General features: G+C 63.9%; 50 protein-coding genes. 24 read left to right on the forward strand and 26 right to left on the reverse strand.

Annotated elements, in window-relative coordinates; all coding sequences use genetic code 11:
• The first annotated feature begins 46 nt into the window (after window positions 1-46).
• From PJL15_RS06790 to PJL15_RS06800, 3 genes are all read left to right on the forward strand, one after another.
• Window positions 47-1,501, forward strand: coding sequence for an amino acid permease (locus PJL15_RS06790; RefSeq protein ID WP_281450420.1), 1,455 nt, complete (start codon window positions 47-49; stop codon window positions 1,499-1,501).
• A 94-nt stretch (window positions 1,502-1,595) separates the two neighbouring features.
• The gene (locus tag PJL15_RS06795; protein ID WP_281450421.1) at window positions 1,596-1,829 is read left to right on the forward strand and encodes an antitoxin; all 234 of its coding nucleotides are present in this window, start codon (window positions 1,596-1,598) and stop codon (window positions 1,827-1,829) included.
• A gap of 114 nt (window positions 1,830-1,943) precedes the next feature.
• On the forward strand, window positions 1,944-3,161 hold the full coding sequence (locus PJL15_RS06800) for a benzoate/H(+) symporter BenE family transporter (protein WP_281450422.1): 1,218 nt from the start codon (window positions 1,944-1,946) through the stop codon (window positions 3,159-3,161).
• A 1-nt stretch (window position 3,162) separates the two neighbouring features.
• Here the strand turns inward: PJL15_RS06800 and zapE are convergent, their stop codons facing one another.
• Window positions 3,163-4,203: a cell division protein ZapE gene (gene zapE / locus PJL15_RS06805; protein ID WP_281450474.1), complete on the reverse strand. Its 1,041-nt coding sequence runs from the start codon at window positions 4,201-4,203 to the stop codon at window positions 3,163-3,165.
• A gap of 207 nt (window positions 4,204-4,410) precedes the next feature.
• Between zapE and PJL15_RS06810 the strand changes: the two genes are divergently transcribed.
• From PJL15_RS06810 to ybaK, 3 genes are read left to right on the forward strand one after another with little or no spacing between them, the layout of a single operon-like run.
• A complete protein-coding gene (locus PJL15_RS06810) occupies window positions 4,411-5,337 on the forward strand; it encodes a sulfurtransferase (protein ID WP_281450423.1) in 927 nt (308 codons plus the stop codon).
• 41 nt (window positions 5,338-5,378) lie between these two features.
• Window positions 5,379-5,837, forward strand: coding sequence for a SufE family protein (locus PJL15_RS06815; RefSeq protein ID WP_281450424.1), 459 nt, complete (start codon window positions 5,379-5,381; stop codon window positions 5,835-5,837).
• A gap of 18 nt (window positions 5,838-5,855) precedes the next feature.
• Window positions 5,856-6,353, forward strand: coding sequence for a Cys-tRNA(Pro) deacylase (gene ybaK, locus PJL15_RS06820; RefSeq protein WP_281450425.1), 498 nt, complete (start codon window positions 5,856-5,858; stop codon window positions 6,351-6,353).
• Window positions 6,354-6,355: 2 nt separating this feature from the next.
• Here the strand turns inward: ybaK and PJL15_RS06825 are convergent, their stop codons facing one another.
• Window positions 6,356-7,636 (reverse strand): alpha/beta hydrolase family protein, encoded by a 1,281-nt coding sequence (locus PJL15_RS06825; RefSeq protein ID WP_281450426.1) that lies wholly within the window; start codon window positions 7,634-7,636, stop codon window positions 6,356-6,358.
• 121 nt (window positions 7,637-7,757) lie between these two features.
• On the opposite strand from PJL15_RS06825, the gene PJL15_RS06830 reads away from it, so the two are divergent.
• The 9 genes from PJL15_RS06830 to PJL15_RS06870 all read left to right on the forward strand — a co-directional run bounded on the left by PJL15_RS06830 (window position 7,758) and on the right by PJL15_RS06870 (window position 17,849).
• Complete coding sequence (locus tag PJL15_RS06830) at window positions 7,758-8,249, forward strand: hypothetical protein (protein WP_281450427.1); 492 nt, start codon at window positions 7,758-7,760, stop codon at window positions 8,247-8,249.
• Between the two features lie 14 nt (window positions 8,250-8,263).
• Window positions 8,264-8,704, forward strand: coding sequence for a peptide-methionine (R)-S-oxide reductase MsrB (gene msrB / locus PJL15_RS06835; protein ID WP_281450428.1), 441 nt, complete (start codon window positions 8,264-8,266; stop codon window positions 8,702-8,704).
• 154 nt (window positions 8,705-8,858) lie between these two features.
• Window positions 8,859-10,226, forward strand: a complete 1,368-nt coding sequence (locus PJL15_RS06840; RefSeq protein WP_281450429.1) for a DUF6421 family protein — start codon at window positions 8,859-8,861, stop codon at window positions 10,224-10,226.
• Window positions 10,226-10,951 (forward strand): SDR family oxidoreductase, encoded by a 726-nt coding sequence (locus tag PJL15_RS06845; RefSeq protein ID WP_281450430.1) that lies wholly within the window; start codon window positions 10,226-10,228, stop codon window positions 10,949-10,951. Before PJL15_RS06840 ends, PJL15_RS06845 begins: the two co-directional genes overlap by 1 nt.
• A gap of 10 nt (window positions 10,952-10,961) precedes the next feature.
• Window positions 10,962-12,068: a threonine aldolase family protein gene (locus tag PJL15_RS06850; protein WP_432443803.1), complete on the forward strand. Its 1,107-nt coding sequence runs from the start codon at window positions 10,962-10,964 to the stop codon at window positions 12,066-12,068.
• Between the two features lie 71 nt (window positions 12,069-12,139).
• Window positions 12,140-12,796 carry a DUF3000 domain-containing protein gene (locus PJL15_RS06855; RefSeq protein WP_281450431.1) on the forward strand — a complete coding sequence of 219 codons (657 nt, stop codon included), beginning with the start codon at window positions 12,140-12,142 and terminating at the stop codon, window positions 12,794-12,796.
• Window positions 12,797-12,876: 80 nt separating this feature from the next.
• Window positions 12,877-14,238, forward strand: a complete 1,362-nt coding sequence (locus tag PJL15_RS06860) for an HRDC domain-containing protein (protein WP_281450432.1) — start codon at window positions 12,877-12,879, stop codon at window positions 14,236-14,238.
• A gap of 189 nt (window positions 14,239-14,427) precedes the next feature.
• A complete protein-coding gene (locus tag PJL15_RS06865) occupies window positions 14,428-15,708 on the forward strand; it encodes a thiolase family protein (RefSeq protein ID WP_281450433.1) in 1,281 nt (426 codons plus the stop codon).
• Window positions 15,705-17,849 carry a 3-hydroxyacyl-CoA dehydrogenase NAD-binding domain-containing protein gene (locus PJL15_RS06870; RefSeq protein ID WP_281450434.1) on the forward strand — a complete coding sequence of 715 codons (2,145 nt, stop codon included), beginning with the start codon at window positions 15,705-15,707 and terminating at the stop codon, window positions 17,847-17,849. Before PJL15_RS06865 ends, PJL15_RS06870 begins: the two co-directional genes overlap by 4 nt.
• A gap of 128 nt (window positions 17,850-17,977) precedes the next feature.
• On the opposite strand, the gene PJL15_RS06875 is transcribed toward PJL15_RS06870, so the two are convergent.
• The 8 genes from PJL15_RS06875 to PJL15_RS06910 form a co-directional block, all read right to left on the reverse strand.
• Window positions 17,978-18,955, reverse strand: coding sequence for an aldo/keto reductase (locus tag PJL15_RS06875; protein WP_281450435.1), 978 nt, complete (start codon window positions 18,953-18,955; stop codon window positions 17,978-17,980).
• A gap of 54 nt (window positions 18,956-19,009) precedes the next feature.
• Window positions 19,010-19,234 (reverse strand): hypothetical protein, encoded by a 225-nt coding sequence (locus PJL15_RS06880; protein ID WP_189016205.1) that lies wholly within the window; start codon window positions 19,232-19,234, stop codon window positions 19,010-19,012.
• 41 nt (window positions 19,235-19,275) lie between these two features.
• Window positions 19,276-19,836, reverse strand: a complete 561-nt coding sequence (locus PJL15_RS06885) for a hypothetical protein (protein ID WP_281450436.1) — start codon at window positions 19,834-19,836, stop codon at window positions 19,276-19,278.
• Window positions 19,833-20,402 carry a DUF402 domain-containing protein gene (locus PJL15_RS06890; RefSeq protein ID WP_281450437.1) on the reverse strand — a complete coding sequence of 190 codons (570 nt, stop codon included), beginning with the start codon at window positions 20,400-20,402 and terminating at the stop codon, window positions 19,833-19,835. The genes PJL15_RS06885 and PJL15_RS06890 overlap by 4 nt, the downstream gene beginning before the upstream one ends.
• On the reverse strand, window positions 20,399-22,372 hold the full coding sequence (dxs, locus tag PJL15_RS06895) for a 1-deoxy-D-xylulose-5-phosphate synthase (RefSeq protein WP_281450438.1): 1,974 nt from the start codon (window positions 22,370-22,372) through the stop codon (window positions 20,399-20,401). The genes PJL15_RS06890 and dxs overlap by 4 nt, the downstream gene beginning before the upstream one ends.
• 181 nt (window positions 22,373-22,553) lie before the next feature.
• The gene (gene acnA / locus PJL15_RS06900; protein WP_281450439.1) at window positions 22,554-25,361 is read right to left on the reverse strand and encodes an aconitate hydratase AcnA; all 2,808 of its coding nucleotides are present in this window, start codon (window positions 25,359-25,361) and stop codon (window positions 22,554-22,556) included.
• Between the two features lie 232 nt (window positions 25,362-25,593).
• Window positions 25,594-26,970: a class I SAM-dependent RNA methyltransferase gene (locus PJL15_RS06905; protein WP_281450440.1), complete on the reverse strand. Its 1,377-nt coding sequence runs from the start codon at window positions 26,968-26,970 to the stop codon at window positions 25,594-25,596.
• On the reverse strand, window positions 26,967-28,943 hold the full coding sequence (locus PJL15_RS06910) for an APC family permease (RefSeq protein ID WP_281450441.1): 1,977 nt from the start codon (window positions 28,941-28,943) through the stop codon (window positions 26,967-26,969). Before PJL15_RS06910 ends, PJL15_RS06905 begins: the two co-directional genes overlap by 4 nt.
• Window positions 28,944-29,057: 114 nt before the next feature.
• Here PJL15_RS06910 and PJL15_RS06915 point away from each other — a divergent pair, with 114 nt between their 5' ends.
• Together PJL15_RS06915 and PJL15_RS06920 are read left to right on the forward strand one after the other, a co-directional pair.
• Complete coding sequence (locus PJL15_RS06915) at window positions 29,058-29,729, forward strand: potassium channel family protein (RefSeq protein WP_281450476.1); 672 nt, start codon at window positions 29,058-29,060, stop codon at window positions 29,727-29,729.
• Window positions 29,729-30,463, forward strand: a complete 735-nt coding sequence (locus PJL15_RS06920; RefSeq protein WP_281450442.1) for a potassium channel family protein — start codon at window positions 29,729-29,731, stop codon at window positions 30,461-30,463. Before PJL15_RS06915 ends, PJL15_RS06920 begins: the two co-directional genes overlap by 1 nt.
• Here PJL15_RS06920 and PJL15_RS06925 read toward each other — a convergent pair.
• The 4 genes from PJL15_RS06925 to dut all read right to left on the reverse strand — a co-directional run bounded on the left by PJL15_RS06925 (window position 30,430) and on the right by dut (window position 32,972).
• Window positions 30,430-31,200 carry a DUF3159 domain-containing protein gene (locus PJL15_RS06925; RefSeq protein ID WP_281450443.1) on the reverse strand — a complete coding sequence of 257 codons (771 nt, stop codon included), beginning with the start codon at window positions 31,198-31,200 and terminating at the stop codon, window positions 30,430-30,432. The two genes, PJL15_RS06920 and PJL15_RS06925, sit on opposite strands and share 34 nt — an antisense overlap.
• Entirely contained in the window at window positions 31,197-31,463 is a 267-nt protein-coding gene (locus PJL15_RS06930; protein WP_348651476.1) for a hypothetical protein, read from the reverse strand. Before PJL15_RS06930 ends, PJL15_RS06925 begins: the two co-directional genes overlap by 4 nt.
• A gap of 103 nt (window positions 31,464-31,566) precedes the next feature.
• A complete protein-coding gene (locus tag PJL15_RS06935) occupies window positions 31,567-32,325 on the reverse strand; it encodes a DUF3710 domain-containing protein (protein ID WP_281450444.1) in 759 nt (252 codons plus the stop codon).
• A 116-nt stretch (window positions 32,326-32,441) separates the two neighbouring features.
• Window positions 32,442-32,972: a dUTP diphosphatase gene (gene dut / locus PJL15_RS06940; protein WP_281450445.1), complete on the reverse strand. Its 531-nt coding sequence runs from the start codon at window positions 32,970-32,972 to the stop codon at window positions 32,442-32,444.
• Between the two features lie 95 nt (window positions 32,973-33,067).
• Here dut and PJL15_RS06945 point away from each other — a divergent pair, with 95 nt between their 5' ends.
• Window positions 33,068-33,565: a DUF3093 domain-containing protein gene (locus PJL15_RS06945; protein ID WP_281450446.1), complete on the forward strand. Its 498-nt coding sequence runs from the start codon at window positions 33,068-33,070 to the stop codon at window positions 33,563-33,565.
• 55 nt (window positions 33,566-33,620) lie between these two features.
• On the opposite strand, the gene PJL15_RS06950 is transcribed toward PJL15_RS06945, so the two are convergent.
• A complete protein-coding gene (locus tag PJL15_RS06950; RefSeq protein ID WP_281450447.1) occupies window positions 33,621-33,920 on the reverse strand; it encodes a DUF4193 domain-containing protein in 300 nt (99 codons plus the stop codon).
• A 286-nt stretch (window positions 33,921-34,206) separates the two neighbouring features.
• On the opposite strand from PJL15_RS06950, the gene sepH reads away from it, so the two are divergent.
• Window positions 34,207-35,529, forward strand: a complete 1,323-nt coding sequence (sepH, locus tag PJL15_RS06955) for a septation protein SepH (RefSeq protein WP_281450448.1) — start codon at window positions 34,207-34,209, stop codon at window positions 35,527-35,529.
• On the opposite strand, the gene PJL15_RS06960 is transcribed toward sepH, so the two are convergent.
• Genes PJL15_RS06960 through PJL15_RS06975 form a run of 4 tightly spaced genes read right to left on the reverse strand, consistent with a single transcriptional unit; the run spans window position 35,526 to window position 40,931 of the window.
• Window positions 35,526-36,251 carry a thymidine kinase gene (locus PJL15_RS06960; RefSeq protein WP_281450449.1) on the reverse strand — a complete coding sequence of 242 codons (726 nt, stop codon included), beginning with the start codon at window positions 36,249-36,251 and terminating at the stop codon, window positions 35,526-35,528. The genes sepH and PJL15_RS06960 overlap by 4 nt on opposite strands.
• Window positions 36,244-37,464, reverse strand: coding sequence for an alkaline phosphatase family protein (locus tag PJL15_RS06965; protein ID WP_281450450.1), 1,221 nt, complete (start codon window positions 37,462-37,464; stop codon window positions 36,244-36,246). The genes PJL15_RS06960 and PJL15_RS06965 overlap by 8 nt, the downstream gene beginning before the upstream one ends.
• Window positions 37,461-38,186, reverse strand: coding sequence for a DUF5998 family protein (locus PJL15_RS06970; protein WP_281450451.1), 726 nt, complete (start codon window positions 38,184-38,186; stop codon window positions 37,461-37,463). Before PJL15_RS06970 ends, PJL15_RS06965 begins: the two co-directional genes overlap by 4 nt.
• A gap of 57 nt (window positions 38,187-38,243) precedes the next feature.
• Window positions 38,244-40,931: a bifunctional GNAT family N-acetyltransferase/acetate--CoA ligase family protein gene (locus tag PJL15_RS06975; protein ID WP_281450452.1), complete on the reverse strand. Its 2,688-nt coding sequence runs from the start codon at window positions 40,929-40,931 to the stop codon at window positions 38,244-38,246.
• Window positions 40,932-40,985: 54 nt separating this feature from the next.
• On the opposite strand from PJL15_RS06975, the gene PJL15_RS06980 reads away from it, so the two are divergent.
• The gene (locus tag PJL15_RS06980) at window positions 40,986-43,499 is read left to right on the forward strand and encodes a DNA gyrase/topoisomerase IV subunit A (RefSeq protein WP_281450453.1); all 2,514 of its coding nucleotides are present in this window, start codon (window positions 40,986-40,988) and stop codon (window positions 43,497-43,499) included.
• A gap of 70 nt (window positions 43,500-43,569) precedes the next feature.
• Here the strand turns inward: PJL15_RS06980 and PJL15_RS06985 are convergent, their stop codons facing one another.
• Window positions 43,570-43,953: a VOC family protein gene (locus PJL15_RS06985; RefSeq protein WP_281450454.1), complete on the reverse strand. Its 384-nt coding sequence runs from the start codon at window positions 43,951-43,953 to the stop codon at window positions 43,570-43,572.
• A gap of 128 nt (window positions 43,954-44,081) precedes the next feature.
• Between PJL15_RS06985 and PJL15_RS06990 the strand changes: the two genes are divergently transcribed.
• Window positions 44,082-44,600, forward strand: a complete 519-nt coding sequence (locus PJL15_RS06990; protein ID WP_281450455.1) for a DinB family protein — start codon at window positions 44,082-44,084, stop codon at window positions 44,598-44,600.
• Between the two features lie 40 nt (window positions 44,601-44,640).
• Here the strand turns inward: PJL15_RS06990 and PJL15_RS06995 are convergent, their stop codons facing one another.
• From PJL15_RS06995 to PJL15_RS07010, 4 genes are read right to left on the reverse strand one after another with little or no spacing between them, the layout of a single operon-like run.
• Window positions 44,641-45,651 (reverse strand): GNAT family N-acetyltransferase, encoded by a 1,011-nt coding sequence (locus tag PJL15_RS06995; protein WP_281450456.1) that lies wholly within the window; start codon window positions 45,649-45,651, stop codon window positions 44,641-44,643.
• Window positions 45,652-45,660: 9 nt separating this feature from the next.
• Complete coding sequence (cydD, locus tag PJL15_RS07000) at window positions 45,661-49,119, reverse strand: thiol reductant ABC exporter subunit CydD (RefSeq protein ID WP_281450457.1); 3,459 nt, start codon at window positions 49,117-49,119, stop codon at window positions 45,661-45,663.
• A gap of 7 nt (window positions 49,120-49,126) precedes the next feature.
• Window positions 49,127-50,212, reverse strand: a complete 1,086-nt coding sequence (gene cydB / locus PJL15_RS07005; protein ID WP_281450458.1) for a cytochrome d ubiquinol oxidase subunit II — start codon at window positions 50,210-50,212, stop codon at window positions 49,127-49,129.
• A 19-nt stretch (window positions 50,213-50,231) separates the two neighbouring features.
• Window positions 50,232-51,833 carry a cytochrome ubiquinol oxidase subunit I gene (locus PJL15_RS07010; RefSeq protein ID WP_281450459.1) on the reverse strand — a complete coding sequence of 534 codons (1,602 nt, stop codon included), beginning with the start codon at window positions 51,831-51,833 and terminating at the stop codon, window positions 50,232-50,234.
• A 280-nt stretch (window positions 51,834-52,113) separates the two neighbouring features.
• Between PJL15_RS07010 and PJL15_RS07015 the strand changes: the two genes are divergently transcribed.
• Window positions 52,114-52,500, forward strand: a complete 387-nt coding sequence (locus tag PJL15_RS07015; RefSeq protein WP_011774471.1) for a BlaI/MecI/CopY family transcriptional regulator — start codon at window positions 52,114-52,116, stop codon at window positions 52,498-52,500.
• A 5-nt stretch (window positions 52,501-52,505) separates the two neighbouring features.
• A complete protein-coding gene (locus PJL15_RS07020; RefSeq protein ID WP_281450460.1) occupies window positions 52,506-53,492 on the forward strand; it encodes a M56 family metallopeptidase in 987 nt (328 codons plus the stop codon).
• A 27-nt stretch (window positions 53,493-53,519) separates the two neighbouring features.
• Here the strand turns inward: PJL15_RS07020 and PJL15_RS07025 are convergent, their stop codons facing one another.
• Window positions 53,520-54,056 carry a Chromate resistance protein ChrB gene (locus PJL15_RS07025; protein ID WP_281450461.1) on the reverse strand — a complete coding sequence of 179 codons (537 nt, stop codon included), beginning with the start codon at window positions 54,054-54,056 and terminating at the stop codon, window positions 53,520-53,522.
• A gap of 69 nt (window positions 54,057-54,125) precedes the next feature.
• Between PJL15_RS07025 and PJL15_RS07030 the strand changes: the two genes are divergently transcribed.
• Window positions 54,126-55,292, forward strand: coding sequence for an MFS transporter (locus PJL15_RS07030; protein WP_281450478.1), 1,167 nt, complete (start codon window positions 54,126-54,128; stop codon window positions 55,290-55,292).
• A gap of 13 nt (window positions 55,293-55,305) precedes the next feature.
• Here the strand turns inward: PJL15_RS07030 and PJL15_RS07035 are convergent, their stop codons facing one another.
• Complete coding sequence (locus PJL15_RS07035; RefSeq protein ID WP_281450462.1) at window positions 55,306-57,414, reverse strand: DNA gyrase/topoisomerase IV subunit B; 2,109 nt, start codon at window positions 57,412-57,414, stop codon at window positions 55,306-55,308.
• Between the last annotated feature and the right edge of the window lie 257 nt (window positions 57,415-57,671).

The raw sequence follows: 57,671 nt of genomic DNA on the forward strand, positions 1-57,671 counted from the left end.
ACTGCGAGCTCATCACCGTTCCACGCCAACCGGCAGGAGTACCCCCATGAATCCACAGACGGCTTCCAATTCCGTCCTGAGGCGCAAGCCCATCGACGACATCGAGGAGGAAAGCAAGCACAGCGGACTTTTCAAAAGTCTTGGCCTTTGGCAACTGACGGCCATCGGCGTCGGCGGAATTATCGGCGTCGGCATCTTTTCGCTGGCCGGCCTTGTGGCCCACGGCAGCGAAGGCAACCCGGGCGTTGGCCCGGCCGTGCTCTTTTCCTTCCTGATCGCAGGCCTCGCCTCCGGTGCCGCGGCATTGTCCTACGCCGAATTTGCCGGCATGATCCCCCGCGCCGGATCGGCCTACACCTACGGCTACGTGGCGCTGGGAGAGATCATCGGCTGGTTCATCGGCTGGGACCTGCTGCTTGAGTACATCGCCATCGTGGCCGTTGTGGCCATCGGCATCTCCGGCTACTTCGACGCCTTCCTGTCCGGGATTGGCATCCACATGCCTACCTGGATGACCTCCACCGCCGACGAGGGCAAGGGCGGGATCATCAATCTTCCGGCAATCCTGGTCTGCCTCCTGGTGACCTGGATCCTGAGCCGGGGAACCAAGGCGTTCGGCCGGTTCGAACTGGTGGCGGTGGCCATCAAGGTCATCCTGATCCTGTTCATCATCGGGCTCGGGATCTTCTACGTGAACACGGAGAACTACAACCCGTTCATGCCCAGCGGCTTTGGCCCCGTAGTGGCCGGCGCCGCTACCGTCTTCTTCGCAGTCTTCGGCTACGACGCCATGAGTACGGCAGCGGAGGAAGCCAAGGACGGCAAGAAGCACATGCCCAAGGCCATCATCCTGTCGCTGATCATCGCCATGTTGCTCTACGTCGCCGCCACGCTGGTCCTGACCGGCATGCAGAACTACAAGGACATCAACCCGACCGCCGGCTTCGCTTCGGCCTTCTCCGGGGTCGGCCTGCCGGTGATCGCTACCATCATCTCGGTCTTCGCGGTGCTGTCCATCCTGACCGTCATGCTCACCTTCCTGCTCGGCGTCACCCGCGTTTGGTTCTCCATGAGCCGCGACGGACTGCTGCCCGGCTGGTTTGCCAAGACCGACCGGCACGGCACTCCCCAGCGCGTCACCTGGATTGCCGGTATCGCCTCAGCATTCTTGGCAGGGGTCTTCCCCATCAAGGAAGTCGCGGACCTGACCAACATCGGAATCCTGGCAGCCTTCGTCGTCGTCTGTGTTTCGGTGATTGTCTTCCGGTACACCAAACCGAACGCACCCCGCACTTTCCGCCTTCCGCTCATGCCAGTGGTCCCCGCGTTCGGTGTACTGGCATCGGCATTCCTGATGTTCCAGCTCCACATTGAAACGTGGATTCGGTTCTTTGCCTGGCTCATCATCGGCCTGGTGATCTATTTCGCCTACGGCCGCAGGCACTCCCTGATGAACCCGGACAGTCCACGGCACAAGGTACCCAGCGAACCCTTGGCATAGTTATCCACAGCTCGCGTTGGAGCCCTTGGCACCTCAAGGAACTGGTGTTAGGGTCGGACGCGGAGGAGCGACCTGGCTCCGCGATGGAAGGGAGGTGCCCGTGGGTTTAATTGACGACCTGAAGGGCAAGGCTCAGGGTCTCATTCAAGGCAACGAAGAAGCCATTCAGAATGGCATCGAAAAGGCCGGAGACTTCGTCGACGAAAAGACAGGCGGCAAGTTCGCAGGTCAGGTTGACGCAGTGCAGAACGCCGCTTCCGACTTCGTGGCCAAGAACGATGGTGAGCCCCAGCAGGCTCCCGTCACGGATGAGCCGACGCAGCCGTAGCTGCCTGAGCCGCCGTACCAGATACGTCAAGGGGGCACCGGTCCCGCCGAGAGGCGCCACCGGTGCCCTTGGCGTTTAACGGCTGTCGTCCGCAGGTCAGGTACTTTGGTTGGTATGCCTTCCGCCACCTCGCCAACCACCAGCAGCCGCGCCACGAAGGAGACACTCAGCCCCCAAATCACTGCCGGCGTTGTCACTGCGCTGGTGGGATTCACGTCCTCATTCGCCGTTGTGCTGGCGGGACTCCAGGCCGTGGGCGCCGATCAGCGGCAAGCAGCCAGCGGACTGCTGGCACTGACCCTCACGTTTGGCCTGGGCATCTTGTGGTTGTCCTGGCGGAGCAAAATGCCCGTGACGCTCGCGTGGTCCACTCCCGGTGCGGCGCTCCTCGCCACCGCAGGAATGGTCGACGGCGGGTGGCCCGCCGCAGTGGGAGCCTTCCTGATCGTCGGGGTGCTTATTGTCCTCACGGGGTTGCTTCCATTGCTCGGGAAGTTGATGGCCAGGATCCCCACTGCCTTGGCACAGGCAATGCTCGCCGGCGTCCTGCTCCCCTTGTGCCTCGCGCCTTTCAAGTCACTGGGTTCAGCACCTCTGTTGGTGGCACCTGTGGTCCTGTGCTGGATCGTACTGATGAAATTCGCCCCGCGTTGGTCCGTTCCGGCGTCCCTGCTGGTGGCATTGGCGGTGATTGGAATCCACATACTTTCTTCCGGCGTCCAGCTCCCCGGCGAGAACCTCCTGCCGCGCCTTGAATGGACCACGCCGACGTTCTCCGTGGAAGCTGCCATCGGGTTGGCCCTGCCCTTGTTCATCGTCACCATGGCGTCCCAGAACATACCGGGCGTGGCTGTCCTGAAGTCCTTCGGGTACACCACCCCGTGGCGGCCGTCCATGCTGGTCACCGGGGCAGGAACAATCGCCGGCGCTCCGTTTGGCGGCCACGCGATCAACCTGGCAGCGCTGAGCGCAGCACTTGCCGCAGGCGAGGAAGCGGGCAAGGACCACGGTCGTCGCTGGATAGCCGCCTTCGTCTCCGGTTTGGCGTATCTGGTTCTGGCAGCAGCATCGGCAGCCTTGGTCACCGTTGTGGCGGCAGCGCCTCCGGGGCTCCTGGAGGCCGTGGCGGGACTTGCACTGTTGGGTACGTTGGCGTCCTCGATCTCCTCGGCCCTTGCCGTGGCAGAAGAGCGGATACCGGCCTGCATAACATTCCTGCTGGCAGCCTCAGGGATTGCCTTCGCCGGGGTTGGAGCCGCTTTCTGGGCTTTGGCCGGCGGATTACTGGTCCGCTGGATTTTGAAGAGCCGCGAACCCCTCAAGTCGTCCTGACTCAGGCAGGCTCGTGGTTCTGCGCTTCGCGGGCCAGTGCGGTCAGGCGTGAAACGGCACGGAAGTACTTCTTCATGTAGCCTCCGGTCATCATCTCTTCGGTGAAGAGCTGGTCGAAGGGAACACCGCTGGCAAGAATGGGCACATCCTTGTCGTAGAGCCTGTCGGCCAACACCACGAAGCGGAGCGCGACGGCCTGCTCCGTAATGGTTTCGACGTCGCTCCACACCACGGCTTCGACGCCGGAAATGAGCTGGCGGTACCGGCTGGGGTGCACTGCGGCTAGGTGGTTGACCAAGGTACGGAAATCGTCCACAGCCACGGTTTTGCCGTCGAACTCGGTCCGCATCCTGTGCTTGAGCTCTTCAGTCTTCAGCGGCGCGGGCGCGGCCGGCAGGCCACGGTGGCGGAAGTCCTCGCCGTCGATCCTGACGACGTCGAACTGGTCCGCGAGGACCTGGATTTCCCGCTGGAAGTCGACGGCGGCGAAGCGGCCTTCGCCCAGTGAACCGGGCAGGGTGTTGGAGGTGGCAGCAAGCTTCACACCGGCGTCGGCAAGTTCGCGCATGAGGCGGGACATCAGCACGGTGTCACCTGGATCATCGAGTTCGAACTCGTCGATGCACACCAGCTTGTAGTTGCTCAGCGCTTCCACGGTTTTGCGGAACGACAACGCACCCACCAGGTTGGTGTACTCAACGAACGTTCCAAAGGCCTTGGGGCCGGGAGACCTGTGCCACAGCGATGCCAGGAGGTGGGTCTTGCCCACGCCGAAGCCGCCGTCGAGATAAATGCCGGCCCTCGTGGCGGGTGCCTTCTTGGCGAACAACTTCTTGAAGAGTCCCGCGCCATCGCCGTTGCCCACGCCATCAGCGAATTGCGACAGGAGCTTCACGGCGTTGGCCTGGCTTGGCTGTGAAGGGTCTGGCCGGTAGCTGTCGAACGACACCTCTCCGAATCGGGGAGACGGGTAGAAACCCTTGAGGAGTTCCTCCACGGAGACTGCCGGTGTGCGGGCAGCCAGTTGTTCGATCTTTACCACGGTGGTCCGTTCCTTCGGCATTGGGTCCCCAGCAAGAATACCGGCAACGGACGCCACGGTAGCTGACACGTGACCAAGCCCATGTTTCACCGTGTGACCACCGGGAAGCAATCCATCCGGCCCGTGGTTAGTGTTGAAGCAGGCCGGGCCCGCACCTGCACCACCTTCGGTCGGCCTGGCTCCGTCCGTTGTCAGTGAAAGGCCATCATGTCCTACCCCGTTGAACAGAACGAAAAGTTCGCCTCTTACGCGAACCCTGAACGTCTCGTCTCCACCGAGTGGCTCGCGGCAGCAATTGCCGATGGCGCCGTAGCCGACGGCAAATTGGTGCTGGTCGAGTCCGATGAAGACGTCCTCCTGTACGAAACCGGACACATTCCGGGCGCCGTCAAGATCGATTGGCACACCGACCTGAACGATGAGATCACCCGCGACTACGTCGATGGCGCAGCATTTGCGGCACTCGCCGCCTCCAAGGGCATCTCCCGGGACAGCACCGTGGTGATCTACGGCGACAAGTCCAACTGGTGGGCCGCCTACGCACTGTGGGTCTTTACGTTGTTCGGCCACCAGGACGTCCGTCTCCTCGATGGTGGCCGGGACAAGTGGATCGCCGAAGGCCGCGAGCTGACCACCGAGGTTTCCCGGCCCGCTTCCGGCGAGTACCCGGAGGTCGAGCGCAACGATGCCCCTATCCGGGCGTTCAAGGAAGATGTCCTTGCCCACTTGGGCAACCCCTTGATCGACGTCCGCTCCCCCGAGGAATACACCGGCCAGCGCACCCACATGCCCGCGTACCCCGAAGAAGGCGCACTGCGTGGAGGCCACATCCCTACAGCCGCTTCGATTCCGTGGGCACGTGCGGCCGCCGAGGACGGAACCTACCGCAGCCGCGAAGAGCTCGAAGCCCTGTACTTGGGTGAAGCAGGCCTTGAAGCAGGCGACGACGTCGTAGCCTACTGCCGCATCGGCGAGCGTTCCAGCCACACCTGGTTCGCCTTGAAGTACCTGCTGGGCTTCGACACCGTCCGCAACTACGACGGTTCCTGGACCGAGTGGGGCAACGCGGTGCGTGTTCCCATCGTCAAGGGAGCCGAACGCGGTTCCGTTCCTTCGGCACTGGTCCGCAACTAATACCGGGCTGTTCAGCGTTATTTGTGCGTAAGCTGGAAGAGATGAGTACGAACACCTTGCCTACCGCCCTGGCGGAAATCGTTGACGACTTCCAGGCGTTGACCGAACCTGACCGACTCCAACTCCTGCTGGAGTTCTCCAGGGGCCTACCGGAGCTTCCGGAGCGTTTGAAGGACCACCCGGAACTGCTGGAGCAGGTGGTCGAGTGCCAGTCGCCGCTGTTCCTGACGATTGAGTCAGAGAAGAACGACGACGGCCACCTCGCCTACCGGCTCTTCTTCAAAGCGCCGCCGGAAGCACCCACGACCCGGGGGTTCGCAGGGGTGCTGCACGAGGGTTTGGACGGTCTGACCGCAAAGGAGATCCTGGCGGTACCTGACGACATGCCTGAACTCCTGGGCCTGACCCGGGCCATCACGCCCCTGCGGATGCGGGGCATGACGGCAATGCTCGGACGTATCAAGCGAAAGGTCGCGGCGGCAAGCCGTTTGGAACACTGAAAGGTACTGCCACACGGTATGGCCAGGAAAATGGCTTCACAGGGAACGCCGGCTACTGCAGCACTCGCTGCGGCCGGCGTTCCCTTCGTGCTTCACCCCTATTCCCACGATCCTTCAGCGCCCAGCTATGGGCTGGAGGCGGCCGAGGTCCTGGGCGTCGACCCGGAACGCGTCTTCAAAACGCTGATGGTGGAGGTGGAGGGCAGATTGGCCGTTGCGATCGTCCCGGTGTCCGGAAACCTGGACCTGAAGGCCGCAGCTTCCGCCCTCGGGTCCAAGAAAGCGGCAATGGCCGATCCCAAGGCCGCTGAGCGTCGAACAGGCTATGTCCTGGGCGGAATTTCACCCCTGGGACAACGCCAAGCCTCCCCCACAGTCCTCGATGAATCGGCGTTGGCCTTTGGGACCATCCTGGTGTCCGGCGGCCGGCGCGGTCTGGACATCGAGCTTGCGCCGGCGGACCTGATCCGGCTGACCAAGGCAGTCACGGGACCCATCGGAACAGGAAGCAACTGAACCTAGCCGGTTGCGCCGGGCGGTACGGCACCATCTTCGGATTGTCCTGGATTCGTCCGGGGTGCCAGTTGGGTTTGAAGCCAGGATCGCACCAACCGCTCCCAGCGCTCCGGATCAACGTTCCACTCCTTGGTATGCCGGGCACCGTGGAACGGCTCGAACGTCACCATCTCGGGGTTTTTTTCGGCGAGGCTGGCCGATGGACCGAAGGGGACGTAGTCGTCATCAACGCTGTGGATCAGCAGCGTTGGCGTGCGCAACTCAATGGCGCGGCTCTCCCAGTCCATGGCTTTGAGGTCCACTGGCGCTGCGAGCCCGGTCAACCTCCGCCCCAAGGGATGGCCCAGCATGAGCTGTCCGTAGCGCCCCACAGCGTAGGGAATCCTGTTCATTTCCGCGTGGTGGGCCATGACATTGACCCAGTTGATCACCGGGGCGTCCAGAACCAAGGCCCTGATGACGTGCCGGTACTTGGAGAGGTCCGCGGTTTGAAGGCTGATGGCACCGCCCATCGACCAGCCGAAAAGCACAACCTCCCGCGCCCCGTGCTCCAGCGCATAGCTTATGGCTGCCTCGACGTCCCGCCATTCAGTTGAGCCCAGGCCGTAGCGGCCGTCCAGGGCCGACGGTGCCAAGCCATCGTTGCGGTAGGAGATCAACAAGCTGTCCAGGCCCAGATCACGTGCTGTACGGAGGGCCCGGAGTCCTTCAAGGCGGGTCGCTCCGCGGCCGTGCACCATGATCGCCCATATCGGAGCTGGAGTTGATGCGTCGGCGCGGATCAACCACGCAGGTGCCTTCCCGCCGTCGACGTCTATGTCAATGTCGTCGGCCGCCAGGCCAATCGCGGCCGGATCCGGATAAGTTGCCCCACTCCACCACGCCCGGCGGGCTTCGGAAAGGTCACCGCTGTAGACCTCTTCGACCTCCCTGAGGACCGTCTGTTCCGCAGGTGAATAGGAGATGATCCGGCCTATCCGCGCATGTCCCTTGCCGCCGGAGAAGAAAAGGCTGAACACGCCGTCGATCGTCGAGTCGGGGGTGGCAGCCAGGATGACCTGAAGGCCGTTGTCTCCCTTGATGACGGCCAGGACTTCCTGGTCCTGGTGGCGCGCGGCCGGTGTGATCACCCGGCGGGCAAAGTAGACGGCGAGCGCCGAGGAACCGGCTCCGAGAAGGCCCGCAATCGTGCCGCCCGCGAGAAAGCCTGCAATGGCCCACTTGGTGCGGGGGGTCAGTTTTTTCCCGGCAGCGTCGCCCGCTGGCCTTGTCATCGATGCCATGCTTCCATTTTGCCGCGAGTCGGCGTGGCCCGGCGCAGGCGGGACCGCGCGGCGCCTGAGTGTGGCCGAATCGTGCCTCGAATGCCTGCGGTGAGCCGTTCCCCGGGTCTACGCTGTAGCCATGAGTGATCCCATAGTCATCCTGACTGAAGAGCCCCTTGGCCCCGACGACCGCGTCAACATCGCCAAATTGATCGACGGCGGTGATGCGCCGTTGGTCCTGTTGGTCCCCTCCAACACAGAACGCCACCTCTTGGTGGATTTCCTGGAGAACCTTTCGTTGCTTGATGTGGCGAAGGCGTTCCGGGAATTGACGGCGCAATCTCCGGATCCCGCGGTGGAGCGTGCAGAGGCTGCGGAGACCTTGTCTACCTCGTTGGCGGCCTTGGATGGCTTGGGTAGCAGCGTCACCGGAGAAATCGTCGACGGCGGTGCCGTGGCCGGCTTGGTGGCCAAGGTACGTCAGATGGATGCTGCACAGGCGGTGGTCATTACGCGGCCCCATGCCATTGCTGACACTTTCCATACGGACTGGGCCAACAAGGCCCAGGATCAGCTGGGACTTCCGGTGCTGCATCTCTATGCCGGTTCGGGATTTATCGGCGACTCGTGAGCGTTGCATAAGACATGAACACTCCTGAAAACATCAGCAAGACATCTTCTGTGCCCGTTGAGAAGAGCGATGCCCAGTGGCGCGAGGAGTTGACCCCTGAGGAATTCCGGGTCCTGAGGCAGGCCGGGACTGAGCGTCCCTATACGGGCGAGTACTGGGACACCCACACGGAGGGCGTGTACCAATGCCGGGCCTGTGGCAGCCAGTTGTTCACCAGCAAGGAGAAGTTCGACTCCCACTGTGGTTGGCCGTCGTTCTGGGCTCCCTTAGCCGAAGGCACGGTCAGGTACCTCCACGACCGCACTATGGGCATGGACCGTGTTGAAGTCCGCTGCGCCAATTGTGATTCGCACTTGGGACACGTTTTTGAAGGCGAAGGCTACGGCACTCCAACGGATCAGCGGTTCTGCATCAACTCGATTTCCCTCCGCCTGGTGGCCCCGGACGAGAGTTAGCCTCCTCCGTAGCCCCCGGGCTGGATCTAAAGGTCCAAGTTCGGGGGCTATGAGCAAGAGTTTCTTATGCTCAGCTCAATCTTGGATTAGCGATACTTTTTGCTTGCTACGCTCGGCCCAGAAGCAAGAACAACTTCGGAAAGGGCCGAGCACCATGACCACCATCGCAACCGCCACCCTCCCGCGTGTCACCGCCGACAACGCCGAATGGGTAGCCCTCAAAGCCGCTGCCACATCCCTGCAGGGATACCAGGAGCAGGACGGATCCATCGCCGATCCCGCCGTCCACGGTGACGCAGCAGTGCTGGTAACCACCATCACGAACGCCATCACGGCCCTGGCCCCCAGCTTTGAGCACGACGCCGAGTACCTCTCGCTCCTGGTGGAAGACTTCAAGCGCTGGGCCGAGGACGGCTTCGGCGTGCCGGACTTCCTCGATTCCCTTCAGGCGTTCCAGCCGCAGAAGCAGCGCATCGACGGCCTCCAGCATCTGGTGGTCTTCCCCATGTACACCCAGAACGGCAGCACCAACCGACTGGTCGAGGCCGTGCTGATCGAGGTCATCTGGCCGGAGTTCATCGGCGGCCTGGAAGCCGGCGAGTACTCCAACAAGCTCTTCGTCCCTATCCGGTTCGTTGACTTCACCCCCGGCTACGACACCAACTCCGCCGTTCTCTTCCCTGAGACCGTGGCTGTCCGCGAGACGCCTACGTTCACCTGGGGCGCCATCTTTGCTGACCGTGAAGCCGCCCGCTTCCGCCGGGTCCTCAAGGCTGCCGCAGAAACCACCTCCCTTGAACTGCCTGAGGACGCCGCGCAGCTGATCGAGGACCAGGAGCTTACGCAGCGTACGTTCGTCATGTGGGACCTGATCCACGACCGCACCCACATGCGGGGCGACCTTCCGTTCGATCCGTTCATGATCAAGCAGCGGATGCCGTTCTTCCTCTACTCCCTTGAAGAGCTGCGCTGCGACCTCACGGCATTTCGCGAATCAGTCCTGATCGAGAAGGACGAGAACGCCGATCCCGACGCACGCAAGCACGCCAAGCTCGTTCAGTACGCGGTGATTTTCGACCGGATCTTCCGCTTCGCCATCACCGGAAACCGCGTCCGCAACTACGACGGCCTGGGTGGACAGCTCCTGTTCGCCTGGATGCACCAGCACCACGTGCTCCACTGGACGGACAGCAAGCTCTCAATTGACTGGGACGACGCCGCCGCCGTCGTGGTTGAACTGGGTGCCAAAATCGAGGAACTATACTGGCGTTCCATTGATCGTCCCAAGGCTGCGCACTGGCTGGCCGCCTATGAGCTGATCTCAAGCACCGTGACTCCGCACCCGGCTTCGGTTTGGGCAAAGGGTCCGGACGCCCTGCCTTTGGACGGCGCTCCCCGCGGGCTCACCGACCAGGTGCTGGACGATGAGTTCCCGCTGTCCATGTTCTACGAAGCCCTGGAGAAGAAGATGCGTCCCGTTATCGAATCCACCACCGGCATCACAGGCGCCACGGCGGCCTGATGTCCCCACTGACAGTCTTGGTAACGGGCGGCAGCAGCGCATCCGGCGTGGCTGCCGCCCGGGCCTTGTCCATCGCCGGCCACCGGGTCCTGACAGTTGGTTCCGACCAGTCCCGGATCGAGGCGGCGGCACGCGAAGCAGGCGACGCCGTGACCGCCCTCGTATGCGACCTCGGCAGCCTGGAATCTGTCCGTGGGCTGGCAACTGTGATCTCGGACCGCGGCTTCGGGGGCATCGACGCAGTGATCCACCTCGTCGGTGGTTGGCGCGGGGCCAAGGGCATTGAGGACCAAACGGACCAGGACTGGGAGGTCTTGGAACGCGGCGCCATTACTACGCTACGCAACGTTTCCAGGGTCTTCTACAGCCAACTCGAAGCATCCCCGTATGGCCGGTTCGCCATGGTGTCCTCAACCGCCGTCGCCAGCCCTACAGCCGCAGCTGCCAGTTACGCCGCGGCGAAGGCTGCAGCGGAGGCGTGGACGCTGGCGGTGGCCGACGGCTTCCGGCGCGCGCAAACCGTCGACGGCGACTCCAGCGGACAACACAGCGCAGCTGTCGTTTTCGTGGTTAAGGCGCTCGTGGACGAAAGCATGAGGCGTGCCCACCCCGAACGGCGGTTCCCCGGCCACACTGACGTCGAAGAACTGGCCGCTGCCGCCGTCGGACTTTTCGATCAACCAGCCTCCATCCTGAACGGCCAGCGGATCCTGCTGGCGAAATAGACTTGAAAGCGTGAATGAACAAGTGACGAGCACAACAGAGGCATCGCCCAGCACGGGCAACATTTCCGAAGCCGGCCAGCTGCACGACCCCACGGTCCGGGGCTTTGCCTCAGACAATTACTCGGGCGTGCACCCGGAGATCCTCACCGCTTTGGCCGCTGCCAACGGCGGACACCAGGTGTCCTACGGCGAGGACGTGTACACGGCAAGGCTGCAGGCAGTCCTGGAGCAGCAGTTCGGCCAGGGCATCGAGACCTTCCCCGTCTTCAACGGCACCGGCGCCAACGTCCTGTCGTTGCAATCGCTGCTGCCCCGCTGGGGAGCAGTGATCTGCGCTTCCACCGCGCACATCAACATGGATGAGAACGGAGCACCGGAACGCGTTGGCGGGATCAAGCTCCTGCAGGTACCCACCGAGGACGGAAAACTGACCCCCGAACTCATCGACCGGGAAGCATGGGGCTGGGGCGACGAACACCGGGCACAACCCCTGGTTGTCTCCATCACGCAGACAACGGAACTCGGTACCTGCTACACGCCCGAAGAAGTACGCGCCATTGCAGACCACGCCCACTCCAAGGGCATGAAGCTGCATATGGACGGCGCCCGGCTGGCCAACGCAGCAGCCCACCTTGACGTACCCCTGCGCGCCTTTACCCGCGATGCCGGCGTGGACATACTCTCCTTCGGCGGGACCAAGAACGGACTCCTCTTTGGTGAAGTCGTAGTGGCCCTCAACCCTGAAGCCGCGGACGGCCTCAAATTCCTGCGCAAGATGAACATGCAGCTGGCTTCCAAAATGCGCTTCATCTCCGCCCAGTTCATTGCCTTGCTCGAGGACGGGCTGTGGCTGCGTTCGGCAGCTCACGCCAACGCCATGGCAGCGCGCCTGCGAACCGCCGTCGAAGGTATCGACGGCGTCGAGCCCACCCAGGCGACACAGTCCAACGGCGTGTTCGCCATCCTTCCGGAAGGGGCCGCGGACCGGCTGAGGAAGTCCTTCGCTTTCTACGACTGGGACGCAGCCCGACGCGAAGTCCGGTGGATGTGCTCCTTTGATACCACCGAAGAAGATATCGACACGTTCGTCGCGGCAATCAAGCGGGAGCTGGCGTAACGCCGATACCCCTGCCATCCGGGGCGGCGAGCCTGCACAGGATCGCCGCCCCGGACGCATAATCTGCGAGTGTGAACGCCCTCGCACAAGTTCCCCCGGACTTTCTCTTCGCCTTGGGAACGCTACGAAAAGCACAATGCCGCAGCGAATTGCGGCTTGACGAAATCCCCGCCCCCGCACGTTTGGCCCCCTATGCAGTGGCCCTTGGCGCCGAAGTCTTCAGCCCCACCGCTGCCACCCGCCAGGTCCCCGTCCATGGGCCCGCAGCCAAGGCCTTTGCCAAGAGCCAAAGCAGCAGTCCATCCAGCGAGGAAGAGGACGAACTGGCCACCGGCCGATTCATCCTCCTTTACGACCCCGAGGGATCGGCGGTGTGGGAAGGCGAGTTCAGGATCGTCACCTACATCCGGGCCCAAATGGACGCCGAAATGGGCAATGACTCAATGCTCGGATCGGTAGCCTGGACATGGCTCGTCGAAGCCCTCGAACACCGCTCGGCCCCGTACCGGGCCGCAGGTGGGACGGCTACGAGGATTCTCTCCGAAAGCTTCGGCACGTTGGCCGAGCGGCCCGACACCATCGACATAGAGCTTCGCGCTTCCTGGACACCTGCCAGCTCCAACGTCCAATCCCATCTGGAAGCCTGGTCAGACATGGTGTGCACTTTCGCCGGCCTGCCTCCCCTGCCCCCTGGGGTTACCGGCTTGCCCAACAGGAGGCTCAATTGAACAACAAACAGGCGATGGCAACAGCACCCCGGAATGCAAAAACGCCCCGTTGCGGTACGAATCGGTAAGCTTAAGCCACCATGACCCCTGAAAACCTGGAAAACACCACAGCCGGCGATCCGGTTGCTGATCCCACCACCCATATCAAGGTTGACGGCTTTGACAGCCACGTCCCTGAAGTGATTGATCTCGATACCCCACGCGAAGGGGTACCCCTTGTAATCGACACTCCGGCCGGACTTGAACGATGCGCAGCCGCCATCGCCGCCGGTACAGGACCCGCAGGAGTCGACGCAGAGCGCGCTTCAGGATTCCGCTACGGCCAGCGGGCTTTCCTGGTGCAGATCCGACGCGAAGGCGCCGGAACCTGGCTGATCGACCCCGAACCGTTCGACAACCTGGACATCGTCAACGACGCCCTCCGCGGCGTCGAATGGATCCTGCACGCCGCGACGCAGGATTTGCCGTGCCTCTCGGAGCTCGGCATGTGGCCTGACAAACTCTTCGACACCGAACTGGCCGCCAGGCTGGCCGGGCTCCCCCGCGTCGGCCTCGCCGCCGTCATTGAGCAGCTGCTTGGTTTCGGCCTCGCCAAGGAACATTCCGCCGCCGACTGGTCAACGCGTCCGCTGCCCGAACCCTGGCTGCGCTACGCAGCACTCGACGTCGAGGTACTTGCCGAGCTGCGCGAGGAACTCATTGAGTTGCTGGAAGCGGACGGCAAGTTGGAGTACGCCGAACAGGAATTTGCCGGCATCCTCGCCGCCGGCATTCCGGCCCCCAGGGTCGACCCGTGGCGCAAGACCTCCGGCCTCCACCAGATCCGCGACCGCCGCCAGTTGGCTGCCGTTCGGGAACTGTGGCAGGAACGGGATCAGCTGGCACGCAAACGCGACGTCGCGCCGGGCCGGCTCATTCCCGATTCAGCCCTCGTGGCGGCCGCCAAGGCCATGCCAACCACCGTCCCGCAGCTTCTTGCCACCAAGGGATTCCACGGAAGGTCCGCCCAGCGCGAAGCTCCCCGCTGGCTGCGCTGCATCACGACCGCCAGGACCATGACGGACCTGCCGCCCCTGCACCTGCCCACAAACGCCCCACCACCTCCCCGGGTATGGGCGGACCGGGACCCGGAGGCTGCTGCGCGCCTGGCCACGGCACGGCCTGCCCTTCAGGCCAAGGCGGACGAACTCAACCTCCCCGTAGAGAATCTCCTCACCCCGGACTACCTGCGCCGGGTTGCCTGGCGGCCGCCGACGGAGGTTTCGCTGGACTCCGTTTCGGCAGAACTTCGGGCACTCGGCGCCAGGGAATGGCAGATCTGGCTTGCCGCGCCGATACTGACCGAGGCCTGCCTGAACCCCAATCCGCTGCCGGCCAAGGAATCCAAAGACTCCAAGGCCTCCAAGCCCAGCGAAGGACAGCCATCCAAGGACTCTGACTGAGCCCGCTTTTACGAAGGCCCGCCGCCCGAACACGCGTTCGTGGTGGTGGGCCTTTTGCGTGCCGTTTCCCGAACACGCAGGAAAGCCATGGCCTTGCACGCTAAGTTACCCACGAGTAACATTGCAGTAATGCCAACCGCACGCCCGCCCCGCGGGACACGGTGCCATGTCTCAACGAGGAGTTAATACATGAGTCCATCACGCAGTGCCCAACGGATCGTTCGTGACGTCGTCTTCGTGGACGGCGTCCGCACACCCTTCGGCAAAGCAGGCGAAAAAGGCATTTACGCGGGAACCCGCGCCGATGACCTCGTAGTGAAATGCATCCGCGAACTCATGAGGCGCAATCCCTCCCTTCCCGCGGACCGGGTGGACGAGGTGGCCATTGCCGCTACAACGCAGACCGGCGACCAGGGCCTCACCATCGGCCGCACAGCGGCACTCCTGGCCGGCCTCCCCCGCTCCGTACCCGGGTTCGCCATCGACCGCATGTGCGCCGGTGCCATGACGGCAGTAACGACGACGGCGAGCGGCATCGGCTTTGGTGCTTACGACGTCGTCATCGCCGGCGGCGTGGAACACATGGGCAACCACCCCATGGGCGCAGGGGCCGACCCCAACCCCCGCTTCATGTCCGAGCGCCTGGTGGATCCTGCCGCCCTGAACATGGGCAACACCGCCGAGAACCTGCATGACCGGTTCCCCGCGATCACCAAGGACCGCACGGACGCCTATGCAGCCGCTTCCCAGGCCAAGCTGGCCGCGGCCTACACCCACGAGCAGATCCAGCGCGACCTCGTGCCGGTCGCCACCATGAAGCCGGGCCAGGGATGGGCCCTCCACACCACGGACGAGCCCCCACGTCCGGGCACCACCCTGGAGGACCTGGCCGAACTGCGCACTCCGTTCCGCGCACACGGCCGCGTCACCGCTGGCAACGCTGCCGGGTTGAATGACGGCGCCACCGCTGCCGTCCTGGCCTCGGCGGAGGCGGCAGAAGAACTTGGGCTGTCCGTCAAAATGCGCCTCGTGTCATACGCATTCGCCGGCGTCGAGCCCGAAGTCATGGGCATCGGCCCAGTCCCGGCCACCGAGAAAGCCCTGAAGAACGCCGGGCTCGGCATCGAGGACATTGGACTGTTCGAAATCAACGAGGCCTTCGCCGTCCAGGTACTTAGCTTCCTGGACCATTTCGGGATTGCCGACGACGATCCCCGGGTCAACCGCTACGGCGGGGCGATCGCCGTCGGACATCCCCTCGCTTCCTCCGGCGTCAGGCTGATGAACCAGCTCGCGCGGCAGTTCGAGGAAGACCCGTCCGTCCGCTACGGCATCACCACCATGTGCATCGGCCTGGGAATGGGCGCAACAGTCATCTGGGAAAACCCCCACCACGCAGACTACGCTTCCTCCCTCTCTGAGCCGGCCACCAACGCCACTACCGCCCCCACCGAAGGAGCCGCAGCATGAGCGCCGCAGAATTCCAGAAGCTCGCCGCACTGTTTCCCGATGAAGTCATCACGCACTCCTACGTCCAGGACATCCAGCTTCCCGGCGGCGTGGGTACCTTTGCCCTGATCACCCTGGACAACGGCCTGGACCACTCCAAGCCCACCACGCTTGGCCCCAACACGCTCGTGGAACTCGGCGGCGTCCTGGAGAACCTGAAGGACCGGGCTTCGCGTGGGGAAATCGTGGGTGTCGGAGTCACGGGCAAGCCGTATTTCCTCGTTGCGGGGGCCGACCTTTCCGCGGTGAAGAGCCTCAAGGAACGTGAGCACGGGCTTTGGATGGCCCAACTCGGCCACGCTGTCTACAGCACCCTGGCGGACCTCGGGGTACCCAGCTTCGCTTTCATCAACGGCCTTGCGCTTGGCGGCGGCCTGGAGATCGCCCTCCAGTCCACCTACAGGACCGTCTCCACGGGAGCCGGCGCCCTGGCGCTCCCTGAAGCCTTCATCGGCCTGGTCCCTGGCTGGGGCGGCGTCTACATCCTCCCCCGCTTGATCGGCCCGGAGAACGCGGTCAAGGTGATGATCGAGAACCCGCTCAGCAACAACCGGACACTCACCGGCCCGCAAGCGTACGAACTCGGAGTGGCCGATGCCATCTTCGAACCCGCAGACTTCGTGGAACAATCCCTGGCCTGGGCTGCACGGGTCATTGCAGGCGATGCCACCCCGGAGCGCAGGAACGCCGTTGACGCTGCAGATGACGCGGTGGCCACCCGCTGGGCAGCTGCCGTGGAGGCTGGCCGGGCCTTCGTTGAGGCAAAGACGTCCAACGCCTCGCCGGCGCCCGCCAAGGTGCTGGACGTCATGGAAGCCAACCGGACCATGACGCAGGCGAAGTCGGCAGAACTCGAATGCGAAACCCTTGCCGGTCTCATGCAGACCGACGAATTCCGATCCACTGTGTACGCCTTCCTGGATCTCGTGCAGAAGCGTTCCAAGCGCCCGGCCGGTGCGCCGGACCGCAAGCTGGCACGCCCGGTGACCAAGATAGGCGTAGTCGGCGCCGGGCTCATGGCCAGCCAGTTGGCACTGCTGTTCGCACGGCAGCTCAAGGTGCCCGTGGTCATGACGGACATCGACCAGGAACGCGTGGACAAGGGAGTGTCCTATGTCCACGCCGAAGTGGACAAGATGCTGGCGAAGAAACGGATCAAGCCCGACGCCGCCAACAGGACCAAAGCCCTGGTCACCGGTTCTGTGTCCAAGGCAGCGTTTGCAGACGCTGATTTCGTGATCGAGGCTGTCTTCGAAGAGCTTCACATCAAGAAGCAGGTCTTCGCCGAGGTGGAGGAAATCGTCTCCCCCGAGTGCATTCTGGCCACCAACACCTCGTCGCTGTCCGTTACGGCAATGGCGGAGGACTTGAAGCACCCCGAACGCCTGGTGGGCTTCCACTTCTTCAACCCAGTGGCCGTTATGCCCCTCCTTGAGATCGTCAAGGCGCCCAAGACCGACGACGCCGTCCTGGCCACCGCGTTCGAACTCGCCAAGGGCCTCAAGAAGACGGCGGTACTGGTCAAGGATGCGGCTGCCTTCGTGGTGAACCGCATCCTCCTGCGCCTCATGGGAGAGGTCATCGCAGCGTTCGACGAAGGAACTCCGGCGGAGGTTGCCGATACCGCTTTGCGTCCCATGGGCCTGCCTATGTCCCCGTTCACGCTCAGCGCGATGGTGGGCCTTCCGGTAGCCCAGCACGTTCGGGAGTCCTTGCACGCCGCATTCGGCGACCGCTTCCCTGTATCGCAAAACCTGCAGAAGCTGATCGACAACGGAGTGAAATCCCTGTGGGTCCCCGGCCCTGATGGAAAATCCGTCATCCCCGCCGAAACGCTCGCCATCATGTCCTTCGGGAACACACCCTCAACGGGTGGGGAAGTCCTGCGACGCACACAGGATGCCCTGGCTGAGGAAATCGGGCTCATGCTCGAAGAAGGCGTCGTGGCGGGGCCGGAGGACATCGATCTTTGCGTCATCATGGGCGCTGGGTGGCCGATGTTCCTGGGCGGTATCACGCCCTACCTTGACCGCGTGGGTGCCTCCGAACGGGTCAATGGCAAGCGGTTCCTGGCACCGGGCGTAGCCTCCGCACCAGCCTAGATCACACGCTCTCTCACATCCCGGCTGCCTAAACGGAACGCTCTCTCACTGACGTGAGAGAGCGTTCCGTTTCCAGGCCTGTCTTGTACGAGAGGGACGCATCAAAAGGGGCGGGGTATGAGCGGAAGCTAGAAAAGGGCCACCTTGGGCGACCTCGGGAAGATGTCGTCCAGCTCGTCACGGTCTTCCTGCGTAGGTACCCAGCAGACGGCTTCAGCGTTCTCGCGGATCTGTTCCGGCCGGGTTGCACCGGCGATAACGCTGCTGACGCCAGGCTGTGCCGCCAACCACGAGAAAGCCAACTGCAGCTCGCTGATGCCGCGTTCCTTGGCGAACTGGCCAAATCGTCCCAGCTGCTCCCAGTCGGCATCGTGCACAAGGTTGGTCCGTGTGTGGCTCAGTCTGGAACCTTCCGGCGCCTTGCCCGCGGAATATTTACCCGTGAGCAGGCCATTGGCAAGGGGGAAGTAGGGCAGCATCCCCAAGGAGAAGGCCTGCGCAGCGGGAAGGACTTCGAGCTCTGCACGGCGGTCCAGCAGGTTGTAGTGGTTCTGGGTCGAGATGAAGCGGGCACCGCCGGACTGCCGTCCAACGTACTCGGCCTCAGCAATCTGCCAGCCCGCAAAGTTGGAATGCCCGATGTACCGGACCTTGCCACTGGAGACCAGGTCATCCAAAGCAGCCAGGGTCTCCTCGATCGGGGTCCTGGCATCCGGGGTGTGGAACTGATAGAGGTCGATCCAGTCGGTGTCCAGACGGCGCAGGGATGCTTCGACGGCCTTCACGATGTACCGCCGTGAACCACGGGCATCAAAATCGTTGCCGTTCACCCCGCGCATGTCCATGCCGAACTTGGTGCCGATCACGACGTCGTCCCGATGACCCTTCAGCGCTTTGCCGAGCATCGTTTCGCTGAGTCCAGGCTCGCGCCCGTAAACATCAGCGACGTCGAAAAAGGTCACCCCGGCCTCGACGGCTGCGCGAACAACCGCGTCAGTGCCTTCCTGCGACTCCGTGGGCGTGTTGGCACGCCCCAGGTTGTTGCAGCCCAGCCCTACAGCTGAGACGGTCAGTCCGGAATGGCCAAGGCGTCGATATTCAGTCATGAAGTCAGCCTATCCCGCCCTTACGGGAAGATAGTCACCCCGGGCAACAAAACACTAGCCGCCAGCAGTGCCGTAGGAGATCCCCGATTCCTCCATGGCATCCTCAAGCTGGGCGATGGCAACCGGCCCCATGCCGTGGAGCTTGGAGACCTGCCCCTCGCCGTACTCGGCCAGCTGCTCCAGTGTCTCTATGCCCTGGTGGGCCAGTGCGCGCTTGGCGGGCGCCGCCAGGCCCTTGGGCAGAGGCGTATGTCCGGGCCAGTTGCTCTTGGACGACATGGGGATTCTCCTTATGCAATGGAGCCAGTGCTGGGTGCTACTTAGAGACTAAAGCCCATGCCTTGCTTCGGCGAGTGCTTCACTTTAAAGGCGGTCGGATCGCCATGGGGCGCGGCCGCCACGGTGAGCTTGGTGAAGTCAAGGTCTTCGCCGCGGACACAGATTTTGATGGCGTTGACGGCCTTATTGACGTCGGGGCAGAGGCAGAAGATGTTGAGGTGGCCGTTGCCGATTTCGGAGCGGTCCACGATGCCCAGGCCACGCCAGGCCAACTCGCCGGTGAGTGCAGCCTTGGCCTTTCTTTCAAGGTGGCGGTCGCGTTCGGTACCGTCTTTTGTCTTCAACGCAATCTGCGCCACCACCCAGTACTGCGCGGACTCGGGGATCTCCGCGTAGCCGTCCTCCTCGCACTGGGCAGCGAAGGCGGTCATCAGTCCTTCAACGGCGGAGTCGTCTTCCACCCCGGTTTCGTTGGTCTTGCTTTGGTGGCCGACTACGCCGTGATTGACCACGAACTGCTGGTCTTCGTCGTCGTACCAGGCTTCCCGAAAGTGCAGGACACCCTCATCGTCGCTCTTGTACGTCCTGATGATGCCGGTCATGCGCGTCCTTTCCTGAACCACTCGGCGCTGGGGTTGTTGGACCCCATGACGTCGAACGGTGCGTCCATGGTGTCCACTGCTTCGAAAAGCGCTGCGCATTCGGCGCGCATGGCATCCACAGTTTCTTCCGGATAGCCCATGGCCAACCGGTGTTGCTCGAACTCATCCTCGTCATCAACAAACACCCCGTGCTTGGTGGAGCGGATGACGTCCAAATCCATATCGATCATGTGGAACTCAGTCACGCCCGGCTTGATCGGCCTCCAGGCGTGGGCGGTGGCCAGGTCCACGTAGATGCGGAAGTCGCCGGGGTAGCTGTCGTCGTAGAACGTCGCCACGAACTCACCTGCCCGGGGAACCAGCAGCACCGCGTCCGACGCCGTGTAAAAAGCGGCGCCCGGACGGGAGCAGAACTCCCCCGCCCCTTGGAAGATCCACCAACCGTGGATGTCTTCGCCAAGATAGCGGCCCGGAACCACCCAGTGGGCCGTGCCGTCCCATTTCCTGTTCCGCGCAACAACGAGGTCTCCGGGCAGCAGCGCGCCCGGTCCGCGATCGTTGCTCACAGCGTAGGCAAGCTGCCGGTGGTCGGGTGTTCCTGACCCGGGAGGGGCCGCGCGAAGGGGACCTTTGTCCCCAGAACCTGCGCAACGACGTCGTGCGTTATCTTTTGGGCGGTGAGGCCCACGCGTTCCAGAACCTGGCCGCGGGAGCCGTGCACCAGGAATTCCACTGGCAGGCCGACCTCGTTCAGCGCTGTGTCCACGCCGGCTGCGCGCATTTCCTGCCGGATGCGGGAGCCAACGCCGCCTGCGCGGACTCCATCCTCGATGCAGATCACCAGACGGTGCCGGGCAGCCAGCGCAATAATCGACTTGCGGACGGGAAGGACCCACCGCGGGTCCACCACCGTGGAACTGATCCCCTGCGCGCCCAAACGGCCGGCCACATCCAAGGCAAGCTCGGACATCGCACCGACGCTGACGATCAGGACATCGTTCTCGGTGGAACCCTCGGGCCTGCGGGCGAGGATGTCCACTCCGTCATGGAGCCGTTCGATGGCTTCGACTTCGGAGCCGACGCTGCCCTTGGAAAAGCGCACCACAGTGGGAGCGTCATTGATGGCAACAGCCTCCCGCAGTTCCTCGCGGAGCCGGGTGGCATCGCGAGGCGCGGCCAAGTGAAGGCCCGGGACGATCTGCACCATTGCCATGTCCCACATGCCGTGGTGGCTGGGGCCGTCCGGTCCTGTCACACCGGCGCGGTCAAGAACGATGGTGACGCCGGCCTTGTGCAGGGCCACATCCATCAGGAGCTGATCGAAGGCCCGGTTCAGGAAGGTCGCGTACACGGCGACGACCGGGTGCAGGCCACCGAAAGCCATGCCGGCGGCAGAGGTGAGGGCGTGCTGTTCGGCAATACCGACGTCGATGACGCGCTCCGGGTGGCGTTCGGCGAACTTGTGCAGCCCCACCGGGATCAGCATGGCCCCGGTGATGCCCACGATGTCCTGGCGCTCGTCAGCGATGTCCGCGATCTCTTCGGCGAACACCGACGTCCAGGACCTGGCCCCGGGGATTTCAGTGGACTCCCCCGTTTCGGGGTCGATGATGCCGACGGCGTGGAACTGGTCGGCTTCGTTGGCGAGGGCCGGAGCGTAGCCATGGCCCTTCTCGGTCATGGCGTGCACGATCACCGGTCCGCCATAAGCCTTTGCGGTGTTCAAGGCGTGTTCCAGGGCCTGGAGGTTGTGCCCGTCCACCGGGCCTATGTACTTCATGCCCAGGTCCTCGAACATGCCCTGCGGAGCCCACCAGTCCTTGATGCCCTTCTTCATGGCGTGGAGGCTCTTATAGGTGAACTGGCCGGCGGGGCCGCCGTTCTGCAGCTTCTTCTTCCACCAATCGAGCATGCGCTCGTAAGCCGGTGCCGTCCGGAGCGAGTCGATGGTGGGGCGCAGCGAGGCAAGGTAATCGGCAAAACCGCCCACGGTGGGGGCATAGGAGCGGCCGTTGTCGTTGACCACGATCACTACCCGGCGCCGCTTGTCAGCGGCGATGTTGTTGATGGCCTCCCAGGTCATCCCGCCGGTCAGGGCGCCATCGCCAACAATTGCGACGACGAACCGGTCGCCTTCGCCGGTCAACTGGCGGGCACGCGAGATGCCGTCGGCCCAGGACAATGACGAGGACGCGTGGGAGCTCTCCACGATGTCGTGTTCGGACTCGGCGCGTTCGGGGTAGCCGGACAGGCCGCCCTGCTGGCGGAGGGTGCTGAAATCCTGCCGCCCGGTGAGCAGTTTGTGTACGTAGGACTGGTGCCCTGTATCGAAGACAATGCTGTCGCGCGGGGAATCGAACATTCGATGGACGGCGAGGGTAAGTTCAACCACACCCAGGTTCGGACCGAGGTGCCCCCCTGTCGCGGCGACGTTGGTGATCAGGAATGCCCTGATTTCGCCGGCCAATTCTTCCAGCTCGTTGCCGGACAATTTGGCCAGGTCCTGTGGATCCTTGACGGTTTCCAAAAGTCCCAACGGCCCTCCTTAGGGTGAATGACGTGCTCGTTAACTTTAGCGCGTGCCCGGAGTCCACGCGTTTCCCCCAGCCGCGTCGTCGGCGGGGCGGAAATGTCCCGGACGCATACAGCCCCGGCCAGTCAAACGACCGGCCGGGGCTGTATGGCACCGGAATCAGCTGAAAATCAGCTGGTTTCCGCTACGCGGAGATTTGGCGCAGGACGTACTGCAGGATGCCACCGTTGCGGTAGTAGTCAGCTTCGCCCGGGGTATCGATGCGCAGCACGGCATCGAAGGACTTGGACGTGCCGTCCTCAGCCGTTGCCGTGACCTTGAGCGTCTTGGGCGTCGTGCCATTGTTCAGCTCGGTGACGCCCTCAACAGCGAACGTCTCCGTACCGGTCAGGCCCAGCGTTGCCGCGGACTCGCCTGCAGGGAACTGCAGCGGAAGAACGCCCATGCCGATCAGGTTGGAGCGGTGGATACGCTCGTAGCTCTCGGCGATGACTGCCTTGACACCCAGGAGCGCAGTGCCCTTGGCTGCCCAGTCACGGGACGAACCGGAACCGTACTCCTTGCCCGCCAGGACAACCAGGGGCGTTCCCGCGGCCTGGTAGTTCTGCGCGGCGTCGTAGACGTAGGCCTGCGGGGCGCCTTCCTGGCTGAAGTCGCGGGTGAAGCCACCCTCGACGCCGTCCAGGAGCTGGTTCTTGATGCGGATGTTGGCGAACGTGCCACGGATCATGACTTCGTGGTTGCCACGGCGCGAACCGTAGGAGTTGAAGTCCTTGCGCTCCACCCCGTTGGCCAGCAGGTACTGGCCGGCAGGGGTGTCCGACTTGAAGGAACCGGCCGGGGAGATGTGGTCCGTGGTGACGGAGTCGCCGAGCTTCAGGAGCACGCGGGCACCCGAAATGTCCTTGACGGGGTCCGGCTGCGCCTTCATGCCCTCGAAGTATGGGGGCTTCCGCACGTAGGTGGAGTCCTCGGCCCAGGCGAAGGTGTCACCGGCGGGGGTGTCGAGCGCCTTCCAGCGGTCGTCGCCGTCGAAGACGCCTTCGTAACCCTTGGCGAACATGGCCTCGTCGATGGAGGAATCGATGACCTGCTGGACCTCGGTGGGGTTCGGCCAGATGTCCTTCAGGAAGACCTCGTTGCCTTCGGAGTCCGTGCCCAGGGCATCGGTGTCGAAGTCGAAGTCCATGGAGCCGGCCAGGGCGTAGGCGATGACCAGTGGCGGGGAGGCCAGGTAGTTCATCTTGACGTCCGGGTTGATGCGGCCTTCGAAGTTGCGGTTGCCCGAAAGGACTGCCGTCACCGAGAGGTCGTTTGCCTGGATTGCTTCGGAGATTTCCGGCTCGAGCGGCCCGGAGTTACCGATGCAGGTGGCACAGCCGTAACCCACGATGTAGAAGCCGAGCTTCTCCAGGTACGGGGTCAGTCCGGACTTCTCGTAGTAGTCGGTAACTACCTTCGAGCCGGGTGCAACAGAAGTCTTGACCCACGGCTTGGACGTGAGGCCCTTATCCACGGCGTTGCGTGCCAGCAGGGCTGCTGCCAGCATCACCGAAGGGTTGGACGTGTTGGTGCAGGACGTGATCGATGCGATCGACACTGCGCCGTGGTCCAGTTCGAACTCGCGGCCATCGGCCGTGGTCACCTTGACGGGCGACGACGGGCGGCCGGTAGCACCGTTGGCGGCCGAAGCAACGCGGGCCGTCTCCGTGGTGTGCGAATCGGCGTGCGTGAAGGACGGGGCGTCCGAAGCCGGGAAGGACTCGTCCAGGGACTCGTCCACACTGCCGTCTTCGATGGCGACGTAGTTGTGGATGTCCTTGCGGAACTGCTCCTTGGCATCCGTGAGCTCGATGCGGTCCTGGGGACGCTTCGGGCCGGAAATCGACGGAACAACGGTGGAGAGGTCCAGCTCAAGGAACTCGGAGAAACGCAGTTCGCGGGAAGGATCGTGCCAGAGGCCCTGCTCCTTGGTGTACGCCTCCACGAGGGCGACGTTCTCTTCGGAGCGGCCCGTCAGGCGCAGGTAGTCCAGGGTCACGTCGTCGATGGGGAACATGGCGGCGGTGGAACCGAATTCCGGGCTCATGTTGCCGATGGTTGCGCGGTTGGCCAGCGGCACAGCCGCAACGCCCTCACCGTAGAACTCCACGAACTTGCCAACCACACCGTGCTTGCGCAGCATTTCGGTGATGGTCAGAACGACGTCGGTAGCCGTAGCGCCGGCCGGAATGCTGCCGTTGAGCTTGAAGCCCACGACGCGCGGAATCAGCATGGAGACGGGCTGGCCGAGCATTGCTGCCTCGGCTTCGATGCCACCAACGCCCCAACCCAGGATGCCCAGGCCGTTGACCATGGTGGTGTGCGAGTCGGTACCCACGCAGGTGTCGGGGTAGGCGCGCAGAACGCCGTCGATCTCGCGGGTCATAACGGTACGTGCCAGGTATTCGATGTTGACCTGGTGAACGATGCCGGTTCCCGGAGGAACGACCTTGAAGTCATCGAACGCGGTCTGGCCCCACCGAAGGAACTGGTAGCGCTCACCATTGCGCTGGTATTCGATCTCCATGTTGCGCTCCAGCGCGCCGGAGTTGCCGAAGGCATCGATCTGCACGGAGTGGTCGATGACCATTTCTGCCGGCGCCAACGGGTTGACGCGCTTGGGGTCACCGCCAAGTTCCTTGACTGCTTCACGCATGGTGGCCAGGTCAACGACGCAGGGAACGCCAGTGAAGTCCTGCATGATGACACGTGCCGGGGTGAACTGGATTTCCGTGTCGGGCTCCGCGTTGGGATCCCAACCGGCCAGGGCGCGGACATGGTCAGCCGTTATATTGGCGCCATCCTCAGTCCGCAGGAGGTTTTCAAGCAATACCTTAAGGCTGAACGGAAGGCTGTCTGCGCCCTCTACGGAGTTCAACCGGAAAATTTCATAGTCGGTGCCGGCTACATTCAGTACGCCTTTGGAACCGAAGCTGTCCACAGTGCTCATGGCAGGACTCCTCTCGCAACAGTTTCATCTTTGTCGCGTGGTTGGCCGCTAGCCAGTTAGGCGCACCTTACTTAGCCGGGCGGCATCTCTGTTGGTCACCCCGCCCCGGAGGCCTTTGCATCCAGTGGAACGGGACTACTACGCCCATCGTAGTGGCATTGTCTCCGCCACGTGCAGCGACTCCGCAAAGCCGCCCCGCCCGCAGTGTCCCGCGGACGGGCGGCGCCGCCTGCTAGGCGGCGGGAACTATCAGGCCGACAGTTTCCAGGTGGTGGGTGTTGGGGTAGAGATCAAATGCCCGCAGCGACTCAAGCCGCCAGCCACCTTGATGGAAGTAACCCAGATCACGCGCAAAGGAGGCGGGATCGCAGGACACATAGGCAATCGCGCGGGGACCGGTGGACATCAGTTGCTTGACGACCACTTTGCCTGCGCCTGCCCGGGGAGGATCCAGCACCAAGGAATCGAAGCTGCGGGCACGCTGGTGCAGCACACGTTCCACCCGCCCTTGGACGATCTCAACCTGGGGTGCTCCATGGAGGTTCTTCCGCGCGTCCCGGCTGGTGCCCGGGGACCCTTCGACCGAAAGAACGGTCCCCGTGACCCCGACGGCGTCCGCCAGCGGTGCCGTGAACAGGCCGGCGCCGGCGTAGAGGTCGGCTACTGCAGCGCCGGGCTGCAGATACCCGCCCCGGGAAAGATAGTCGGTCACAGCGCCTACCAGCGTGTTGGGGGCGTCTTTGTGGATCTGCCAGAAACCGTCACCCGTTACGCGGTAGTCGTGTCCCGCGGCGCTTTCCTGCACCCAGGTCCTCCCCCGCAGTTGCTGCACTTCGCCCTTGACCGGGTCGAAACCCGCTACCGAAATATCGTGCGGCAATTGGGACGCGATGCTGTGCAGCCTTTTGGGGCTGGTGCCTTCCTCCGGCGCCAACAGCACCAACGGCCTGGAACCGTTGGCAGGTACGGCGACCTCGACGCGGGCAATGCCGGAGAGGTCAAGGTCCCACAGCCGGAGGTCATTGAGGCCCTGGAGGGCCAGCGGCATTTCCTTGATGGGCAGCACCATGTCCGATCGATGTGCGTGCATGCCCAAGCGGCCCTTGGAGGTCACCGCGAAGCTTGCCCGCGTCCGCCAGCCCAGTCCGTCGTCGTGGTTTTCGCCTACGGCTTCGACCTCGGTGGCGAGTTCCAGGCCGGCGAGCCGCTTGAGCTGCTCTGCAAGAACGTCGGCTTTCAACTCCCGCTGCCTTGCAAGCGAAATGTGCCCAAGCTCCGCGCCGCCCACCGGTGGGGCGCCCCGTTTCCAGGAGGCCACGGAATCGGCGGCCTTCCAAAAGTGCGGAACGCGATCGGGTGAGGCTTCAAGGACCTCGACGACGTCGGCACGCCAGAAGCGCGACGACTCACCGGAGTCGGTCAACCGGACACGGACAGTCTCACCGGGGATGGCGTGCCGGACGAAGATGACTCTGCCGTCATGGCGCGCGACGAAATGCCCGCCGTGGGCGATCGGGCCGATCGTGACGACTGCTTCGGTGCCTTCCACTGCTTGGTTTCCGTTGGTAATGCTGTGCCCGGCTTGGGGGGAATTGCTGTGGGAGGTCATTGGGTATCCTGCAGTGCCTTTGCTTCTTCGGACGATTTCAGCTGCCAGGGAACACTGGCAACCATGACACCAGGTTCAAAGTGGAGCCTCGTCTTGATTCTTAGTGCGGTCTGGTTATGCACCAGCTGTTCCCACCACTTACCCACCACGTACTCGGGGATGTACACGACGATGAGGTCCCGTGGTGAGTCGCGGCGCATGTTCTTGATGTAGTCCATGATGGGCGTCACGGTCTCGCGGTAAGGACTGGCCAAAACTGTCAGGGGTACGGGAATTTCAAGCTTTTCCCAGTCCCGGACGGTGTGCTCCGTCTCTTCGGAATTGATGTCCACGGTCACGGCATCCAGGCGTGACGGCCGCGATGCCCGCGCGTACGCCAGAGCCCTGAGCACCGGCTTGCGGACGTGCGAGACCAAAAGGACGGCGTGGACGCGGGTTGGCAGTGCGCGGGGAGAGGAGTCCTCATCCACTGCAAGCTCCTTGGCCACATTGTCATAGTGGGCACGAATGCTCCACATGATGAGGAAGAGGATGAACATGGCGAGCAGGGCGATCCAGGCTCCCTGTTCGAACTTGGTGATAAGGACAATGACCAGCACCAGCGCTGTCATGCCGAAGCCCATCATGTTGATGGTGCGCGATTTGATGATCCTGCGCCGGACGGCCTTGTCCTTTGCCAGTTTGAGCTCACGGCCCCAGTGCCGGATCATGCCGAGCTGGCTGGCTGTGAAAGAGATGAAAACGCCGACGATGTACAGCTGGATCAGCTTGGTGACATCGGCGTTGAAGGCAAGGATCAGCACCAGAGCACCTGCCGCCAGTGCGAGCACACCGTTGCTGAACGCGAGCCTGTCGCCCCTGGTACGCAACTGGCGGGGAAGGTAGCCGTCCTGGGCAAGGATGGAGCCCAGCACCGGGAAGCCGTTGAAGGCCGTGTTGGACGCAAACACCAGGATGATGCCCGTGGCAGCAACCACTATGTAGAAGGGAATGGAGCCCGCACCGAAGATCGTGTCGGCAATCTGGCTGATGGCAGGAGTCTGGATGTACCCCTCGGGAAGCGGTTTGCCATCCATCAGGAACTCCCGGGCAGGGTCCAGGACGATGTGCACCTTCGTGGCGTTGGCCAGGTACAGGATTCCCGCCAGCATGGAGGCAGCGATAACGCCCAGGAGCAGCAACGTGGTGGCGGCGTTCTTGCTCTTTGGCTTTTTGAAGTTCGGTACGCCGTTGCTGATGGCTTCAACACCGGTCAGGGCGGCGGCACCCGAGGAGAAAGCCCTCAGGAGCAGGAAAGCCCCCGCCAGGCCCACCAGTCCTTCGTCGAAACCGGGCGCGGGAACGATCGTGAACTGTGCTGACGGTGCCTCCCCCAACTGACCGGTTGCTGCCTGGAAGATGCCCACGGCCGTCATGCCAAGGATGGACGCCATGAAGATGTAGGTGGGGACGGCGAAGACAGTGCCGGCCTCCTTGATTCCCCGCAGGTTGACCAACGCAAGAATGGTGACACCGATGGTGGCAATCAATGCTTGCTGGCCATGGAGGGAAGGAATAGCGGTGGTCAGGTATGTGGCGGCCGACGACATGGACACCGCGACAGTGAGGACGTAGTCCACGAGCAAAGCCGACGCGACGGTGAGCCCCGCATACTTGCCAAGGTTGACGTTCGCGATCTCGTAGTCGCCGCCACCTGAGGGATAAGCATGGACATTCTGGCGGTAGGACGCCACCACTGTGAGCAACACCACCATGACGGCCAGGCCAACCAAGGGCGAGAACGCCACTGCACTGACGCCGGCAAGGGCCAGTGTGAGCAGGATTTCATCCGGGGCGTACGCCACCGATGACAGGGCGTCCGAGGCAAAGATCGGCAACGCGATGCGTTTGGGCAACAGCGTGTGGGACAGGCGGTCGTTCCGGACAGGACGGCCCACCACCACCCGCTTCGCGGCATTCAAAATTGTCAGCACTCCGCAAAGCTACTCTGAATACCCTGCGATGTCATGACGGAGAAGGCGTGCTTAGCCACCCGGCAACGGTAAAGTCATACCGAGCGGCAGGGACGACACACATTAGGAGACATGGTGGCTCACTTCGTGATCATGGGTTGCGGGCGTGTTGGCGCCACCCTGGCACACACATTGGAGGATGCGGGCCACTCGGTGGCCATCATCGATCAGGACGAGCGGGCCTTCCGCCGTTTGCGCAAATCCTTCACCGGGCGCAAGGTCACGGGCGTGGGTTTCGACCGCGACACCCTCAAGCAGGCCGGCGTTGAGGAGGCCTACGCTTTCGCGGCGGTCTCCAGCGGCGACAACTCGAACATCCTGGCCACCAGGGTCGCCCGGGAGACGTTCCATGTTGCCCATGTGGTGGCACGCATCTACGATCCCGGACGCGCCGAAATCTACCAACGCCTGGGTATTCCCACTGTCGCGGCCGTGCGCTGGAGCGCGGACCAGGTCCTTCGCCGGATCCTGCCCGAACAGCACCTGGCGGGCGACTACCGGGAACCGTCGGGCCGTTTGGTCCTGGCTGAGGTAGACCTCCACCAGGATTGGATCGGCCACCGGCTCAGCTCCATCGAGGAAGCCGCGGGCATCCGCATCGCCTTCCTCACCCGCTTCGGCGAGGGCCTTCTTCCCCAAGCCGGTGCCGCCTATCAGGAAGGCGATACGGTCCACGCCATGCTTAGCCTGGACCGAACATCCGAGATCAGCCGGATCCTCGCCAAAGCACCCGCCAAGGAGTCTTAGTGAAAGTTGTCATTGTTGGCGCAGGCAGCGTTGGCTCGTCCATAGCCCGTGAGCTCCTGGCCCACCATCACGAGATCCTGCTCATCGATCTCAAACCTGAAGTCATTGGACGCAGCGGGCTGCGCGGAGCGCGGTGGCTGGTGGGCGATGCCTGCGAGTTGAGCACCCTGCAGGACGCAAAACTTGACGACGCCGACGTCGTGGTTTCTGCCACAGGCGACGACAAAGTGAATCTGGTGGTCTCGCTCCTGGCCAAGACCGAATTCGGCGTCGGACGCACCGTAGGGCGCGTCAACAACCCGAAGAACGACTGGATGTTCAACGACTCCTGGGGCGTGGACGTCGCCGTCAATACTCCGCAGCTCATGACTGCCCTGGTGGAGGAGGCCGTGGAGATTGGCGACATCGTGCGCTTGCTGACCCTGCAAACAGGCGTCGCGTCCATCGTGGAGTTCACTGTTCCGCACGACTCCCATGTCATTGGAAGCACCGTGGGTGCGATCGAATGGCCCGAGGACGCCACCCTTGTGGCGATCCTGCGCGATCAGGCCCCGATTACTCCCACCCGCGACGACGTCCTGGACGGCGGCGACGAACTCTTCTTCGTCACCACCATCGCAGCCGAAGACGGCCTGCGGGCACTATTGTCGAAGAATTCAGGAGCAGGCCAAAGTCCCGATGACCACGCAGTGGAAGTCGATCAGGCTTCTGACGACGACGGCTTTGACGGCTGAGCACCGGGCTTGGTGACCAGCCAGGCCACCCACAAGCCCAGGATGTAGAGGGGCGCACCCATCAACAGCCGGGTGGTGGCAAGTGCTGTCAGTCCGGCCTCGCCCATGAAGTACAGCGGCACCTGCACTACCAGGCGCAAGGCCAGGACGGCCACCACAATCCACGTGCCCAGTTTGTAGGCACGCAGCCGTTCCGGATCCTTGCGCCATTCGAGTCCCTCGTTGCGCACGAACCCAAAGAGCAGGCCTGCAACGGGCCACTTGAGCACGATGGAAAGCACCATGGCTGCTATGTACGCGAGGTTGGTGAAGAACCCGAGCACGTAGAAGTCCTCGGCTTTGCCCGTTGTATTGGCCAGCCAGGCCGAGATTCCCACACCCACGATTCCGGCCAACGCCTGCGTTAGCGGGCGTCGCTGGATCAACCGGGCAACGGTAAAGATGGCGGCCGCAGCCAGGGCCGCAATGAGCGACGGCGTCAGGTCCCGCGTGACGGTGAACGTCACCAGGAAGACAAGCCCCGGGAAGATGCTCTCGGCAATACCCTGGACACCACCGGCCGACTTCAGCATGTCCACGTGGCCGGCGCTGTTGCGGTGGAGTCCGGCCTTTTCGGCGTACCCCGCTGCGAGTTCGGACATGCGCGGGCCCTCCGGCTCCGGCCTGTTGGGGGTCCCGCCGGGCTGCGGGGTTGAGGACTCCGCGTCCTTTGGTTCGGATCCATTGGCCACGGTCATAGGTGCTCCTGACGGGAAAGTATTTCGTAGCGCGGGTTGAACATGGCCGGGAAGCCGTCAAGCTGGGTCACCATGCCGTTCAGGCGAAGTTCCACACCGGCCTCGATGCCCGGGACACGTGTCCGGCCAAGCCAGATGACACGAAGGCGATCGTTGGGCTTCCTGGTTCCCGCAGGCGATGCCGATAGTTGGACACCAGGCCTCAGGGCGTCCACCACAAGGGCAGAGAAGAATGGTTGTGCGCTTGGCGGCTGGTGAGTCACGGACTCGATGAACCCTGTGCAAACGGCCCTTCCCCGCTCGGGAAGGTCACGGACCCCCCGTTCCCCGGGAGGCTGGGCAGCCACTCCACCGTGGCCCGGCGAGTCAGCCAATCTGGGTGATCTCCGGGCCTCGCTCGGGCTGCTTCAAAGAGGGGTCCGACGGCGGCACGGCGCCCTGGGGTGCGCCACCCTGGCCGGGAACGGCCGCATCCTTGGGCAACCGGAGCTGCAGGAGTTCGCGGGGAGGCATCGGATTGTCGCCGCGGACCACTACCACCCGGCGGAACAACTCTTCCAGGCCCGAGGCGGCCTCGCGCTCCAATGCTGCTTGTCCTCCGATGACGCCCCGGAGGAACCATCGTGGTCCGTCAACGCCCATAAAGCGGGCCGCGCGGAAACCCTTGCTTCCGTCCGCAGCTTCGGCGGGCAGCTTGGCCACGAGTTCCGTTCCGAAATCTCCCTTGATCTCTTCGGTTTCGCCGCCCTGGCTGGCTACGGATTGAGTGATCTGCTCCCGGATTTCGTCCCATAGTCCCTCGGAGCGCGGGGCTGCAAAAGCCTGAAGCTGCAGGCTGGAGCCTTCAAGGTCCAGGGTCACAGCCACCACACGCTGGGTGGCTTCTTCGACTTCCAAACGGAGCTGGAGGCCTTCGGCAGGAGCAATCAGAAGGGCACCGAGGTCAACGTAGCCTTCGCGGCTATCGATCTCATCCACGTCCAGTGGACCCTTGCCCAGGCGGAAGTCACCACGTACGCCGGTCTGATTGGGTTGGGGATCGTCAGCCCCGGTACCGGATTCCTCAACGGTGCCGGCGGTGTCAGCCTGCTCGGCCTTGGACTTTTTACCGCGCCCAAAAAGCATTGGGTTTTCTCCTTAGTAGTGGTCTATCCCCAAGTAAACCGCAACCACGTTGGTCCACGTTAACCACACGACGGCGTTGGACCGCAGGTGCGGCCCACACCGGACAGGTGGCCGGCTCAGGCCTTCGGTGCGTTGAATCCGCCCGTGGACCCAAAACCGCCCGTGCCACGGACAGATTCGGACAGCTGGTCAACTGTCACGAACCGGGCGTACTCGACGCGCTGAATCACCATCTGTGCAATTCTATCGCCGCGCTTGAGGCTGATGGCGGTGTTTTGGTCGGTATTGAGCAGTGTCACGGCAATCTCGCCACGGTAGCCGGCATCAACGGTTCCCGGGGCGTTGACAACAGTGAGTCCGTGTTTGGTGGCGAGCCCCGAACGCGGATGGATCAAGGCAACGAAGCCATCGGGCAGCGCGATGGAAACTCCTGTTGGTACGAGCTTCCGCTCGCCCGGGGCCAGATGCACATCCTCGCGTGCGCGGAGATCGGCTCCGGCATCGCCGGGGTGGGCGTACGACGGGGCTTCCAGGCCGGCGTCGAGCATTTTCAGCTGCACGTCCAAGGTCGGGGTCCCGTACGTCGCGGCGGTGTCCGCGTCCGGGCCTGCGGCGTCTTTACTGAATACTGCGGTCTCGTTACTCACAGTGGTTCATTCTACTGTTTTTGGCATTGCGTGGTTCGGCAGCCGGAGTTGCCTGCGCGGACGCGCGGGGGTCAGTGGCCGGATAAGCTGGGTACATGCCTACGCCTGACCAGTCCTCCCCCGTGCCTGCCCGGAACACCCCCTCCGCTTCCGGGGTCCTGTACACGGAAAAGTTGTGGCCGTCGTTGTGGATCTGGATTGTGGTTGCAGGCCTCTCAAGCGCCGGCCTGCTGATGTTTGGACCCATCAGCCCCACGGCCGGGATCATCGCAGCCCTCGCGTTGCTCGCCATCATGACCACGATGCTGGTGCTTTCCACACCGACCATCACGGTCACCGCAGACACTGTCCGCGTGGGTCGCGCGAGCATCGACCGCGCGTTCGTGGGTTCGGTCGAGGCGTTCAGGAAAGCGGACGCCACCGCCGAGCGGGGACCGCGCCTGAACGGCCTGGCCTACATGTGTTTCCGGGGCTGGATCGACCCCGTGGTCAAGATCGAGATCACAGACCCGGCCGACCGCACCCCTTACTGGCTGGCATCCTCCCGCAGGCCCGAAGAACTCGTCGCCGCCCTGACGGGGCCCAAAGCCTGACGGTTTTCCACCCCTGACTTCACCCGGCGCCAGACGTCACCCGGAACCGTTTCGGTCAGCTCTCACACTCGGTGCAGTACAGGTGCCCGCCCCGTTCGGCGGCGATCTGGGACTTGTGTTTGACCAGGAAACAGTTGAAACAGGTGAACTCATCAGGCTGCGGCGGCATGACCTGAATCAGGAGTTCCTCTCCGGAGAGGTCGGCTCCAGGCAGTTCGAAGGCGTCGGCAAGGTCGGTCTCATCGACGTCCACCGCTGAGGACTGCTTCCCCGACTGGCGCGTCTTGAGCTCCTCCAGGGAATCCTCGCTGACGTCTTCCTCGGTCTTTCGAGGAGCATCATAATCCGTGGCCATGGTCCTTCTTCGTCCTCCATACCTGTTGTGCGTGGGATCAGGGGCGGCACGCTCCGTACCACCGTGTATGGGTGCAACACCGGACACAGTTCATTTGTGCCCGATATCGGCCAGATTGTCCTCCGCCGGTCGGCAAAAGTCCATAGTCCTCCCCCGGACCCGGTATTCCGCCTGATCTGCCCGGGTTTCTGCGGAAAATCACGGCACGCCCTCGCTCCTAGTAGGAAATGCCCCCGGCGGGTGGCAGAGTTTCGAATGTCAGTTATGCCATGTGGTGGAGGGTGTTATGCAGGATCTACGGCTGGTAGGCGTCCACGACGACGGCGGGCACCTGCTCCTAAGCGGCCCGGGCGGTGCGATGTTCCAGCTTCCGATCGATGAGGCATTGAGGGCGGCAGCAAGCCGGACCCCGGCCCAGGTGGCCGCGCGAGCCTCCAACACACCCATCGCCATGTCTCCACGGGACATTCAAGCCCGGATCCGCAGCGGTGCCACGGCAGCCGAAGTAGCAGAACTGTCTGGCCTTCCGCTGGCAAATGTCGAGCGCTACGAAGGTCCCGTCCTCGCCGAACGTGAGTACGTTGCCCGGCAAGCCCGTGCCATTGAAGTTGCTGCGCCGGCTCCGGGCCACGACGCCTACCGTTCCGCCTTCGGGGATTCCCCAGCCACGCTGGGTGAAATGGTGGCCCACAGGCTGTCGGCGCATGGCATCGATTCCTCAACCGTCGAGTGGGATTCATGGCGCCGCCCCGACGGTTCATGGACAGTAGTTGCCAGGTTCGACGCGGTCCCCGGCGCACACGCCAGTATTGGTGAGGAGCCGCCTGCGATGTGGACTTTCAGTCCGCAACGCAAGTCATTGCTGAACGCCAACCGCTGGGCCCAGCAACTGAGCGAGCTTGAGCCCCTCGATGGCCCGGTGCCCGCACGGAGGCTCGCCGCGGTCTCGGACCGGCCCTTCGATTTTGAAACAGATGCCGAAACTGCCGCCCGTGCTTCGGCCAAGGAATCGGACAGCCTCCTGGAGATGCTCCGTTCACGCCGGGGCCAGCGCCTGGGCGTGGACGAAGACGGCGACGACGCCTTGGCCGTCTTGTTGAGCAACGTCCCCGCGGCCCATCCGCGGCCAGGTGACGAAGCGGCCGACGCACCGGAAGAAATTGGTGTGGTGGACGGCGGCTCCGATGCCCCCGTTGAAGAGGAGCCAGCACGCAAGGACGCACGGCCGTCCATGCTTTCCAGGCTGAGCCTTGCACCACGGCACGTCGAAGCCGATGACGATGCGCTGAAGCTCCACAACGGCGTTAGTACCGATACGCGCGAAATCACCGTAGTCGCCAACCCTGTCCGTCCTGTCACTTCACTGACTGGTCGTAAACCAGCCGGGCTGGACGAGCTGCTGGGTGGCGGTCCGAAGGGCGAAGCCCCCTCGAGCGCCGGTGCCCCTGGTGTCGGGCGCCCGGAGGAGCCGACGACGGACGACGCGCCCTCGGTTGAACCGGACGTCCAACAGCACGACGAAACTCCGGCCGAGCGTCAACCGGCTCGCCCCAAGAGGTCAAGCATTCCCAGCTGGGATGAGATCGTTTTCGGAGCGCGCGGAGACTAGAGCTGCTGGCCTGGTTGGCCGGCACCGGGCCAGAGGCACGCATCGATGTCGAAGGGCAATGGCTGATCGCCGCCGGCCATGAGGTGTGCGCCATGGGCCGTGACCCGCCGCATGTAGTGCCGCCGGCACAGGGTTTCATAGCCTACGACGCCGGCGTCCGTCCGGTCCCTGGAGTCCGTGTCTCCGGCTGTGGAAGCAACATCGCCCACCATGACCTGTTCGCCTTCGACCACCATGATGCCGTTGAGCGTCCGGGCGTTCTGCGTTGCCCTGCGGCCGCACCAGCACAGCGCCTCGACCTGCAGCACTTGGACCTTGTCGGCCAGCTCAATGAGCCGTTGCGAGCCCGGAAACAGCCGGGTGCGGAAATCGGACGTGATTCCGAAAGCGAAGACATCCACGTCCATCTCATCCACCACACGGGCCAATTGCTCAACCTGGGCCGGTGAGTAGAACTGCGCTTCGTCGCAGATGAGGTAGTCCACGCGGAGGCCGCTGGTGCGGCGAATCACCACTTCATCCCAGAAATCGGTGCGGTCCTCCACTTCCACAGCATCGGTCTGGAGGCCCAGCCTGCTGGAGATCGTGGAATCACCTGCGCGGTCGTTCCGGCTGAAACGAACCCCGCCGCGTCCCCGGGCACGATGGTTATGGTCCATTTGGAGCGCCAATGTGGATTTTCCGCAGTCCATGGTGCCGGAAAAGAAGACCAGCTCAGCCACGCTTGCCCTGCCTGCCGGTCGCAGTGAAGCAGAGAAGCGGCACTTCGCGTTCGGCCCGGGTCAGTGAACCGTGCTGGCCCACCACCTCGAGCGAGGCCGGACGGGCACGGCGGGTGTCATACAGGGCCAGCGTGTCCCGGGCCGCAACCATGATGTCGCCGATGCGTGGAGCCACAGCGGGAAGGACCTCACCGAACAATCCTGCCGCTACGGCCTGGCCGCGGGTGAAGACCCAGATCCGTTCACCAAATCGCCGGCGCCAGGCATCAACCAGCGAATCCCTGTGGGCATCTGTGGCATCGGGCTCCAGGTAGAGGTGCACCATGCGGGGCTCCCCCGCTGTATGCCGGACACCAGCCACCAGTGATTCGTCGGCCGAGTAGTCGATCCGCTGGGACTCCGGGACGTCCAGCATGCCGTGGTCGCCGGTCAGGAGGATGGTGGTGCCTGCCGGCAGGGTCGCCGAAAGCCGTTTCACGGTGGAGTCGAGCTCTTCGATCTGGTGCTCCCAGCGATCAGACTGGCAGCCGTAGCGATGACCGGCTTTATCGAGTTCGTTGACGTAGAAGTACATCAGGGACCGGCCACCACCGGACATGGCTTCTGCCGCGGCCGCAGTACGGGCATGCAGTGACGTTCCCCCAACGAACCGGCTGCCCCGGAGCGCCGCCTGGGTCATGGGTGAATTGCCGAACTGGGGCAGGCTGACCGTGACGACGTCCAGTTCCGCGGTCACCCGTTCAAAAACGGTGGCGTTTGGCTGCCACGTCGCAGGATCCACCTGTGCATCCCAGTTCCCCAGAAGGTTGACCACCTTGTCCTGGGCGGGGTCCAGGACGTCGTAGCCCACCATCCCGTGTTGACCAGCCGGCAGCCCGGTGCCAAGGCTCGCAAGGGAAGCCGCTGTGGTGCTCGGAAACGCAGAGTCTATCCATGACGGGACGTTTCTTTGGCCCGCGGCCATGACTGAGCGCAGGAACGGCGTATGGGAAGCCTTCTGCTTGAGCAGGTTCCTCCCCAGTCCATCGGCAAGCACCACGCAAACACGCTGGGTGGAAGGCAGCTGCAAGTGATTATCAAAGCCGGGGACCCCGAGGGCCGCAGCAGAACTTGTCAGGACCTCCGCGATCGATTTCGTGCCAAACAGCGGCGGTGCCGGAAGATCAGCTGCGCCAGCAGTCTCCGAAGCCGGGGTCTGTGCGGTGTCCCTCAACGCTGGTGTCCACGGCTCAGGCGGCTGCTGAAAACGCCCGAACGTGGCCTGGGGGCCGAAAGGCTGGAGTGCTGGACCGGGGCTGGATTTCCGGTGTTGACCGCGCGCAGGGCCCTGGCGAAAAGTTTGGCGTCCTGGACAGCCTGCAGCCCGTCGGCTTCGGCGCTGATGCGCAGCACGATGTCTTCCTGGGCGATGGTTCCGCTGTAGCCGTGGTCGGCCTCGCATTGGGGATCCCCGCAACTTGCCGGGCCCATGTCCAGCCGCTGTCCGCCTGACCATGCGATGGACACGGTCAGCTCCCGGACAGGATCGGATGGCTTGTAGTTCTGCGGCTGGGAGTACATGTAGCTAAGGACTACCGAGCGGATCTGGGCCACGGGAACGGACTCTGTGGAGATCTGGGCAACGATCTGTTCTCCGGCCTCGTCCAACTGCTGGTCATCCACGTGGGTGATCACCAGCATGTCTTCCGTGAGAACCAGAACGGTAATGTGGCGCCGGACCTCCGCGCGGTCGAAGTGTGTCTCCAGGTGCACCAGATGCGACAAGCACTCGCGGCCGTCCAGGGCATCATCGACGACGTCGGCCACCAACCGGGGGTAGAAACCGGCCTGCTGCAGGGCCTGCTCCAGGCTTTGTCCCTGCGAATTGTGGTTGTGTGCGGCGTGGTTCCCGGTGTTGGACGGGCGGGATTGAGGCGTCGGAGACTGGGTGCTCATTCCCCCATTTTCACAGATCGCATGGTGACTTCCTAACTGCGCACCACACCCCTGTGGCTAACTTCGCATTGCCCGGCGGGCGCTGTCCGTACGCTGGGCTGCGTTGCCGATCCATACGTCTGCCCCGAGGATCGTGGCGCCCGCGGGCCCTGCCAGAACGGGGTTGAACTCAACCAGCGCAATCCCCGGGTGGTCGTCCTTGAGCTTGGCAAGCCTGGCGGCGATGTCTTCAAGGGCTGCTACGTCGACGGCCGGGAGCCCCTGGTAGCCGAAGAGTTTCCTGGAGGCACGTGGCGAGCGGATGACGTCGTGCAGGTCCGCGGCTGAGAGCGGCGGCACCCGATGCGCCCAATCGTCCAGCAGGTTCACGGCATCGCCTGCCAAGCCAAAGGACACCACAGGTCCGAGAAGAGGGTCCTCCATGGCCCGAAAAGTACACGCCTGGCCAACCGGGGCCATGGCCTGCACTTCCAGCGTCGCGGATCCGTAGGGCTCCAGGGCCCGGCGCATCTGGGCGATATTCAGCCGCAGGGATTCGGCGTCCTGGATGTCCAACCGCACGCCGCCGAGGTCAAGCCGGTGCCGGAGGGCGGGGTCGGTGGTCTTCAGCACCACGGGCCACCCCGCAGTCCCGGCGGCATCGATCGCTTCCTCTTCCGTGCCGAAGCCAAAGCTGGGCAGTACCTCAATGCCGTAGCCTGCCAGCAGGGCCGCAGCTGCACCGGCGTCGAGCTTGCTGATCTTTTCACCCGTGACCCCGGCCAGCATTGCGGCCAGGGTTTCCCGGGTGCCGTCGATGTCACAGCCCTCGGGTTCGACGAAAAGTCCTTGGTCGCGATCCCGCCACTGGGCGTACCGGACAATGGCGGCCAAAGCCGCCACCGCTGCCCCGGCGTTGGAGTAGCACGGAAGTTGCGGCTTACCGTCGGTGCCCACCATTCCCTCCACCTGGACGGAGGGATCCAGGATCCCGGTAAAGGCGGCAATGACGGGCTTTCCCGCTTCCGCGGCGCAGTCGGCGAGGACACCGGCCAAGGCCTCCACGGTCAGGCCGCGGGCAGGAAGCAGGGCGGCCACTACGGCGTGGACGGATTCGTCCGCGAGGCTCTCAAGCAGGCTGGCCTTCAATGCCGGCAGCGCGAGGGACATCCCGGAGTCGAGGTCAACATCGGTCACCAGGCGGTTGACGTCCAGGCCCAGGGGAACCGCGGTGTCGGCCACCACTTTCGCCAGCGCAACGGAGTTGGCGTACACCGCAACCCCGGGCCCCTGTGGAAGGGCCTGGGAAGAGGCAATCTGGGCGACGTCCATGAGTTGTTCAATGGTGTCAACGCGTATGACGCCGGCCTGCCGCATCATCGCGTCCAGCGCGGCCGATGGGGCTTGAGTGGTCCTTACCTCGTGCCCGGGCGGCAGGCTGAGGCCGGTGACATCGGACTTGGCAACGATCACTGGCTTGCTGCGGGAGAGCCGGCGGGCCAGGCGCGAGAACTTACGCGGGTTGCCAATGGACTCCAGATACAGGCCCACGGCGGAGGTGTCGGCGTCGTCCTCCCAATACTGCATGACGTCGTTGCCGGAAACGTCGGCGCGGTTGCCGGCCGACAGGAAGGAGGACAAGCCCAGTCGACGGCGGCTGGCGGCTGCGTACACCGCCACGCCGACGGCGGCAGACTGGCTGAACAGGCCCAGGCTCCCCCTTGGCGGCATCGTGGGCGCCATCGATGCGTTCAAGGACACTGCCGGGTGGGTATTGAGGATCCCCAGCGATTCGGGGCCGATCACGCGCATTCCGTTGGCCCGCGCCCGCCGTACGAGCTCGTGCTGGCGCGCCAGGCCGCGCTCACCGTCGTCGGCGAACCCGGCCGTGGCCACCACGATTCCCTTGACGCCCGCAGCGGCGCATTCGTCCACTACTTTGGGCACTTCTTCGTAGGGCACCGCGATGATGGCCAACTGGACTGGTCCCGGTATTTCGGACAGCTTCGAGAACGAGATCATGCCGGCAAGTTCGAAAGCTTCCGGGTTGACAGCGTAAACCGGCCCTTTGAAGCCGCCCTCGATGATGTGTTCAAGCAGTTGGTAGCCAACGGTGCCCCACTTGCGGCTGGCTCCGATGACGGCCACGGACGACGGCGACAACAGGTCCCGCACGCTGCGCGCCTCGGCTCGGTGCTCCCGGGATTCCATGACGGCCCGTGATTTTTCCGTGGGGTCGATGTTGAACTCGACGCTGACCACGCCGTCGTCGAATTGGCGTTTGAGGTCGTAACCGGCGTCCGCGAAGACCATCAGCATCTTGCGGTTGTCCGGCAGGACCTCGGCGGTGAAGCGCCGGATGCCGTTTTCGCGGGCAGCCACCGCCAGGTGTTCCAGGAGGATGGAGCCAATGCCGCGTCCCTGGTGGGCATCGGAGATGTTGAAGGCAACCTCTGCTTCGCTGGGGTCATCAAGCCGGTCGTAGCGGCCTATTCCCATGATTTCGCCACCGATGGTGATGACGAACGCCACGCGGTTGATGTGGTCCACTTCGGTGAAACGCCGCACTTCCTTGCCGGAGAGCCTTGGCTTGAACGAGAAGAAGCGCATGTAGATGGAGGCCTGGGATTGCCCCGCGTGGAACGCCTGCAAGGCGTCCGCGTCCTCGGGCCGGATGGGGCGAAGGTGGGCGGTTCCGCCGTCGCGCAGCACGACATCGGCCTCCCAATATTCCGGATAAATGCCGACGCCGGGCTGATCCACCATAGGCTTAGCCTAGCTAAAACATCCGCAGTACAACTTTCAAGGATCCACCGCCCCATGGCCCGCAGCCAATCTTCTTCACGCAAAGCCGAGCCACTCGGCGACTTCACCGAGAACATCGTCGACATTGACGTCACTTCCGAGATGGAAGGCTCCTTCCTGGAATACGCCTACTCGGTGATCTATTCGCGTGCCCTCCCGGACGCACGCGACGGCTTGAAGCCTGTCCAGCGGCGCATTCTGTACATGATGTCCGACATGGGCCTGCGCCCGGACCGCGGGCATGTCAAGAGTGCCCGCGTGGTGGGCGAGGTGATGGGTAAACTCCACCCCCACGGCGACGCCGCCATCTACGACGCCATGGTCCGCATGGCGCAGGACTTCTCGCTGCGCCTGCCGCTGATCGACGGCCACGGCAACTTCGGCTCGCTCGACGACGGCCCGGCAGCGCCGCGTTACACCGAAGCCCGCCTGGCTGCTGCTGCGCTGACCATGACGGACCACCTTGATGAAGACGTGGTGGACTTCGTCCCCAACTACGACAACCAGCTGACCCAACCGGATGTACTTCCGGCTGCGTTCCCCAACCTGCTGGTCAACGGCACCACCGGCATCGCAGTGGGCATGGCCACGAACATGGCTCCGCACAACCTGGTGGAAGTCATTGCTGCCGCCCGCCACCTGATCGCCAACCCGGATGCCACCTTGGATGAGATCATGCGCTTCATCCCCGGGCCGGACTTGCCAACCGGCGGACGGATCGTGGGACTCGATGGCATCCGGGACGCCTACGCCACGGGCCGGGGGTCCTTCAAGACGCGCGCCAAGGTTGAGGTTGAACAGCTTTCTGCACGCCGCACCGGCCTGGTGGTCACGGAGCTTCCCTACATGGTGGGTCCCGAAAAGGTCATCGAAAAGATCAAGGATGCCGTCAACGCCAAGAAGCTGACGGGCATCAGCGACGTCGTTGACCTCACGGACCGCAACCACGGACTGCGCCTTGTCATCGAGCTCAAGAACGGCTTCAACCCCAACGCCGTATTGCAGCAGTTGTACCGCTACTCGCCCATGGAAGATTCCTTCGGGATCAACAACGTCACGCTCGTGGACGGCCAGCCGCAAACCCTGGGGCTCCTGGAGCTGCTGCGGGTGTACGTGGAGCACCGCCTCAACGTGGTGCGCCGGAGGACCTCGTTCCGATTGGGCAAGAAGAAGGACCGCCTCCACCTGGTGGAGGGCCTGCTGATCGCGATCGTGGACATCGACGAGGTCATCCAGATCATCAGGTCCTCGGATGAGGCCTCGGCCGCCCGCGAACGGCTCATGTCCATCTACGACCTCACTGAGATCCAGGCAAACTACATCCTGGAACTGCGGCTGCGTCAGCTGACCAAGTATTCGCGCCTGGAGCTGGAAAAGGAGCAGGACGAACTCCGCCGCGAAATCGAGGCACTCGAAGCCATTCTGGCCTCCGACGAATTGCTCCGCGACCTTGTCTCGGGAGAGCTGGGAGTCATCGCGGAGAAGTACGGCACTCCGCGGCGAACGGTGCTGTTGGAATCAGAAGCTGTCTCTCCCACCGTCGCTGCGTCCCTGGCGGCCGCACCGGGCCCCAAGGGGAAGGCCGCAGCCCTACCCCTGGAGATTCCGGACGACCCCTGCTGGGCCTTGCTGAGTACCTCCGGGCAGATTGCCAGGACCTCCAACCAGGAGCCGTTGGCCGAGGCCGGTCCCCGGGCCAAGCACGATGTGTTCCGGTCCGTGGTCAAGACCACCGCCCGGGGAGAGATTGGTGCCGTGACATCGCAGGGCCGGATGCTGCGCCTGCAGGTGATGGACATGCCTGTGCTGCCACCGGTCTCCGGGCTTCCCAACCTGGCCGGAGGCGTGCCCGCCAAGGACTTCATCACCTTGCTCAAGGGCGAAACCCTGGTGGCCTTCGTTCCCCTCGACTCGGTCCTGGCAATCGGTACGGTCCAGGGCGTCGTGAAGCGCGTTCAGCCGGACTACCCGCTGAACCGCGAGGACTGGGAGATTATCGCCCTTAAGGACAAGGACTCGGTTCTTGCCGTGGAACCGGCACAGGAGGACGACGTCGATCTCGTGTTCGTGACCAGGCAAGCCCAGCTGCTTCGGTTCAGTGCCTCCAACGTCCGTCCGCAGGGACGCACCGCTGGCGGCATGGCCGGCATCAAGCTTGCCGCCGGAGATGAAGTGATCCACTTCGGCGCCGTGCGCGCCAACGATCCTGCCGCCGTCGTGGTCACCATTGCAGGGACCAACGGCGCACTGCCGGGCACGGCGCCCGGCACCGCCAAAGTGACGGCGTTCGAAGAGTACCCGGCAAAGGGCCGGGCAACTGGCGGCGTGCGCGTCCACCGGTTCCTCAAGGGCGAAGACACCCTGCTGCTGGCATGGGCGGGGCACGGTCCGGCCAAGGCGGCGTCCGCGGCCGGAGTGGCACGGGCGCTTCCGCATGAGCACGGACGAAGGGACGGCTCCGGCGTTCCGTTGTCCCAGCCGGTCGAGGCCATAGGTCCAAGCATGGTGTGGACCGACACAGCAGAGTAGCCGCAGCAAAGGCCGGGGGTTCCAAACCCCCGGCCTTTTCTCTTCTGCGGCCATGAAGCCACTGTCCGGTCTAGCCGGTTTGGTTCAGGCTCAGGATGTTTCCCTCGCTGTCCAGGAACCACGCCGCCTTCTCCCCATCCGGCATGGTGGCGACGCCGTCCTCGGTCTTCAAGCCAGGGAAGTCGTAGTCTTCAAACGTGACTCCCCTGCCGCGGAGTTCCTCCACGGCGGCTTTGACATCACTGACCATCCAACCCATCTGCGTGTTCTTCGCCGACCCGGCATTGGAGGTCTGGTAAATGAAGAACCCCGTTCCATCGCCGCACCTGTACTGCAGGTTGTCATCGGCGTCCGGATTTTCGGGTTCGAGTCCGAGTTTCTCGCTGTAATACGAGCGTGCCCGGGCGATATCCTGTGCCGGTAGGACGGCACCAACCTGCTGATCCTTGAGCATTTTTTCTCTTTTCCGGCTCTCCTCCCGGAACGAACTTTACTCTTGGGCGGGTTGCTAAGTAATTGGAAAACGACACCATATTTCAGCCCCTCCGGGGGCTGTGCCACGGATCGGCTTAGACTGGCCGCATGCCGATCATCCCTGATGAAAAAGACTGGACCTGGGTACTCTCCGAGCCTTGCCCGGAATGTGGTTTCGACCCCTCCACGGTGACGCCCGCGACCGTGCCGGGCACCGTCCTGAACATGCTCCCCCGCTGGCGGGCAGTCCTGCGGCGCGAAGACGCAACGGAACGGCCGAACGACCACACCTGGTCTCCGCTGGAGTACGCCTGCCACGTCCGCGATGTCTTCAGCCTCTTCGACCAGCGGCTGAACCTGATGCTCACCGAGGACGACGCCCGCTTCGCCAACTGGGACCAGGACCAGGCCGCGATCGAGGGTGAGTACGATTCCGCGGACCCCCGTGCCGTGGCTGACGAACTTGAGGCGGAGGGCACCGTGATCGCAGAGTCCTTTGCCCGTGTCGTGGAGGATGACTGGCAGCGCACGGGCACCCGCAGCAACGGCTCCACGTTTACGGTGCTGACGTTTTCCCAGTATTTCCTGCATGACGTGGTCCACCACCTGCACGATGTTGACGGCTAGGAATGCTGACGGCTGGGAATACGGTGCCGAGGGGTGGAAGCTAGAGCATCTTCTCCCACGTCATACTGCGGTTTACCGGCGTGTAGCCCATGCCCAGGTAGAGCTGCAACGCTCCTGTGGGGTTGGCTGAGTCCACATCCAGCGACGCCACATCCATCCCGGCCGTGACATAACGGCGCATGGCGTCAGCCAGCAAGGCCTGGGCGATTCCACGGCCACGGTAGGCACGCCGAACCCCGAGGAGCTCCGTGTACCCTTCCTTGAAGCCACGCTCCTCGGCCGAATCGGGATCGTGGCTTGTCAACTGGTAGCCGGCCACTGTGCCCGTGGAACCGTCGATGACCACCGCGCTGAGATCGTGCCGTCCAGTGGGTTCCTCAATGGTGAACCGCCACGATTCCCCGTCCCGTGGTTCACTCCCCCAGTGGTCCCGGAAAGCATCGTTATGGGCCAGGCGCACGGGCTCGAAAAGCGAGGCGTCCAGTGTCCTCAGCTCAAGCCCCTCGGGCAAGGGTGCATCCGGAAGTTGACCCTCCAACGGCCTGTGCATTTCGTTGAACCACCGCACTGCACCATAGCCGTGCCCCATCAGGAGTTTTACCTGGTGTTCGTGCTGTTCTTCGGTCTGGATACGGATCCGGGGCGGGGTTGCCGGATGGCCGGCGGCGGCATCAGCTGCAAAGCGGCGCCGGGCCTGCTCCTCTTGCCACAAAAGGACCGCCGAGCCGATGCCGCGTTGCTGCCACTCCGGGTCGACGCATGCCATGCCGGTGGCTTTGTCGCCGTCGGGATTCTTGGCGATCCGGCCGTAGGCGCGGGCCACGCCGTCGTCGTCCAGGCCCAGCAGCGTATGCGTGGGCGGTGGGTTCTTGGTGGATTCAAGGATGTGGACGAGGTCGCCGCGCTTCTCGTACCAGACAGGATGTTCGACGGCGGCCGTTCGGGCAATCAGTGCGGCCCAACCCTCCAGGTCCGCCACGGTGGCCGGCCGCCACTGTAAACCTGTGGCTTCGGGGTCGGGCATGGCGTCGCGTTCGGCGTCGAAAGACATGCCCTCAGGTTACTGAGCAGTAGACCTTCCTGCCAGCTCCGCCGCGCCCGGCCCTGGCACCGGACTTCCGGCTGCGGACAGCTCAAGGCGCGCGTCTGCGGGGTCGATGTCATCGGGATTGTGGGTGACCAACACCACCGTTACGTCCTTGAGTCCCTTCCTCAGGACAGCCATCATTTCCCGTGCGGATCCTGCGTCCAGGTGGGCTGTTGGCTCGTCCAGCAACAAGACGGAGGCACCAGTCAGCAGCGTACGGGCCATGGCGAGGCGCTGCCGCTCGCCACCGCTGAGGAATGATCCGCCCGAGCCAATGCGGGCGTCCAGCCCACCCGGCAGGGCCATCACAACATCATCAAGCCCGACGGCGGCCAGCGCCTTGTGCATCTCATCCTCGCCGGGTTTTTGGCCGGCTGGCCTGCTGAGCAACAGGTTGCCCCGGACGGTGGAGTCGAAGAGGTGCGCTTCCTGCGGGCACCAGGCCGCTGTACCAGTCAGTGTGGCCGTTCCCCCTGTGAGCGGCAGGAAACCCAGGAGGACAGAAAGGAGCGTGGACTTGCCCGCGCCGGAAGGTCCCGTAACGGCCAGCCAGCGGCCCGGCTCCGCAACAGCGTTGAGTCCGGAGAAAACCACAGGTCCTCCGGGCCAGGCTGCGGAAGCAGCGTGCAGTTCCAGTCCCTGCTTTCCGGGCCGGTCAGCCAAAGTCAACGGACCGCCGTCGTGGTCTTCCTGGTCGTTGTTCACGCCGGAACCGTCCACGGCGTCCAAGGCACCGGCGGCCGCCACTTTCCCAAGGACGGCTGCGAGCGCGGGCGCCTGGCGGACGGCGGAGACGATGCCCCCGAAGGGTTCCATGAGGGCCAGCTGCATCAGGACAATAACGGCCACCAGTTCAGGGGCGGCCGCCCCGTCCAGCACGGCAGGGGCGCTGAGTACTCCTGCCCAAAGGGCCGCCAAAGAGCATCCAAGGACGATCACCGCCTGCCCCAGGCCTTCGGCCCATGCAGAGCGCTTGGCCGACGCCGTGGCCGCCCGGTCCTTGGCTCCAAGGGAGGTGATCACCTGTTCGCCTACATTGTTGGCGTGAAGCTCGGCGCGGGCGTCGAGTGCGGCAGCGACGCCCCGCAGCACCACGGAGCGCATTTGCTGGCCGGCTTTCGCGGCGTTGTGGTCGGCCAGGACGGCAAGCAGCGGAGCCACTGCCAGGCCAACCATGGAGGCAAGCAGCACGGCAGGCAGCGCGGCCGGCAGCACGATGCCGGTGGCAAGGATTGCGGCACCACCTACGGCCACGGCGGTGACAACGGGCAGCGCGACCCTCGGCAGGAGGTCCCGGAGCGTGTCGACGTCATCCACGATCGAACCCAGGACGTTGCCGCCTTGGAGCAGGCGGCGAAGGGACAGTGCCCGGCGGCTGAGGGTAGCCCACAGCACCCCTCGCAGGCGCGTCATGGCAGCGAAGACGGCGTCGTGGGTCAGGAGGCGTTCGCAGTACCTGAGGACTGCGCGCCCGATGCCGAAGAACCGGACACCCACGATGGCGCCCAGCAGGTACAGGATGGGTGGTTGCTGGCTGGCCCTGATGATGAGCCAGCCGGACAATCCGGACAGGGCCACGGCGAAAAGTGCCGCGAGAACTGCCACCACGCCTGCGGCGGCGAACTTCCAACGGACGGGTTTCAAAATGGCCAGCAGCCGCTTCAGGTTTCTGGCGCTGCCGCCAAGGGGGCGATCACTCGTGGCGTGGAGACCGGTTCCGGGTCGGACCGGCTCGGGTCGGACCGGCTCCGTCGCCCGGTCCATTGACTGTGCCGGATCTATTGACTGTGCCGGAGCCGCTGCGGCACCTGCAGCCGTAACTTCCCCAACCGCCACGGAGGCCGCCTGCGGGTTGCCAAGGGGCACCAGGTGGTCCGCGAGCGCGCGGGTGGCCGCGTCATGGGCCACGAGGATCACGGTGGCGGTGCCACGAAGGGACTCGATGGCGCGACGGACCGCGCCGGCGGAGATGTCGTCCAGGTGCGCAGTGGGCTCATCGAGCAACAGCAGGGTTGCGCCTGCTTCCACTCGCGCGAGGCCACGGGCCAAGGCGACCCGCCGCAACTCCCCCGGGCTGAGTTCGGCCGGGTGCTTGGCGGCCAGGTGGCCCGCGGAAGCGTTCTCCAGTACACGTGCCACGGCCTGGTCCGCATTACCGACGTATCCCTCGAGGTAGAGCTCGACCTCTTGCCGGACGGTGTCGCAGGCCATGACAGGGTGCTGGGGAACCCACGCGACCCTCCCGGGCTGCGCCCCGGTGATGCGCCCTGTGACTGCGGCACCCGGACCCTGCCCGAGGAGCCCGGCGATGACCTTGAGGACGGTGCTCTTGCCAGTGCCGCTGGCGCCGTCGAGGGCTGTGATGCTTCCCTGCGGTGCGGTGAAAGCCAGGGGCCCGACGGCGGCCGCGGACCTGCCGGTGTACCTCACCATCAGGCCGCTGACCACAACGTCTTCGTGGCCCTTCCCTGCGGTTTCCGGCAGCGGTTGGGCGATGGGTGCTTCCAGTACGGTATTGGTGGTTTCCAGGGCTGCCCGACCGTCGTCGCTGGCGTGGTGGGCGGTCCCAAGTTCCCGCAACGGCAAGTAGCAATCGGGGGCAAGGATCAAGGCCAGGAGGCCCGCTTCCAGCGCCATGTCCCCTGCCACCAGCCGTACGCCAATGAAGACTGCCACCACGGCAACGGAAATGGTGGCGATGAGCTCCAGGGCAAGGGCGGACAAGAATGCGGTGCGGAGGGTGCCCATGGTCCGGATGCGGTACTGCTCGGAGATGTCTTCCAAGGCGGCCCGCTGCTCGCTGGCACGGCCCAGGCCCACCAGCACGGGCAACCCCTTGGCGAGTTCAAGGATGTGGCCGGAGAGTTTCCGCAGGGTGGATTGCGCATCCCGGACACTGTCCTCTGTGTGCCTGCCGATCAGCACCATGAACAGCGGCACCAACGGCACCGTCAGGACGATCACCACGGCACTCACCCAGTCGGCAAAGAGGATCCGCGCCCCGATCAACAGCGGAACCGTGGCGCAATTGACCAAGGCAGGCAGGTACTGGGTGTAGTAGTCGTCCAGCGCATCCAGTCCGCGCGTGGCCAGTATCGCCAGGCCGCCGTCGTTCATTCCCTCAACCGGAGCCGAGCCGGCGTCGTCCAGGGACCGCCTTAACAAACGGGCCCGCAGTTCCTCCTTCACGCCCAGGGCGGCGTGCCGTGCCGCAATGCCCTGGCCCCACACCGTCAAGGACCTCAGCACCGCGCCTACCGCGCCCCAGAACAGGCCGTCGCTCCAGCTGTCCGAGCCCGTCGCGAGGCCGGCGAGCATCACTGCGACAGCCTGCGCCATGAGGACAAGGGACAGAGCCTTGAGCGCGGACATCAGCCCTATGGCGTACAGCGCCGAACGGGTGGCCGTTCCGGAGGGAAAGACGGGTTTCATGGGGCGGCTAGTCTCCCGGTTGCGTGGTCTTGGTCGGCGCCCCGCCGTCCTTGGAAACGAGTACCTTTGCCGCGATTGCGGGCAGGAAGCCGTGCGCTTCGGGGATGTGCGCCGCACTGACACGCCGGCGGAAGACCCAGTACGTCCAAGCCTGGTAGGCGATGACCAGCGGCAGTCCGACTGCGGCCACAATGCTCATCAAGCCCAGGGTGTAGTCCGAGGACGAAGCATTGGAGATGGTCAGGTTGAAGGCAGGATCGATCGTGGAGGGAATGACGACCGGGAAGGCCGCTCCGAAGATCGAGCCCGTGGCGAAGACAATGAACGCCCCCAGGGCGCCGAAGGCCCGCCCCTCCGAGCCTGCGCGGGCCAATGTCCACGCCAGGACCACGGCGACGACGGCAGCGGCTACCAAGGCCCACGTCCACGGCTTGCCGCTGAGGAACTGGACCGAAACCATCCAGCCGAACATCGGCAACACTGCTGCCGGTACCAACCGCACAAACCAGCGGCGGGCGCGGTGCCGCACATCGCCGTCGGTCTTCAGGGCCAGGAACGCCAGCGCGTGCACCAGCGCAAAGGCCACGACGCCGAACCCGCCCAGCAGCGCATAGCCGCTGAACCAGGACATCGGGCCGCCTTCCCGGTCGCCGTTGGCGTTCAGCGGTAGGCCGGTAGTGGTGAGCGCGAGCGCCGCACCGATGCCGAAAGCAGCAACGAAGGAACCGATCGCGATCGCCCAGTCCCAGCGGTTGCGCCAGCGTTCGGAGTCCACCTTGCCGCGGTATTCGAAGGCAACAGCCCGGAAGATCAAGGCCGCCAGGACCGCCAGCAGGGGCAGGTAAAGGGCCGAGAACAAGGAGGCATACCAGAGCGGGAAGGCGGCGAAGGTGGCCCCGGCCGCGGTCAGCAACCAGACTTCGTTGCCGTCCCACACCGGACCAATGGTGTTCAGGAGGACGCGCCGGTCAGTGTTGTTGCGGGCGAAGAGCTTCATGAGCATGCCGACTCCGAGGTCGAAACCCTCAAGGAAGAGGTAGCCGGTCCACAGAACGGCGATGGCCACAAACCAGATGGTTGGCAACAGTTCCATTGTCAGTTTCCCTTGGCTTCTAGTAGGCGAACGCCAGGACGTCGTCGCCGGGCTTGTCCGGAGTGTCGTTGTCTTTGTCGTGCCGTTCGCTGTCAGCGTCTTGGTGGGTGTGCGCCGGTTCCGGCATCGCCGAGGCAACTCCACCGCGCACGTACTTGACCAGCAGCCTCACTTCCACCACCAGCAATACGGCGTAAATGGCCGTCAGCACCACCAGCGAGGTCATGATCTCGCCTGCGCTGACGCCGGGCGAGACTGCCGCGGCGGTGAACATGAAGACCTGGTCGATGCCGTTCATGTCCGGGTTGGGCGCAACGACGAATGGTTGCCGTCCCATCTCGGTGAAGATCCAACCGGCCGCGTTGGCGCCAAAGGGGGCCAGAATACCGAAGACCGCGAGCCGCATCAGCCACTTGGACTCGGGCACAACGCCCTTGCGGGTCACCCACAGTGCCAACAGGGCGGCGAGGGCTGCGATGCCACCAAACCCGATCATCATGCGGAAGCCCCAGTAGGTCACTTCCATGACGGGAACGTACTGGATTTCCTGTCCGGCACGGTCGCCGTAGAGCGGGTTGTCCGGAAGGTGCGTGCCGTACTTTTCCTTGTACTCACCCAGGAGGCTGTTGACGCCCTTCACCTCGGTGGTGAAGTCGCCCTTCGCCAGGAAGGAAAGGATGCCGGGTACCTCGATGACGGCCACAATGTCATCGCAGTTCTTGGCACCGAGGTTGCCCACGCTCAGGACCGAGAAGCCTGTGCCGTCGTGGCAGGCAGCTTCGGCCGCAGCCATTTTCATGGGTTGCTGTTCAAACATGAGCTTGCCTTGGAGGTCGCCGGTGATGGCCGTTCCTGCGAAGGAAATCATGGCCACTACGGCGCCGATCCGCAACGACTTCATCCAGACTGTGTAGTCCGCTTTGTCCCTGCCCGGGATATCCCGGGCATCCCCGGGAATGATCCGGCCATCCTTGCCCATGGTGTCGATGCCGTCGTGGCGACGACGCCACAGGTGGTACCAGGCGATACCCAGGAGGAAGGCGCCGGCCACGCCCAGTGCGCCAAACAGCGTGTGGGGTACTGCGACCAGCGCGGTGTTGTTGGTGAAGACGGCCCAGGCGTCGGTCATGACGGGGCGTCCGTCCACCATCTCGACTCCCACAGGGTGCTGCATCCACGAGTTGGCCACAATGATGAAGTAGGCGGAGAAAACAGAACCGATCACCGCGATCCACAGGCAGGCCAGGTGCACGCCCCGCTTGAGTTGCTTCCAGCCGAAAATCCACAGCCCCAGGAACGTGGACTCCACGAAGAAGGCCAGCAGCGCCTCCAAGGCAAGCGGGGCGCCGAATACGTCGCCCACGAAGCGGCTGTACTCACTCCACGCCATCCCGAACTGGAATTCCTGGACGATGCCGGTGGCTACGCCCATGATGAAGTTGATCAGGAAGAGCTTTCCCCAGAACTTGGTCATGCGCAGGTACTCGGGCTTGCCCGTGCGGTACCACATGGTCTGGATGATGGCCACGACCAGGCCGAGGCCAATGGTGAGGGGCACCATCATGAAGTGGTAGACGGTAGTAATACCGAATTGCCAGCGTGCGATTTCCAAGGCGTCCATGGCTGTCCTTTGTGCGGTGGACCGAAGTACGATGACGTTACTTCTACGTAGCGTAGAAAACTTCTCTTCTACACAGTGTAGAACAAATGCCGCGCAACGAAACCCATTCTTCAAGTGGCATCGGCCACGCGCAAGGGGTGGATCCGTAGCGCGGCGCGCCGACTGTTCTACCTCACGTAGAATGAAGGCTGGAAAAGCGGTAGATTTATGGTGGAATGTTGGATCATCGCTCCCGGCCGCAGTCACCCTGCGGCGGGAAGCGGAAGGTAGGGAAGTATCGATGGCAAGTCTTGGGGAACTCGAACGGGCAGTGATGGACTTGCTCTGGGCAGGCCAGGAAGCTGCAACCGCCAATACCCTGCGTGATCTCCTTGCGCAGGATTCCGAGGCCGGCGACGGCACGGCAGGCCATCAAGGCAAAGACCTGGCAGTAACCACTGTCCTGACTGTGCTCTCGCGCCTGGAAAAGAAGGGCCTCGTGGAACGCGAACGCGGAACGCGCCCGCACCGTTACCAGGCAGTTTCCAGCCGCGCCGACCACACGGCCGAACTCATGCACGAGGTCCTGGGCTCCGCTCCCGACCGCGAGGCTGTCCTTGCCCGCTTCATTGGCTCCGTCACCGAAAGTGAAGCCGCTACCCTGCGCAAACTGCTCGGCTACAATTAGCCACTATGTTCTGGACCTCATACCTGCTTGCGGTCCTGGCATTGATTCTGGCGTGGCCGGTGCCGGTCCTGTTGTCGCGGGCACAATGGCCGGCACGCTCCCCCTTTACTGCCATGGTGCTGTGGCAGGCCATAGCACTTGCCGGTGGATTGTCCATGATTGGCGCCATGCTCGTGTATGGGCTGGAGCCCATTGGTGAGAATCTCCTTGCGGGACTCAGAAGCCTCGCCGGGATGGTTTTCAACAACGAACCAACCACCGCGCTGGGCTTCTGGCACCTTTTTGCCCTCTCCGCCGCGGCCCTTCTGACAGCCCACCTGGTTTTCACCCTGCTGCTGACGTACTACAAGATCGAACGCCAGCGCCGCAGGCACAGGGAACTCCTTGCCCTCCTCGCGTCGCCGTCCGACGACGGCCCCGGAACAGTGGTGATCAATCACGAGTCGCCGGTTGCCTACTGCCTGCCCGGCGGCGCACGTTCGGTTACTGTCCTGTCCGATGGGCTCATGGCCGCACTCGACCCTGCCGAGCTCCGGGCCGTGCTCATCCACGAGAATGCGCATCTTTCCCAGCGCCACGACCTCCTGCTGTGGGCTTTCGCGGCATGGCGACAAGCTTTGCCCTGGTTTCCCACCACCCGGCTTGCCCAAACAGCCGTGAACTCGCTGATCGAAATGCTGGCCGACGACGTCGCACTCCGGACCGAGAGCAAAGGGACGCTCATCAAGGCAATCGCCATTGTTGCCAGCGGAAGCTCACAGCCTGCCGTCAGCGCGGCTGCTCTGAGGGGTGGCGGGGCCGTCGTCGAAGGCAACGGGGTCAGCGCCACTGGAGGTGCCGATTCACCACGCACGACGGCGTCACGCGTCAGCCGCCTGCTCTCGCCACAGCCTCCCCTCACCAGGGGCCTGCGGGCACTCGTCCTTGTTGCCTCGGCACTGCTACTGGCCGTCCCCACGGCACTGTTGATCGTGCCGGGGCTGCTGGGGTAACAGGGCCTGCAGGCTTTTGCGGCCCTGCTATTCGGGGAGCATGACCTCGTAGACCTGGGACGCGAACCCATCCAGGGCTTCCCCGCAAAGGGCCAGCTGCTCCGCAGCCTCCCCGGCCTGGGGAAGATGGAGGACATCGCGTGATTTCAGCTCCCGGAACCAACGTTTCAGCCGCTCAAGGCTCTGTTCTTCTTCCTCAAGCTCAGCGAAAGTGAACTTTTCCTGGGCGATCTCCTTGGCGATCTCGGCCGCGAATTTGCGGCAATCGGCCATGAACTCGGCCCATTCTTCCTGCCGCGCGGCTTCATAGGCTTCCCTGAAGTTCTGTCCGCCCTCCTGGCGCGGCACCGCATCCACCAGAGTCCAAGTGCCATCACCTTTGGCGACCAGCTCTCCTGCGCGTCTCAGGCCCTCATCAAAGGCCGGGTGGGCCGGAAGCAGCCACGTGCCAGGCGTCAACGGCACAGCGCCGATCCGCCGCAACTCCCGCCAAACAGCCACGCGGTGCCTCGAGGGTTGCGACGGTACCTGTACCAGGATCAGCAGCCAACGTTCGTCAATCACAATAGCGAATGTAGCAGCTGTTACATTTGAAGCGTGAATCCCCCAGAAACAACCAACCCGCCACACACGATGCCCCACCACCGATGGCCCCTCTATGCCGCGGGTTTCACGACGGCGTTCGGTGCCCATGCCGTGGCCGCGGGACTTGGCGCCGAAAGCGCGGACATAGGGCTGAGCCTTCTGGGCCTGGGTATCCTGCTTGCCCTGTACGACATCGCCGAGGTCTTCCTCAAGCCGGTCTTCGGCGCCCTGAGCGACCGCATCGGGCCCAAGCCGGTGATTGTGGTTGGGTTGCTGGCCTTTGCAGCGGCCTCTTTGATCGGGCTGTGGGCCGATCAGCCCGCCATGCTCGCAGCAGCCAGGCTCGGACAAGGCATGGCGGCGTCTGCCTTCTCACCGGCATCCTCCGCCAGTGTTGCCCGGCTCGCAGGCAGCAGGACCGGCCACTATTTCGGGCGATACGGATCTTGGAAAGGCTTCGGCTACGCGATAGGACCGCTGCTGGGAGCCCTCGCAATCATGGCGGGGGGCTTCGGGCTCCTGTTTTCCGTCCTGTCCGGGTTGGCACTCGTGATAGCCGCATGGACAATCATTTCCATGCCGCGCCTGGATCCGTTGCCCAGGACCCGCTACACCCTCGTGGACCTCTGGCGACAAAGCACCGAAAAGTCATTCCTGGGTCCCACGCTGGTACTGGCTGCCGCTACGGGCGCACTCGGCGCGGCCGTCGGCTTCCTTCCCGCCCTGGCAGCCAGGGAAGGACTCGGCACCACCGGGAGCGTCGCCGTCGTGACTGTACTGGCCGTCGCGTCCTCCGCGGTCCAGCCACGCATCGGCGCCCTGAGGGACCGCGGCGTACTGGCGGACCGGCCGGGGATGATCGCCGGACTGTCCTCCATCGCCCTCGGTGCCTTGGTTGCCGCCGTTTTGCCGGGGGGGCTATGGACCTACGCGGCGGCAGTCCTGATCGGACTGGGGATAGGCGTTGCCACGCCACTTGCCTTCGCCCACCTCGCAGATTCCACGCCCAAGGAGAGGCTCGGACGGACCATGGGATCGGCCGAACTCGGACGCGAACTGGGGGACGCCGGAGGTCCCCTGCTGGTGGGCGGTGTCGCCGTGGCAGCAGGATTGCCATGGGGGCTCGGTGCGCTGGCCCTGCTGGTGGGCGCGGCAGCCTTCGCCGCCCCCGGAGCCGCCACCACCCGCGAACCGTCGGCGCAGGAGCCCCGCTGACGGCAGGCGGCAGCTAGGCGTCGATGCGCTCCCGGTCCAGGGTTGCCGCCCCGGCGATAATGAATTCCTTGCGCGGAGCCACATCTGAGCCCATCAGGAGGTCGAACACTTCTTCTGCGCGCTGGGCACTGTCGATACCCACTTTCCGCAGGGTCCTGTGGCGGGGGTCCATGGTGGTTTCAGCCAACTGCTGGGCGTCCATTTCGCCCAAGCCCTTGTAGCGCTGGATGGGCTCTTTGTACCGCTTGCCTTCTTTGACCAGCTTGGCGAGAAGGACGTGGAGCTCGGCCTCCGAGTAGGTGTAGATCATTTCGTTGGCCTTCTGGCCCGGATTGATGACTTCCACGCGGTGCAGCGGTGGGACCGCGGCGAAGACGCGGCCGGCCTCAACCATGGGCCGCATGTACCGGAAGAAGAGCGTCAGCAGCAGAGTGCGGATGTGGGCGCCGTCCACGTCGGCGTCCGTCATGAGGATCACCTTGCCATACCGAGCCGCATCAATGTCGAAGCTTCGGCCGGAACCGGCACCCACCACCTGGATCAACGCCGCACATTCAGCGTTGGACAACATGTCCCCTACAGATGCCTTCTGGACGTTCAGGATCTTTCCGCGGATGGGCAAGAGGGCTTGGAAGTCCGAGGACCGCGCCAGCTTGGCTGTTCCGAGCGCGGAGTCACCTTCCACAATGAACAGTTCGGAGCGTGCGACGTCATCGGTGCGGCAATCGGCCAGCTTGGTGGGCATGGACGAGGTTTCCAGCGCATTCTTGCGGCGCTGGGTTTCCTTGTGGACGCGGGCCGAGATGCGCGATTTCATCTCGCTGACCATCTTCTCCAACAGGAGCGCCGATTGGGCTTTGTCGTTGCGGTTGGCCGAGTTCAGCCGCGCGGTGATTTCCTTCTCAACAACCTTGGCCACAATCGCCCGAACGGCTGACGTGCCCAGGATCTCCTTGGTCTGCCCCTCGAACTGGGGCTCAGCCAGGCGCACGGTCAGGACTGCCGTCAGGCCCGCAAGGATGTCGTCTTTTTCGATCTTGTCATTGCCGGCTTTGAGCTTGCGGGCATTTGTCTCAACGGCCTTGCGGAAGGTCTTCAGGAGGGCAGCTTCAAAGCCCGACTGGTGGGTGCCACCCTTGGGAGTTGCGATGATGTTGACGAAGCTGCGCATGGTGGTTTCGTAGCCGATACCCCAACGCAGGGCGATGTCGACTTCGCAGTCACGCTCCACTTCGGCGATCTTGCTGTGCCCGTTCTCATCCAGCACAGGAACGGTTTCCTTAAACTTCCCGGATCCGTGAAGCCGCCAAACGTCGGTGACGCCGGAGTCCGCCGCCAGGAATTCAACAAACTCACTGATGCCTCCGTCGTGGTGGAACACTTCCTCGTGGACGCCGTGCTCCCCCGGGGTGCCGGCCAGCTTGCGCTCATCACGGACGGTGATCTTCAGGCCCGGCACAAGGAACGACGTCTGGCGCGCGCGGGCCGCGAGGTCGTCGTAGGAGAACTTGGCATCCGGCGTGAAAATCTGGCGGTCCGCCCAATAACGGACCCGCGTCCCCGTGACACCACGCTTCGCCTTGCCCACGACGTCCAGCACTGAATCCTCGACGAACGGCTCGAACGCGGAATCGGGCCCGGTCTTGGAACCCTGGTCAAGGAACCGGCCAGGCTCGCCCCGACGGAAGGACATTTGATACGTTTTGCTGCCGCGGTCCACCTGGACATCGAGGCGGCTGGACAAGGCGTTGACCACTGAAGCGCCCACGCCGTGCAGACCGCCGGAAGCCGTGTAGGAGCCGCCACCGAACTTTCCGCCCGCGTGCAGCTTGGTGAAGACGACTTCGACGCCGGACAAGCCCGTCTTGGGTTCGACGTCTACGGGGATGCCACGGCCGTCATCGTGAATTTCCACGGAATTGTCCGCGTGCAGGATGACTTTGATGTCATGTCCGAAGCCGGCCAGGGCTTCATCCACCGCGTTGTCGATGATTTCCCAAAGGCAGTGCATGAGGCCACGGGAGTCGGTGGAGCCGATGTACATGCCCGGGCGCTTGCGGACCGCTTCCAGCCCCTCAAGGACAGAAAGATGCCGGGCGTTGTATTCAGAACTCGGTGCCACGTGGGGGTGTGCTCCTTCGGGGTATATCTCAAGGTGTATCTGAGCGTGCTTCCCAGCCGTATTTCGCTGGTAATTCAAGGCAAACACTGCCCATACTAGGCTAGCCGCGACGCCCCTCGGGCACGGGTTGCCACTCCCGGCGATCAGGAATCCGCATCATGACGTTATGCACATGTGATACGCGGACAGCGAAAGTGACCCATCCTTGCCATGGATCTGCGTCGAATGCTGGTTATATGGATGTACAGAACTACTAA

The organism is Paenarthrobacter nitroguajacolicus (assembly GCF_029952445.1).
Lineage (GTDB): Bacteria > Actinomycetota > Actinomycetes > Actinomycetales > Micrococcaceae > Arthrobacter > Arthrobacter nitroguajacolicus_B.

Excerpts from the sequence above, each read along its gene's own strand:
- msrB (WP_281450428.1), top strand. The coding sequence starts at position 8,264 with ATGAACACTCCTGAAAACATCAGCAAGACATCTTCTGTGCCCGTTGAG.
- PJL15_RS06990 (WP_281450455.1), top strand. The coding sequence starts at position 44,082 with ATGCCGATCATCCCTGATGAAAAAGACTGGACCTGGGTACTCTCCGAG.
- PJL15_RS06875 (WP_281450435.1), bottom strand. The coding sequence starts at position 18,955 with ATGACTGAATATCGACGCCTTGGCCATTCCGGACTGACCGTCTCAGCT.
- PJL15_RS06840 (WP_281450429.1), top strand. The coding sequence starts at position 8,859 with ATGACCACCATCGCAACCGCCACCCTCCCGCGTGTCACCGCCGACAAC.
- PJL15_RS06970 (WP_281450451.1), bottom strand. The coding sequence starts at position 38,186 with ATGAGCACCCAGTCTCCGACGCCTCAATCCCGCCCGTCCAACACCGGG.
- PJL15_RS06935 (WP_281450444.1), bottom strand. The coding sequence starts at position 32,325 with ATGCTTTTTGGGCGCGGTAAAAAGTCCAAGGCCGAGCAGGCTGACACC.
- PJL15_RS06885 (WP_281450436.1), bottom strand. The coding sequence starts at position 19,836 with ATGACCGGCATCATCAGGACGTACAAGAGCGACGATGAGGGTGTCCTG.
- PJL15_RS07010 (WP_281450459.1), bottom strand. The coding sequence starts at position 51,833 with ATGGACGCCTTGGAAATCGCACGCTGGCAATTCGGTATTACTACCGTC.
- sepH (WP_281450448.1), top strand. The coding sequence starts at position 34,207 with ATGCAGGATCTACGGCTGGTAGGCGTCCACGACGACGGCGGGCACCTG.
- PJL15_RS06950 (WP_281450447.1), bottom strand. The coding sequence starts at position 33,920 with ATGGCCACGGATTATGATGCTCCTCGAAAGACCGAGGAAGACGTCAGC.
- acnA (WP_281450439.1), bottom strand. The coding sequence starts at position 25,361 with ATGAGCACTGTGGACAGCTTCGGTTCCAAAGGCGTACTGAATGTAGCC.
- PJL15_RS06945 (WP_281450446.1), top strand. The coding sequence starts at position 33,068 with ATGCCTACGCCTGACCAGTCCTCCCCCGTGCCTGCCCGGAACACCCCC.
- PJL15_RS06830 (WP_281450427.1), top strand. The coding sequence starts at position 7,758 with ATGAGTGATCCCATAGTCATCCTGACTGAAGAGCCCCTTGGCCCCGAC.
- PJL15_RS06880 (WP_189016205.1), bottom strand. The coding sequence starts at position 19,234 with ATGTCGTCCAAGAGCAACTGGCCCGGACATACGCCTCTGCCCAAGGGC.
- ybaK (WP_281450425.1), top strand. The coding sequence starts at position 5,856 with ATGGCCAGGAAAATGGCTTCACAGGGAACGCCGGCTACTGCAGCACTC.
- cydB (WP_281450458.1), bottom strand. The coding sequence starts at position 50,212 with ATGGAACTGTTGCCAACCATCTGGTTTGTGGCCATCGCCGTTCTGTGG.
- PJL15_RS07015 (WP_011774471.1), top strand. The coding sequence starts at position 52,114 with ATGGCAAGTCTTGGGGAACTCGAACGGGCAGTGATGGACTTGCTCTGG.
- PJL15_RS06995 (WP_281450456.1), bottom strand. The coding sequence starts at position 45,651 with ATGTCTTTCGACGCCGAACGCGACGCCATGCCCGACCCCGAAGCCACA.
- PJL15_RS06845 (WP_281450430.1), top strand. The coding sequence starts at position 10,226 with ATGTCCCCACTGACAGTCTTGGTAACGGGCGGCAGCAGCGCATCCGGC.
- PJL15_RS06815 (WP_281450424.1), top strand. The coding sequence starts at position 5,379 with ATGAGTACGAACACCTTGCCTACCGCCCTGGCGGAAATCGTTGACGAC.
- cydD (WP_281450457.1), bottom strand. The coding sequence starts at position 49,119 with ATGAAACCCGTCTTTCCCTCCGGAACGGCCACCCGTTCGGCGCTGTAC.
- PJL15_RS06865 (WP_281450433.1), top strand. The coding sequence starts at position 14,428 with ATGAGTCCATCACGCAGTGCCCAACGGATCGTTCGTGACGTCGTCTTC.
- PJL15_RS06985 (WP_281450454.1), bottom strand. The coding sequence starts at position 43,953 with ATGCTCAAGGATCAGCAGGTTGGTGCCGTCCTACCGGCACAGGATATC.
- PJL15_RS07030 (WP_281450478.1), top strand. The coding sequence starts at position 54,126 with ATGCCCCACCACCGATGGCCCCTCTATGCCGCGGGTTTCACGACGGCG.
- PJL15_RS06870 (WP_281450434.1), top strand. The coding sequence starts at position 15,705 with ATGAGCGCCGCAGAATTCCAGAAGCTCGCCGCACTGTTTCCCGATGAA.
- PJL15_RS06925 (WP_281450443.1), bottom strand. The coding sequence starts at position 31,200 with ATGACCGTGGCCAATGGATCCGAACCAAAGGACGCGGAGTCCTCAACC.
- PJL15_RS06810 (WP_281450423.1), top strand. The coding sequence starts at position 4,411 with ATGTCCTACCCCGTTGAACAGAACGAAAAGTTCGCCTCTTACGCGAAC.
- PJL15_RS06980 (WP_281450453.1), top strand. The coding sequence starts at position 40,986 with ATGGCCCGCAGCCAATCTTCTTCACGCAAAGCCGAGCCACTCGGCGAC.
- PJL15_RS06860 (WP_281450432.1), top strand. The coding sequence starts at position 12,877 with ATGACCCCTGAAAACCTGGAAAACACCACAGCCGGCGATCCGGTTGCT.
- PJL15_RS06905 (WP_281450440.1), bottom strand. The coding sequence starts at position 26,970 with ATGACCTCCCACAGCAATTCCCCCCAAGCCGGGCACAGCATTACCAAC.
- PJL15_RS06975 (WP_281450452.1), bottom strand. The coding sequence starts at position 40,931 with ATGGTGGATCAGCCCGGCGTCGGCATTTATCCGGAATATTGGGAGGCC.
- PJL15_RS06825 (WP_281450426.1), bottom strand. The coding sequence starts at position 7,636 with ATGGCATCGATGACAAGGCCAGCGGGCGACGCTGCCGGGAAAAAACTG.
- PJL15_RS06790 (WP_281450420.1), top strand. The coding sequence starts at position 47 with ATGAATCCACAGACGGCTTCCAATTCCGTCCTGAGGCGCAAGCCCATC.
- PJL15_RS06800 (WP_281450422.1), top strand. The coding sequence starts at position 1,944 with ATGCCTTCCGCCACCTCGCCAACCACCAGCAGCCGCGCCACGAAGGAG.
- PJL15_RS07020 (WP_281450460.1), top strand. The coding sequence starts at position 52,506 with ATGTTCTGGACCTCATACCTGCTTGCGGTCCTGGCATTGATTCTGGCG.